General features: G+C 63.4%; 37 protein-coding genes, 1 other RNA gene and 1 pseudogene. 16 read left to right on the top strand and 23 right to left on the bottom strand.

Annotated features, from left to right (window positions below; all coding sequences use genetic code 11):
• The first annotated feature begins 259 nt into the window (after positions 1-259).
• Both aroQ and BLR94_RS26130 read left to right on the top strand, forming a co-directional pair.
• Positions 260-700 carry a type II 3-dehydroquinate dehydratase gene (gene aroQ, locus BLR94_RS26135; protein WP_084308806.1) on the top strand — a complete coding sequence of 147 codons (441 nt, stop codon included), beginning with the start codon at positions 260-262 and terminating at the stop codon, positions 698-700.
• Positions 701-707: 7 nt separating this feature from the next.
• Positions 708-1565: a shikimate dehydrogenase gene (locus tag BLR94_RS26130; protein WP_084308807.1), complete on the top strand. Its 858-nt coding sequence runs from the start codon at positions 708-710 to the stop codon at positions 1563-1565.
• 38 nt (positions 1566-1603) lie between these two features.
• Here the strand turns inward: BLR94_RS26130 and BLR94_RS26125 are convergent, their stop codons facing one another.
• Together BLR94_RS26125 and quiC are read right to left on the bottom strand one after the other, a co-directional pair.
• The gene (locus BLR94_RS26125; protein WP_084308808.1) at positions 1604-2275 is read right to left on the bottom strand and encodes a TetR/AcrR family transcriptional regulator; all 672 of its coding nucleotides are present in this window, start codon (positions 2273-2275) and stop codon (positions 1604-1606) included.
• An 88-nt stretch (positions 2276-2363) separates the two neighbouring features.
• The gene (quiC, locus tag BLR94_RS26120) at positions 2364-4271 is read right to left on the bottom strand and encodes a 3-dehydroshikimate dehydratase QuiC (RefSeq protein WP_084308809.1); all 1908 of its coding nucleotides are present in this window, start codon (positions 4269-4271) and stop codon (positions 2364-2366) included.
• A gap of 586 nt (positions 4272-4857) precedes the next feature.
• Here quiC and BLR94_RS26115 point away from each other — a divergent pair.
• Positions 4858-6234 carry an MFS transporter gene (locus BLR94_RS26115; RefSeq protein WP_084308810.1) on the top strand — a complete coding sequence of 459 codons (1377 nt, stop codon included), beginning with the start codon at positions 4858-4860 and terminating at the stop codon, positions 6232-6234.
• A gap of 101 nt (positions 6235-6335) precedes the next feature.
• Here BLR94_RS26115 and BLR94_RS26110 read toward each other — a convergent pair whose 3' ends face one another.
• From BLR94_RS26110 to BLR94_RS26095, 4 genes are all read right to left on the bottom strand, one after another.
• Positions 6336-7217, bottom strand: a complete 882-nt coding sequence (locus tag BLR94_RS26110) for a DMT family transporter (protein WP_084308811.1) — start codon at positions 7215-7217, stop codon at positions 6336-6338.
• 294 nt (positions 7218-7511) lie between these two features.
• Positions 7512-8345 carry a sugar phosphate isomerase/epimerase family protein gene (locus BLR94_RS26105; RefSeq protein WP_084308812.1) on the bottom strand — a complete coding sequence of 278 codons (834 nt, stop codon included), beginning with the start codon at positions 8343-8345 and terminating at the stop codon, positions 7512-7514.
• Positions 8346-8390: 45 nt separating this feature from the next.
• Complete coding sequence (locus BLR94_RS26100; RefSeq protein WP_084308813.1) at positions 8391-9440, bottom strand: Gfo/Idh/MocA family protein; 1050 nt, start codon at positions 9438-9440, stop codon at positions 8391-8393.
• 128 nt (positions 9441-9568) lie between these two features.
• Positions 9569-10342 (bottom strand): IclR family transcriptional regulator, encoded by a 774-nt coding sequence (locus BLR94_RS26095; RefSeq protein WP_084308814.1) that lies wholly within the window; start codon positions 10340-10342, stop codon positions 9569-9571.
• Between the two features lie 320 nt (positions 10343-10662).
• Here BLR94_RS26095 and BLR94_RS27390 point away from each other — a divergent pair, with 320 nt between their 5' ends.
• Complete coding sequence (locus BLR94_RS27390) at positions 10663-10848, top strand: hypothetical protein (RefSeq protein WP_139207515.1); 186 nt, start codon at positions 10663-10665, stop codon at positions 10846-10848.
• A gap of 389 nt (positions 10849-11237) precedes the next feature.
• The gene (locus tag BLR94_RS26090) at positions 11238-12428 is read left to right on the top strand and encodes an OprD family porin (protein WP_244158268.1); all 1191 of its coding nucleotides are present in this window, start codon (positions 11238-11240) and stop codon (positions 12426-12428) included.
• 207 nt (positions 12429-12635) lie between these two features.
• Here the strand turns inward: BLR94_RS26090 and ffs are convergent.
• Both ffs and BLR94_RS28105 read right to left on the bottom strand, forming a co-directional pair.
• Positions 12636-12732: signal recognition particle sRNA small type (ffs, locus tag BLR94_RS26085), an RNA gene on the bottom strand.
• Positions 12733-12833: 101 nt separating this feature from the next.
• A pseudogene (locus BLR94_RS28105) lies at positions 12834-13111 on the bottom strand (methyl-accepting chemotaxis protein); the annotation flags it as partial.
• Between the two features lie 175 nt (positions 13112-13286).
• On the opposite strand from BLR94_RS28105, the gene BLR94_RS26075 reads away from it, so the two are divergent.
• From BLR94_RS26075 to BLR94_RS26065, 3 genes are all read left to right on the top strand, one after another.
• Positions 13287-13565: an HU family DNA-binding protein gene (locus BLR94_RS26075; protein ID WP_013791713.1), complete on the top strand. Its 279-nt coding sequence runs from the start codon at positions 13287-13289 to the stop codon at positions 13563-13565.
• 366 nt (positions 13566-13931) lie between these two features.
• The gene (locus BLR94_RS26070; protein WP_084308816.1) at positions 13932-14477 is read left to right on the top strand and encodes a hypothetical protein; all 546 of its coding nucleotides are present in this window, start codon (positions 13932-13934) and stop codon (positions 14475-14477) included.
• Positions 14478-14686: 209 nt separating this feature from the next.
• On the top strand, positions 14687-16396 hold the full coding sequence (locus BLR94_RS26065; protein WP_084308817.1) for an OPT family oligopeptide transporter: 1710 nt from the start codon (positions 14687-14689) through the stop codon (positions 16394-16396).
• A gap of 161 nt (positions 16397-16557) precedes the next feature.
• Here the strand turns inward: BLR94_RS26065 and ligA are convergent, their stop codons facing one another.
• The 3 genes from ligA to smc all read right to left on the bottom strand — a co-directional run bounded on the left by ligA (position 16558) and on the right by smc (position 23559).
• The gene (ligA, locus tag BLR94_RS26060) at positions 16558-18924 is read right to left on the bottom strand and encodes an NAD-dependent DNA ligase LigA (RefSeq protein ID WP_084308818.1); all 2367 of its coding nucleotides are present in this window, start codon (positions 18922-18924) and stop codon (positions 16558-16560) included.
• A 99-nt stretch (positions 18925-19023) separates the two neighbouring features.
• Positions 19024-19845, bottom strand: coding sequence for a cell division protein ZipA (gene zipA / locus BLR94_RS26055; RefSeq protein WP_084308819.1), 822 nt, complete (start codon positions 19843-19845; stop codon positions 19024-19026).
• Between the two features lie 225 nt (positions 19846-20070).
• Positions 20071-23559 (bottom strand): chromosome segregation protein SMC, encoded by a 3489-nt coding sequence (gene smc, locus BLR94_RS26050; RefSeq protein ID WP_084308820.1) that lies wholly within the window; start codon positions 23557-23559, stop codon positions 20071-20073.
• 279 nt (positions 23560-23838) lie between these two features.
• Between smc and BLR94_RS26045 the strand changes: the two genes are divergently transcribed.
• Both BLR94_RS26045 and guaD read left to right on the top strand, forming a co-directional pair.
• Complete coding sequence (locus tag BLR94_RS26045; protein ID WP_084308821.1) at positions 23839-25068, top strand: MFS transporter; 1230 nt, start codon at positions 23839-23841, stop codon at positions 25066-25068.
• 160 nt (positions 25069-25228) lie between these two features.
• Positions 25229-26542, top strand: coding sequence for a guanine deaminase (guaD, locus tag BLR94_RS26040; RefSeq protein WP_084308822.1), 1314 nt, complete (start codon positions 25229-25231; stop codon positions 26540-26542).
• A gap of 149 nt (positions 26543-26691) precedes the next feature.
• Here guaD and BLR94_RS26035 read toward each other — a convergent pair whose 3' ends face one another.
• From BLR94_RS26035 to BLR94_RS26025, 3 genes are read right to left on the bottom strand one after another with little or no spacing between them, the layout of a single operon-like run.
• Positions 26692-27474 (bottom strand): ABC transporter ATP-binding protein, encoded by a 783-nt coding sequence (locus BLR94_RS26035; protein WP_084308823.1) that lies wholly within the window; start codon positions 27472-27474, stop codon positions 26692-26694.
• The gene (locus BLR94_RS26030) at positions 27471-28553 is read right to left on the bottom strand and encodes a FecCD family ABC transporter permease (protein WP_208601374.1); all 1083 of its coding nucleotides are present in this window, start codon (positions 28551-28553) and stop codon (positions 27471-27473) included. The genes BLR94_RS26035 and BLR94_RS26030 overlap by 4 nt, the downstream gene beginning before the upstream one ends.
• The gene (locus BLR94_RS26025) at positions 28546-29691 is read right to left on the bottom strand and encodes an ABC transporter substrate-binding protein (protein WP_084308825.1); all 1146 of its coding nucleotides are present in this window, start codon (positions 29689-29691) and stop codon (positions 28546-28548) included. The genes BLR94_RS26030 and BLR94_RS26025 overlap by 8 nt, the downstream gene beginning before the upstream one ends.
• Before the next feature lie 227 nt (positions 29692-29918).
• Between BLR94_RS26025 and BLR94_RS26020 the strand changes: the two genes are divergently transcribed.
• Complete coding sequence (locus tag BLR94_RS26020; protein ID WP_084308826.1) at positions 29919-30545, top strand: LysE family translocator; 627 nt, start codon at positions 29919-29921, stop codon at positions 30543-30545.
• Between the two features lie 83 nt (positions 30546-30628).
• On the opposite strand, the gene BLR94_RS26015 is transcribed toward BLR94_RS26020, so the two are convergent.
• From BLR94_RS26015 to acs, 8 genes are all read right to left on the bottom strand, one after another.
• Complete coding sequence (locus BLR94_RS26015) at positions 30629-31078, bottom strand: PA2169 family four-helix-bundle protein (protein ID WP_084308827.1); 450 nt, start codon at positions 31076-31078, stop codon at positions 30629-30631.
• Between the two features lie 181 nt (positions 31079-31259).
• Positions 31260-32255, bottom strand: coding sequence for a GTP 3',8-cyclase MoaA (gene moaA, locus BLR94_RS26010; RefSeq protein WP_084308838.1), 996 nt, complete (start codon positions 32253-32255; stop codon positions 31260-31262).
• 218 nt (positions 32256-32473) lie between these two features.
• Entirely contained in the window at positions 32474-33454 is a 981-nt protein-coding gene (gene argR / locus BLR94_RS26005; RefSeq protein ID WP_084308828.1) for a transcriptional regulator ArgR, read from the bottom strand.
• 59 nt (positions 33455-33513) lie between these two features.
• Positions 33514-34278 (bottom strand): ABC transporter ATP-binding protein, encoded by a 765-nt coding sequence (locus BLR94_RS26000; RefSeq protein WP_084308829.1) that lies wholly within the window; start codon positions 34276-34278, stop codon positions 33514-33516.
• A gap of 39 nt (positions 34279-34317) precedes the next feature.
• Positions 34318-35016, bottom strand: coding sequence for an ABC transporter permease (locus BLR94_RS25995; protein ID WP_084308830.1), 699 nt, complete (start codon positions 35014-35016; stop codon positions 34318-34320).
• Between the two features lie 10 nt (positions 35017-35026).
• The gene (locus tag BLR94_RS25990) at positions 35027-35716 is read right to left on the bottom strand and encodes an ABC transporter permease (protein ID WP_084308831.1); all 690 of its coding nucleotides are present in this window, start codon (positions 35714-35716) and stop codon (positions 35027-35029) included.
• A gap of 170 nt (positions 35717-35886) precedes the next feature.
• Positions 35887-36666, bottom strand: a complete 780-nt coding sequence (locus tag BLR94_RS25985) for an ABC transporter substrate-binding protein (protein WP_084308832.1) — start codon at positions 36664-36666, stop codon at positions 35887-35889.
• 371 nt (positions 36667-37037) lie between these two features.
• Positions 37038-38999 carry an acetate--CoA ligase gene (gene acs, locus BLR94_RS25980; RefSeq protein ID WP_084308833.1) on the bottom strand — a complete coding sequence of 654 codons (1962 nt, stop codon included), beginning with the start codon at positions 38997-38999 and terminating at the stop codon, positions 37038-37040.
• A 253-nt stretch (positions 39000-39252) separates the two neighbouring features.
• Between acs and BLR94_RS25975 the strand changes: the two genes are divergently transcribed.
• The 5 genes from BLR94_RS25975 (at position 39253) to BLR94_RS25955 (ending at position 46788) form a co-directional block, all read left to right on the top strand.
• A complete protein-coding gene (locus tag BLR94_RS25975; protein WP_084308834.1) occupies positions 39253-40800 on the top strand; it encodes an EAL domain-containing protein in 1548 nt (515 codons plus the stop codon).
• A 563-nt stretch (positions 40801-41363) separates the two neighbouring features.
• Positions 41364-42824 carry a benzaldehyde dehydrogenase gene (locus tag BLR94_RS25970; RefSeq protein ID WP_084308835.1) on the top strand — a complete coding sequence of 487 codons (1461 nt, stop codon included), beginning with the start codon at positions 41364-41366 and terminating at the stop codon, positions 42822-42824.
• Positions 42825-42842: 18 nt separating this feature from the next.
• Complete coding sequence (locus BLR94_RS25965; RefSeq protein WP_090423774.1) at positions 42843-43967, top strand: NAD(P)-dependent alcohol dehydrogenase; 1125 nt, start codon at positions 42843-42845, stop codon at positions 43965-43967.
• Between the two features lie 73 nt (positions 43968-44040).
• Positions 44041-44931: a transporter gene (locus BLR94_RS25960; RefSeq protein WP_244158267.1), complete on the top strand. Its 891-nt coding sequence runs from the start codon at positions 44041-44043 to the stop codon at positions 44929-44931.
• A 51-nt stretch (positions 44932-44982) separates the two neighbouring features.
• Positions 44983-46788, top strand: a complete 1806-nt coding sequence (locus tag BLR94_RS25955; protein WP_084308837.1) for a sigma-54-dependent Fis family transcriptional regulator — start codon at positions 44983-44985, stop codon at positions 46786-46788.
• Between the two features lie 87 nt (positions 46789-46875).
• Here BLR94_RS25955 and BLR94_RS25950 read toward each other — a convergent pair.
• Positions 46876-47527 (bottom strand): TRAP transporter large permease (locus BLR94_RS25950; RefSeq protein ID WP_139207514.1); only part of this gene is annotated, 652 nt, incomplete at its 5' end.

Below are 47527 nucleotides of genomic sequence, written 5' to 3'. Positions count from 1 at the left end.
GTCCTCGCAACCTTTATTTTCGTCTAACTCCTTGTTTAAAAAGAAGTTTTCAGATCAGGCAGCGCCGGAAGTGGTGCGCATTATAGGCCCCCTCGTTTTATGGTCAAGGGGTTATTTCAGGTTTTTCGCGCAATCGACCAAAGCCCGATAATCGAACGCTTTGCCCGGACCGTTCTCGGCAAGTGATTGACCAAATTAACCAGTTGGTACATTTTAGACTGAGCTTTATCAGCGGCCCACAATAACAACAGGAAGCAGCATGGCTCCCATCATCCTTATCCTCAATGGCCCGAATCTGAATATGCTCGGCACCCGTGAACCAGAAACCTACGGTCACGAGACCCTGGCCGACATATCCCGTCTTTGTGCCGAGACAGCCGAGGCCCTTGGCCTAGCTACCGAGTTCCGCCAGACCAACCACGAAGCCGAGCTGATCGACTGGATTCACAAGGCGCGTCGACGCTGCGCAGGCATCGTGATCAACCCGGCAGCCTGGACCCATACGTCGGTGGCCATACGCGACGCGCTGGTCGCCAGCGAGCTGCCGGTAATAGAGGTGCATCTGTCCAACATGCACAAGCGTGAAGCCTTCCGCCATCACTCCTTCGTCTCATCGATCGCGCTGGGCGTCATCTGCGGCCTGGGTAGCGGCGGCTATCGCGCAGCGTTGCAACACTTCAGCCAACTCATTAAAGGATGATGCCCCCATGACGACCCATACACCGAGCATCCTCGCCGGCCTCATCGGTGCAGGCATCCAGGCTTCCCGCACGCCGGCCATGCATGAACACGAAGGCGACGCCCAGGGCATTCGCTACTTATATAGGCTGATCGACCTGGATCAGTTGCGGCTCGACAGCAGCGCCCTCGCCGATCTGCTGAGCGCGGCCGAACGCATGAGTTTCACCGGGCTCAACATCACCTTCCCGTGCAAGCAGGCGATCATTCCCCTGCTCGACGAGCTGTCTGATGAAGCCAGAGGAATTGGCGCGGTGAATACCGTCGTCTTCAAAGACGGCAAACGGATCGGCCACAACACCGACTGCCTGGGTTTCTCGGAAGGCTTCCGTCGTGGCCTCGGTGGCGTGGAGCGCAGCCAGGTGGTACAGATGGGGGCTGGCGGTGCAGGTGCCGCAGTAGCTCACGCCTTATTGAGTGAAGGCGTTGGTCAATTGAGCATTTTCGACGTCGAGCTTGAGCGTGCTCAGGCACTGGCAACCAATCTCAACGAGCACTTCGGTTCACCACGTGCTCAGGCCGGCAGCGATCTGACCACGGCAGTGGCAAGCGCCGACGGCCTGGTCAACACCACCCCCATGGGCATGGCCAAGCTTCCGGGCATGCCGATTCCCAAGGCACTGCTGCGCCCGGCGCTGTGGGTCGCGGAGATCGTCTACTTCCCGCTGGAAACGGAGCTGCTCCGCGAAGCCAGGGCCATTGGCTGCAGAACGCTGGATGGCGGCAACATGGCGGTATTCCAAGCGGTGAAAGCATTCGAGCTGTTCAGTGGTGTCGAAGCGGACGCACAACGCATGCTCGATCATTTCCACCGCATGAACGGTTGATGGCTGCAGGCCGGTCGTCGACGATGGCCGGCCTGGGATCAGCGCGTGATGTAGCGCAACACCGCCTCGCAGATCATGTTCTTGTGACGGAGCTTGACCTGCTCGTCCGGCAGGTCGATCTGGAATATCTCGCCGAAGGTGTGCCGGTTGGATACGCGGTAGAAGCAGAAGGAGCTGATCAGCATATGCACATCCAGCGTATCCAGCCCCTCTCGAAACACGCCTTCCTTCTCGCCGCGCTTGAGGGTTTCGCCCAGCGTCAACAGCACCACATTGCTCATCCGGCGGATTTCCGGTGACTGCTTGACGTACTCGCCGTAGTGAATGTTCTCGATACTGACGATGCGCACGAAATCCGAGTTACGGTCGTGATGATCGAAGGTGAACTCGACCAGGCGGCGAATGGCATCCGGCGGTGGCAACTCGTCGAGGTGCAAACGCCGCTCGGTGCTGCGGATATCCCCGTACAGCTTGCAAAGCACCTCGACGTAAAGCTGCTCCTTGCTGCCGAAGTAGTAGTAGATCATGCGCTTGGACGTCGCCGTGCGCTCGGCGATGGCATCGACGCGCGCGCCCGACAGCCCCTGTTGGACGAACTCGGTAATGGCCGCCTGCAGGATGTTCTCCCGGGTCTTTTCCGGATTGTTCTTGCGCGGCTTGCGGGGCGCCGCAGCCAGTTCATCGGGCGCAGGCTCAAGGGAAACGGTCATGGAGGTACTCATCGTGGCCTTTCTTATTGTTGATCCTGCACGTGGACGGCGGGTAGGGGCTACAGCCGATACCCGCCTGAAGAAGCGCTCAGAGCTTCGCCGGACGTACGCTACCGCTGCGCGCTTTGGCCATCGCCGCCAGGCGGACGGCGACGTTGGCGGCACCGTAGCCGACATAGCCGTTCTTGCGCTGGATGATTTCAAAGAAGAAGCGCTCTTCGAACGCTTCGGTGTACACGTGAAACAGCTCACCGCCCTGGGCATCGCGGTCGTAGAGCACATTGTAATATGCCAGTTCGCTGAGGAACTCGTCGTCGAAATCGAAGCGTGCGGCCAGATCGTCGTAGTAGTTGAGGGGAATGTCCAGCAAAGGAACGCCCGCCTCCTTGGCCCGCGCGACTTCCTTGAAGATGTCCTCGCAGGAAAACGCGATGTGATGCACGCCTGAACCACGATAGCTGGAGAGCGCGTGGGCAATGGCGGTATTGCGGTTTTCGGAAATGTTCAGCGGCAGACGCACCGAGCTGCAGCGGCTACGCAGCGCACGGCTCTTCACCAGACCGTAGGGGTCGGGCAGGACCACTTCGTCATCGGCCTCGAAGTCCAGCAGGCTCTTGTAGAACAGCACCCAGCTATCCAGGTTGTCGGCCGGCAGGGCCAGCGCCATGTGATCGATGCGTTGCAGGCTGCCGGCTTGCACTGCGTTCGGATCGAGCTTGAAGTCGATGTCGTAAATGCTCTGCCCTGCCTCGGCCTGATCGACCAGGTAGATCAGGCTGCCATCGGGAGCACGCATCGCCGGAATTTCCCGCTCGTTCGGCCCGACCAGCCCACGATATGGGTGACCACGATAATCACGGGCGCGCTGCAGCGCCGACGCACTGTCCTTGACCTTCAACGCAGTCGCGCACAGAGACGGGCCGTGGGCCTCGAAGAATCCATGGGCGAAGGAATACGGCTCGGCATTGAGGACGATATTGATATCCCCCTGGCGCAGCAGGCTGACGTCCTTGGAGCGGTGCTGCCCGGCCCTGGCGAAGCCCAGTCGTTCGAGCCAGCCCGACAGCTTGGCGCCAGCCGCTTCATCGACCGCGAACTCCAGGAATTCGACGCCATGATAGCGACTGGCTGGCGGCGTGGAGAACAGCATGTCGAGGCTCGGCGCTTGCTCATCCGTCGCCAGCAACTGGCGGGTCTTCTCTTCGAGATAAAGCAGCGAGCGCAAGCCATCCACCGCATTGGCCCGGGGCGGAGCGGCGCGAAAGCCATCGTTGAAGACTTCCAGCGATAGCGGGCCGTCATAACCCGTGCGAATGATCGGTGCGAGAAAACCTGGCAGGTCGAACTCGCCCTGACCGGGGAAGCAGCGGAAATGGCGGCTCCACTCCAGCACGTCCATCGCCAGGACGGGGGCGTCGGCCATCTGCACGAAGAAGATCTTGTCGCCAGGGATATCGGCGATCGCCGCAGGGTCGCCTTTCAGCGACAAGGTGTGGAAACTGTCGAGAATGACGCCGACCGCAGAATGATCCGCCTGGCGCACCAGGTTCCATACCTGCTGGTAGGTGTTGACGTGGCGGCCCCAGGCCAGTGCCTCGTAGCCGATGCGCAGGCCGCGTGCACCAGCACGCTCGCCCAGCAGACGCAGATCGTCGATCAGGATGTCTTCGTCCCCGAGCGAGTCGGCCGCGACGTTGCTGCATACCAGCACCAGGTCGGTGCCGAGCTCCTGCATCAGATCGAACTTGCGCTCGGCGCGGTCGAGGTTGCGCTGCAGGCGGTCACGGCGACAGCCTTCGAAATCGCGAAATGGCTGGAACAGCGTGATGGCGATGCCCAGGTCCGCGCACATCTTGCGAATGTCTCGCGGGCTGCCCGCGTAGTACAGCAGGTCGTTCTCGAATATCTCCACACCGTCGAAGCCCGCAGCCGCGACGGCTTCGAGTTTTTCCGGCAGGGTTCCGCTCAAAGAAACGGTGGCGATCGAGCGATGCATACTTCAGCTCCTTGTGGATAGCGACCTCTGCGGATCGCGTGGTGACCTCGGCCAAACTCCAGCAAGCGTAGCCGACAGGGTGCTCGCCACTCGGCGAGAGTGGCCACTCGATCTGCCGGCAGTTCGGTTTACCGGGGCTGCGGCGATTATTCGCGCGCACATGAGAGGCAGCAATTCAAAGTGTACGAACCAGTTAGTATTCCGTGCGTTTATCGAACATAAGGCCGTTTATCGAATTGACCAGGTTCGCATTTCTCCCTGACCATGGTTGCCACTGCGGACACCTGATGCCTCGAAGGTCAGACCCACAGACGGCCTTGCACGGTCCATAACAATTTCAAGAAAACGAGTACATCGCATGCTCACTTCCCAGTGCCCTAATACACGCATACCATTCGCACGCTTTCTGACCCTCACCCGGTCGGTTGCGACTCCGCGCGCCCTACCCTGACTCGCGAAGCTCCGCTCGATCAAACCCGACAGCGACCGACCTGCTGCCCCACAAGGGACGGTTCGCGCATGCCGGCGCTCGACTCGAACACTTGCTGCTGACTCGTTCAGGGCTCTAAAAATAACGGAGACAAAGATGGCTAACCCCTCACGTTCACAAGCCAAGAAAGCTACTGCCAGCGGCTGGGTCGGCTCCGCGCTGGAGTATTACGACTTCTTCATCTACGCCCAGGCGGCGGCGCTGATTTTCCCGCAGATCTTCTTTCCCAATACCGACCCCAAGATGGCCATCGTGGCCTCGCTGGCCACCTACGGCGTAGGTTACCTGGCACGCCCGGTCGGTGCCTTCGTTCTCGGCCACTGGGGTGACACCCGCGGTCGCAAGAACGTGCTGCTGCTGTGCATGTTCCTGATGGGCATTTCGACCATGGCCGTGGGCCTGTTGCCGACCTACCACGACATCGGCTTCCTGGCCCCGGCCCTGCTGGTGGTGTTGCGCCTGATTCAGGGTTTTGCCGTGGCGGGTGAAATCTCGGGGGCCAGCTCGATGATCCTCGAGCATGCGCCATTCGGACGACGCGGGTTCTACGCCAGCTTCACCCTGCAGGGCGTGCAGGCTGGCCAGGTACTCGCCGCTGCGGTATTCCTGCCACTGGCCTACTTCATGCCGACCGAGGCGTTCAACGACTGGGGCTGGCGTATCCCGTTCCTGCTCAGCGCCTTTGTGCTACTGGCAGGCTTCATCATCCGCCGCGAAGTTCATGAGACCCCCGCCTTCGTCAACGAGGAGAGCAAGCAGAAGATCGCCAAGTCGCCGATCTCCGAAGCGTTCAGCACCAGTTGGAGAACCATGTTTCTGGTCATGGTCATGGCGCTGATGAACGTCATCCCCGTAGTGGCCACCATCTTCGGTGCGGCTTACGCAGTGCAACCAGCGTATGGCATCGGCTTCGACAAGAGCGTGTATCTGTGGATTCCGGTGGTGGGCAATATCGTCGCGGTATTGGTGATCCCCTTCGTCGGCAACCTCTCCGACAAGATCGGCCGCCGTCCGACCATGATCACCGGTGCGCTGGGCTCGGGCCTGCTGGCCTTCGGTTACCTGTACGCCATCAGCATCGGCAACGTGCCATTGGCATTCATCATGTCGCTGCTGATGTGGGGCGTGGTGTACCAGGGCTACAACGCGGTGTTCCCAAGCTTCTATCCGGAGTTGTTCCAGACCCGCTACCGCGTCTCGGCCATGGCCATCGCCCAGAACATCGGCACCATGCTGACGGCCATGCTGCCAGCGGCATTCGCCATGCTGGCACCGCCCGGCTCGGACAACATTCCGCTGTTGATCGGCGGGCTGGCCTTCGGCATCACCTGCCTCTGCGCGATCGCAGCCTTCATCGCCCCGGAAACCTACCGGATACCGATGGCCGACCTGGGCAAGCCGGGCGCCAGGCCGATGGACAAGGCCGAGTATGAAGCCGCGCGCAAGAACAGCCTGGACAGCAACAGCCACTGACGGGCTGGCACGAACGTCACGTACAAAACAGCCAGGGATGGCGAGCCCGCAAAAAGAAGGCCCTTCAGGGGCCTTTTTTCATGGCCGCGTCCAGGCGTGGCTCAACGCTTTCTGCGTTGCTGATAGGCAGCGGCCAGGCCACTCAGACAAATGATGGCGATACCGACCTTGGCACTGTTTTGGGGGTCATGACCGAAAATAACCAGGCCCAGCAAGCCGGCGAAGACGATCTGGCAGTAGCCGAACGGTGCCAACAGCGCTGGAGCCGCGTGACGAAAAGCCTTGGTCAGCATCAGGTGAGCGAACATGCCACAGCCACCCAACGCCAGCATCAGCGGCAAATGTCGCCACTCCGGCAATTGCCAGAAGAACGGCACCAGGCAGCTCATCACCAGGGTGTTGAGCAGGCCGGTAAAGAAGTTGCTGGTGGTCGGCGTGTCGTACTGGCTGAGCATGCGCGTCAGCAGTTGATAGGCGGCGAAGCAGGTCGCCGAACAGAGCGGCAGCAGGATCGCTGGCGTGAACAGTTCACCGCCGGGGTGGACGATGATCAGCACCCCACAGAAACCGACCAGTACCGCAGCCCATTGGCCACGGCTGACATGCTCGTTGAGCAGCGGCACCGAGAGTGCGGTGACCATCAGCGGAGCGAGGAAGTTGACCGCCGTCGCTTCCGCCAGCGGGATGTACAGCAATCCCGTGGTGAAGAACAGGCTGCAGCCCAGCAGACAGATCGCCCGCAGCGCCTGCAGGCCGGGGCGCTTGCTACGCAGCACGCGCAGGCCGGATTGCGGCAGGAAGATGCCGGCCATCAGCAGCGTGTGCACGACATAACGTGCCCATACCACCATGATCACCGGATACAGGCTGGACAGGTACTTCGACAACGCGTCATGGCTGGCGAACAGGAAGGTCGCCAGCACCACCAGGCCGATGCCCTTGAGGGGATGGTTGACACCTGACAGCGAACTCGGGGTACTCATGGGAACTCTCGTGATTCAGACATGATTCCGGTAGCAGGCTAACTATATAGCCCGTCCAACCCTGCTCAACAGCCAGCAGGGTACCTCTAAAAACTCGACCAGACCGATGACAGCCCCACGAAAACAGGCAGCGCGGGTTAAAAGCCGCGCCGCTGGGCGAACGCAGAGAATCGACAGCACAGCTTGCGAGCAGCCAATGAGCATGTGGCTGGGCGGGCGATCCAGCCTGTTTCAACGCTGCGATGCCTCTACAGAAGGCGCCCCGCAGCCGAGGCGTTCGGCTGCACTGAGCAGCTACCGGTGGCCGTGCACCTTTGCCAGCAACACCCGCGCCTTGTCGAGGGCCGCCCTCGCCCGTTGCTCGGCGCTGACGCCCCGTTCCAGCAAATGCCGGGTGGGAATTTCCAGGCTCAAGGGAACACTGGCCGGTAGACAACGCAACAGCCCTGCCAGGTCACAATCGCCTTCACCCGGAAAGCGCCGCTCATGGCGTGCCTGACGCAGAATTTCCGCCATGTCGTCGGGTCGCGGCCCCGCTACGTCGCACAATTGGGCATAGCGCAAGCGCGAAGGTTCCACCTCCTGCAGATCCTCCAGGCGTGAAGACGAACGGTCGAAATGAAAGGCGTCGACCAGCACGCAGCCGTTGTCGCGCGCAGCACGGCGCACGATGCGCACCGCCTGTTGCAGATTGGCCACATCCGTCCAGGGCATGAACTCCAGATGAGGATGCAGGCCATAGACGGCTGCCCGGTCACATAATTCGGCGAAGTTATCGGTCAGGCGTGCCTCGTCAGGGTCATTGCCGGCCACCAGCACTTCACTGGCGCCGAATTCGCCACCCGCTTCGAGCACCGCCTCGAAGTCACTGCAACGGGTTTGCGGCTTAAGGCGCAGAATCTCGATATCCAGCACACCAACACCGGTATCACGCAGGCGCCTGGTTGTCCGCTTGCGCAGCTCAAGGTCGGCGATCAGGGGGAAGTGCTGTTCCTCTTCCGTCGCCGGGATCAACCGCAGGCCGACATGGCTGTACCCGGTGCGGGCGGCCACTTCGACCATCTCGGGTGGCGACAACTCCAGGACGGTCAGGCTGGCCAGGGAAAAAATGCGTTCGTTACTGTTCATGGACGCTCTCTCGGCGGTGACGAACCGCAATGATCTGCAACGCGCTCAGAAGCGCTCGGGAACACAAGCACTGGCATCGCGAGCCGCCCGACAGATCGCCTCGTAAAGCGCCAGGGTGTGGCCGGCATCGGCAGCACTCACCAGGGGTCGTTGTTCGCGGCGGGCAACGGCGATGAAGTGCACCAGTTGTCGATGCAGTGCCTCGTCGACCTCGAAAGGTTGGTCTTGTACCTGCAGCGGTTCGTGCCAACCGGCGCCCGGTGTGGCGTACGACCAGTACCTGAGCTGCGGAATGCTCAAGGCACCTTCGGTGCCTGCCAGCAGGTAGCATGGCTGGTCGGGTTGTCGTGGGTACACGGGGTTTTCGCCCGCGCTGAGCTCCCAGCTCCATGGCGCAGCCACCGCATCCGAGGCGGTCAGGCTGCCGAGAGCGCCATTGGCGAAACGCAGGATCACCGCCGCACTGTCTTCATTGGCGAAACCGCGAACGCTACTGCTGGTGATGGCCTGCACCTGCGCCACCTCACCACAGAGGTAACGCAGCAGATCGAGGTCATGAATCAGGTTGGTCAACAGCATTCCCGCACCGGGCTCACGACGCCAGGCAACCTCGTAGTAACTGTCCGGTTTCTGCAGTTGCCACAGTGCGGTGACCGTGGTCAGACGCCCCAGAACACCGCTCTGCAACAACTCACGGGCTTTGCCGATCAGCGGATTGTGGCGGCGATGATGACCGACCAGAACCGGTACGCCACTGCGCTCGACGGCCGTCACCAGTTCACGCACTTCATTCAGATTGACGCCGACCGGTTTCTCCAGCAATACCGGCAGGCCGGCTTCGACGCAGCGCAAGGCGGTCGTGACATGGGCCGCGTTGGGATTGGCGACGATTACCGCCTCCGCCAGGCGGCATTCGAGCAGGCTTTGCAGATCGCTGAAACAGGGCACATTGTCCGCCTGCGCCAGCTGTTTCGCCTGGGGCCCCGGGTCAACGATGGCACAGAGGGTTGCATCAGGCAGCTGACGCAGGTGCTGAAGATGTTGCCGGCCCATGATTCCGGCGCCGATCAGGGCGATGCGCAGTGGCGGTTTCAAGACGCGGATCCTTTTCTGATTATTTTCGGTAAGCCTAATGCTGACCGAAATAATTTAGAACCTGGTTCCACAATTAATCAATGCTCGCATCAGCCACCGGGCGTTAATCGAACGCTATCACCGAGCCCTCAAACGAACAGGCCTGACGCCTGGCTGGCAGCGGAAAGCTCCGCGGCAGACTCGATCAGGCACGGAACCAGTTCCTCCATGCGCTCGACCGGCATGCGTACGCTCGGCCCGGCGATACTCAGTACACCGATCACACTACCCTGCCGAGGATGAGTGATCACGGCGGCCAGCGCGCTGGTACCGACCGATGACGTCTCCACGACGGCGGCATAGCCGCGGGTCCGGGCCTGATGGAGATAACCGAGCAACTGGTCATTATCGTGGGGCGCGTTGGGGCCGAACTCATCGCTGTCGGCGATCGGCTGGCTCGCCACCAGGGCCAGCGCTTCTTCGTTGCTCAGGCTGGCCAGCCAGGCGTGACCCGAGGCGGTATAGCGCAGCGGCGCGTCTCGTCCCATATCCGGGTCGTAACGCAGGCCGGAGCGAGCCCCCTGGGATTTGGCGATCCAGGTCTGTCGCTCGCCCTCGATCACGCCGAGGCGTACCAGTTCGCCGCTTTGCCGCGCCAGGCGATCGAGAATCGGCTGCACGATGTCCGCGCCGCTGCTGGCCAGGTAGCGGAAGCCCAGGGCAACCAGTTTGGTCGACAGCCGATAATGGCTGCCCTGGGTCTCCTGCCGCACGTACCCCAGGCGAACCAGCTCGGCAAGCATACGGTGGGTAGCGCTCTTGGGAATCTGCAACTGCTCGGCCAATGCCTGCATCGGCACGTCGCCAGCGCCCGCCAGACATTCCAGCAGGTTCAATGCCCTTTCTATCTGGCTACCGGCCATGGTGTTGCCCTCGATGATTTTGCGAGATTCTAAAAGACATCGTCGTGCAGGCGGAACCACAGCATTTGCGGATACTGGTGATCGACGCCATTACCCAGCGTCTGGCTTGGCCACATGCTGCCGCCCAAGCCATAATCGAACGCCACGGTTGTACTAACCGGTTCGTTCTTGTTCGGTTACCGAACGAGAACACAGTTGGTGAATTGAATTACGAGAAATCACCGCACAGTATGCAATCCACGCGTGTCGAGTTCTTCGCCCAAGCGGCAATCCTCGGACAAGCACACGCTGAACCTATAAATATAAAAAGGTCACCCTCCATGCCGCAGCTCGACACTCCGTTCGCCCGTGGTAAACAGATGGTCCTCCGGGTCATCCGCTCCCTCGCTGACTCGCCCGGCGAAGACTGGTCATCGCTCTCTCCCGCCGCTATCTGCCTGCTCACACCTGCCACGCCGTCGCGGCTCGACACCGTGCGGCCACGGCATGCCCGGCAACGCGACTGAAGGAGAAGGCTGGATGACGGCGGGCATTGCCCCGCTGCACCGACGTGCCAGCGGGTGAATGCATTCGTCAGCGCCTTCAGGTTCCTGGCCGCTGCTCATGGGTTGGCCCGTGGACCAGTGCAGGCAAACCTCACCGGATGCCCGCGACGCCGCCCCCACCAGCACAGATAGCCCAGGCCGGGCGAACTCCGCCCAGCCTTCGTTCAACCGGGAAGCCCCGACGGGCGACCTCCGACCAATCGATGACAGATAAAACGATTCCGCACGCGCGGCAGGCACCCGTGTCCTGACATGAAGGAAAAACACTCATGAACCTGATCGATACTGCAGTTGGCAATCGCTTGCTGGCCCCATCACTGCTGGCGCTCTCGGTTGCCTGTGCGCTGCCGATGAGCGCCCGGGCCGAAGGCTTCGCCGACGATGCCAAGGTTTCCCTGAACCTGCGCAACTTCTACATCAACCGTAACTTCACCAACCCGGCCAATGCCCAGAGCAAGGCAGAAGAGTGGACGCAGAGCTTCATCCTCGACGCACGGTCCGGCTACACCCCGGGCGTGGTCGGCTTCGGTGTCGACGCCCTGGGCATGCTTTCGGTCAAGCTGGACGGCGGTGGCGGCACCTACGGCACCGGCCTGTTGCCGCGCCATGACGATGGCCGCCCGGCGGATGACTACGGTCGCCTGGCCCTGGCTGCCAAAGCCAGGATATCCAAGACCGAGCTGAAGGTCGGCGAATGGATGCCGGTGCTGCCGATCCTGCGCGCCGACGACGGTCGTTCCCTGCCGCAGACCTTCGAAGGCGCCCAGCTCACTTCCAACGAAATCGCCGGGCTGACCCTGTACGGTGGTCAGTTCCGCCAGAACAGCGAACGCAACAACGCCAGCATGGAGAACATGTTCCTCACCGGCAACAGCGCCACCAACGACTCCAACCGCTTCAACTTCATCGGCGGCGAATACACCTTCAACGACAAGCGCACGCTGATCGGCCTGTGGGGTGCCGAGCTCAAGGACGTCTACGAGCAACAGTACCTGCAGTTGACCCACAGCCAGCCAATCGGCGACTGGACCCTGGGCGCCAATCTCGGCTACTTCCAGGGCGAAGACGATGGCGCGGCTCGCGCCGGCAAACTGGACAACAAGACCTATTCCGGCCTGTTCTCCGCCAAATACGCCAGCAACACCTTCTATGTCGGCATGCAGAAAGTCAGCGGCGATACCGGTTGGATGCGCGTCAACGGCACCAGCGGCGGCACCCTGGCCAACGACAGCTACAACTCCAGCTACGACAACGCCAAGGAGAAATCCTGGCAGCTGCGTCATGACTTCAACTTCGCCGGTGTCGGCATTCCCGGCCTGACCCTGATGAACCGCTACATCAGCGGTAGCAACGTGCAGGTCGGCGCCATCGACGACGGCAAGGAATGGGGCCGTGAAACCGAGCTGGCCTACGTGGTCCAGAACGGCACCTTCAAGAACCTCAGCCTGCGCTGGCGCAACTCCAGCATCCGTCGCGACTACAGCAGCAACGAGTTCGACGAGAACCGCCTGATCTTCAACTATCCGCTATCGATCCTGTAACGCCTGAACCGCTGATCCAGTGTCACCCTTCGCCCGTCCTCGTGACGGGCTTTTTCATCGGGCGGCACGGGTAATCACGGGCATGCCTGCCTGCGGCTTGGCATGAAAGACGACGGGCACGCGAAAACGCCACTCTGGCAGGTAGCCAGGCGTCGAAGAGAATATTCGCAAGAGACACGACCCGAGCGGGTCTTGAAATGGAGGCGACCCTACCAGCCACACCCCGGCACACAATGTTCCCGCTGTGGCTGCTTCCTTCCGGATCTGACCAGGTTCACGGGTAATCGTTGCGAGGGGACCGGCAGGGCCACCATAACGCCGCTCGCCTTGCAGCGAGCCGGCGCCATTGTACCGGCTTGCGGCGAACTTACAACTGCTTCAAGCACTTAGCGTTCACTTGAGAGGCTATACCCGGAAACGCCCCAGCAACCGGGCCAGCTCACCGGACACCTCGGACAGCCGCTGGCTGGCTGCAGTGCTCTGTTGCGAGGTATCCGCTGCCTCGTCGGATAGCCGCGAACATCGCGGATATTGCAGCCGACTTCCTCGGTGACGCTGCTCTGTTGCTCGCAGGTCGTGGCGATCTGCGCTGCCATGTCATTGATGCGCTGCAGCGAATCGCCGGTATCGCTCGACGTGTGGTCGACACCGGCGGCCATTGTCCGCCTTGCACGGAAAGGACCGGTCAAAGCGAAAAACCGCGGGGCAGACACCCAATCGCGCAATACCGCGGGAATTTACCGTGAGCAGGTGGGTCACAATGAGGCCTGATCGGCTGAGCCCTGCGGCCTGGCCAATCGCTGATGATGCACGGGCATCAATCGATACCACACCCTTTCCATCCCAAGGAGCAACCCCATGGCCATTACCAAAGACCAATTGATCGGTGACATCGCAGAAGCCATCGACACGCCGAAGACCACCGTCCGCGCGGCACTCGATCAACTCAGCGAGATCGTCAGCGATGCCTTGGAAAATGGTGGTGAAATCACCCTGCCAGGTATCGGCAAACTGAAGGTCAGCGAGCGTCCGGCCCGCACCGGCCGTAACCCGCAGACTGGCAAGGCGATCGAAATCGCGGCCAAGAAAGTGGTGAAATTCGTACCGGCCAAGGCCCTGACCGACGCGGTCAACTGATCGATCGGCGGGGCGTCGTCAAGCGCCCCGCTACCTCCACGCAACGCCCCTCCCTCACACCGTCCCTGCGCCGATCCCCTCGGGCCGCGGCTGTCCCAAAGCCGGAGCCAAGGGCCACGTCGCCGATCTCATCGGCCGATTCTGACTGCGCGCGACCGGACGGACGCCACCAATGGGGACGAAAGGCCATGATGTAGTTCATCGCTGAAGGCATGAGGAGGACGCTGCTCGAAGCCGCAACGGGCGCTACTGATACCCACGCGCCGAGAAGAGCTTGCCTCGACGGCAACGGCCGATGGGAACGCACACTGCCAATGCACAGGCTTGCATGACGGATGAAAACCCATAACGCCAGGGAGACGTGCCATGCACTGGGGCCTGATATTTGAACGCCAGGACATTCATTCACGCTTTCAACAACTCCGCCACCCGCAAAAGACAGTTCTGGTGGCTGCCTATCTGTACAGGCAACTTCGGCTGATAGAAGACTTCGACCATGTTTATTCCGAACGCCTGTCAGCGCTTTTCTCAAGCGCCTTGAGCCTGATTGCCTCGGAGGAAAAGGAGGCACTGAAGGACATGGCCGATGCTATCGAAGCACAGATACCCGACACTGAAGAGTTCTCCGAGCAACAAGGCAGCCATGCACAAAATCTGATGATCGCCTTGCATTACCTGATCGCCTACAGCTTGAACGCCAGGGAGCCGGATCTCCGGCAATGCGTGAACATGTCTCTGCAAAACATAGACCTCCTCAACCACGAGAAGGACGAAAACTATGACCAGGCAGCGGTTATAGGCGCAGAAGCGGACGTCATGTCCACGCTCATCGGGCGGATGGTGCAGTGTTCACCAGGGAAACAGGTCGGTATCGATCGCCTTGGCGATATCGTCAAGGGCCATTGGATTTGAAAGATGGGCGCTCCAGAATCGTCGCGTTTTGTGCATTCAGTGATTTCGTCGAGCGTTAACACTCCGGCAGTGATAGCTGAGGCCATCTAGTCGAGAACTGCCAGGCTCTGGGGCAGCGCCCCGCTGCCTCCCCTGCCTGCACTCGACAACACTGAACCGACACCGACCTGGCGCCTCAAACGACGACACCCGTCAGAGGCAGGTTCGTCATGCCCGCAGAACGCGAACTCACCTTCCGCGCCCTGTTTTCAGGCGTACTGCTTGGCGCCCTGCTGACGCCTTCGAATATCTATTCCGGCTTGAAGATCGGCTGGTCGTTCAACATGTCGATCATCGCCCTGCTGGTCAGTTACGGGATCTGGCAGAGTCTGGTGCGTTGGCGCCTGGGCACCGCCTGGAGCCTGCGCGAAAGCAACATCAACCAGACCACCGCCTCGGCCGCCGCCTCGATCATCTCCGGCGGCCTGGTCGCGCCGATACCCGCCTACACCCTGTTGACCGGCCAGCAACTGCCCACCCTGCCGCTGATGGCCTGGGTATTCTCGGTGAGTTTTCTGGGTATCTGGGTAGCCTGGTACCTGCGCCGCAGCATGGTCGAGGACACGCGGCTGCGCTTTCCCGAAGCGGTCGCCACCCTGGAAACCATGCAACAGGTCTACAACCACGGCCGCGACGCCCTGCTGCGCCTCTATGTACTGGGCGCCGCCGCCATGCTCGGTGGCGTCATAAAGTGGGCCGATACGCTAGTGGCACTGCCACGCTGGTCGCCCTCGACGAGCCTCGAGCGACTTACCTTCAACTTCGACCCTTCCCCCCTGCTGATCGGATTTGGCGGCATCATCGGCATTCGCGTCGGTCTTTCCCTGCTGCTCGGTGCACTGATCGCCTGGGGTGGCGTGGCGCCCTGGCTACTCGGCAGTGGCCTGGTTGCCGTCGACGAAAACGTCAGCGGCCCACAGTTCGCCACGCTCGTGGAGTGGTTGCTGTGGCCAGGCGTGACCCTGCTGGTGTGCGCCACGCTCACCTCCCTGGCGCTGCGCTATCTCGGCAGCCGACGCCTGGCCAGGGCAACAGCCGAGCGCGCGAGGCAGGCTCCGGCAAGGCTGCCACTGGCCATGCTCGCCCTGGCTTCGCTGCTGGTGGTCATCCTGCAGGTCGTGCTGTTCGACATCGATCCGCTGATGGCCCTGCTCAGCATACCGCTGGCGGTCGTGCTCGCCTGCATGGCGGCCCGGGTGGTCGGCGCCACCGGCATTCCACCGATTGGCGCCACGGGCCAGTTGTCGCAGTTGACCTTCGGCCTGATCGCCCCCGGGCAGATGAGCGTCAACCTGATGGCCGCCAATACCGCCGGCGGCGCAGCCGGGCAATGCACCGATCTGCTCAACGACTTCCGGGTCGGCCATGCCATCGGTGCCAGGCCCCATAACCAGCTGATCGCTCAGTGCCTGGGCATCATCGTCGGCAGCATCGTCGGCGTGCTGGTCTACCAGATCCTGATTCCCGACCCGCAGGCCATGCTGATCACCGAGCAATGGCCCGCTCCGGCCGTGGCCACCTGGAAAGCGGTGGCCGAAGTGCTGGGCTACGGCCTGGCTTCGATCGACAGCAGCATCCGCTGGGCCATGCTGGTCGGCGCACTCTGCGGCGTGCTGTTCGGCACATTGGAAGCCGGCCTGCCCGTACAATCGGTTCTCGCCCGGCTGCTGCCGAGCTCGGCGGCTTTCGGCCTGGCTTTCATCATCCCCGCCTCCATCTCGCTGATGATGGCGCTGGGCGCCCTGCTCGCCTGGGTGATTCAGTCACGCTGGAGGAGCCTGGGCGAGCGCTTCACCATTGCCGCCGCGGCAGGCCTGGTGGCCGGGGAAAGCATCGTCGGGGTCGGCACCTCGTTCTGGATGATGTTCGTGGGCGGCTGAATGGTCAGGGCGGCGCTCCATCGCCATACGGCGATGGGTTGCACCCATGCCACGAGCATGCCTTGTGGGAGCGGGCCATGCCCGCGAAAGAATCGCGCGCATGGCGCGCTCCCACAGATATTAGCCTCGACCGACCGTTTATCCTGACGCCAGGCTAAGCACTACTCGACAGCAATACCGTAATCCGCCAGCCTGGCGACAAAGGCCTGCTCATCGAGTACGGCAACGTTCAACTCGTTGGCCTTGGCCAGCTTCGAGCCGGCACCGGGGCCGGCGACCACGCAGGTGGTCTTCGCCGAGACCGAGCCGGCGACCTTGGCGCCCAGGGCTTCGAGCTTGTCCTTGGCGATATCGCGGCTCATCACTTCCAGGCTGCCGGTGAGTACCCAGGTCTGACCGGCCAGGGGCAGGCCTTCGACCACCTTTTTCTCGCATTCCCAGTGCATGCCGAAATCACGCAGTTGCGCTTCGATGGCCCGTGCCCGCTCGGCATTTTCCGCCTTGGCGAAGAACTCCCGCACCGATTGCTTGGCCTTTTCGTTTAGCCCTTTCATGGCACTCAGGTCGAGCCAGTCGGCAGCGATCACACCGTCGAGGCTCTTGAAGCGCTCGGCCAGGTTCTTCGCACCGGTCGCCGCCACGAAGGGGATGTTCAGCTTGTCCAGCAGCCCGCCCAATGTCGTGCTGGCCGCGAACTCGGCGGACAGCCCACCCTGATCCTGCAGCTCCAGGCCACGCTCGAGAAGGTGCCTGATGACGGTTTGGTTGTGCTCGTCCTCGAAGAAACTGTGGATCTCGTGGGCGACCTCCAGGCCGACATCCGGCAGGTAGGTCAACACCTCGGGCAGCGCCTGGGTGACCCGTTCCAGAGAGCCAAGAGAACGGGCCAGCACCTTGGCCGTTTCCTCGCCGACATCGGGAATACCCAGCGCATAGATGAAGCGCGCCAGGCTCGGCCGCTTGCTGTCGGCGATGGCCTCGAGCAGCTTGCGGCTGGACACCTCGGCGAAGCCTTCGAGGCCGACGACCTGCTCGAACTGCAAGGTGTAAAGATCGGCGGGCGAGCCCACCAGGCCTTCGTCTACCAGTTGCTCGACACTTTTCTCGCCCAGGCCTTCGATGTCCATGGCGCGACGCGAGACGAAATGGATGATCGCCTGCTTGAGCTGGGCTGCGCAGGCCAGGCGCCCGACGCAACGATACACGGCCCCCTCGCTGACCGTTTCGCGGCCCTTGCTGCGCTTGATCAACTGGGTGCGCTCCACCGCAGAGCCGCACACCGGGCATTGCTCCGGCACGGCGATCGGGCTGGCACCCTCGGGACGGCGTTCGCTGACCACCTGCATCACCTGCGGGATCACGTCCCCCGCGCGGCGAATGATCACCGTGTCGCCGATCATCACGCCGAGGCGCGCGACCTCATCCATGTTGTGCAGCGTTGCGTTGGAAACCGTCACCCCCGCCACCTTGACCGGCTTGAGGCGCGCCACCGGCGTGACGGCACCGGTACGGCCGACCTGGAACTCCACGTCGAGCAGCTCGGTCAGCTCTTCCATGGCGGGAAACTTGTGGGCGATGGCCCAATGCGGGGTGCGTGAGCGGAAGCCCAGTTGCTGCTGGTCCTCGATGTTGTTGACCTTGAACACCACGCCGTCGATGTCGTAGGCCAGGCCCATGCGCCGCTCACCGATATCGCGGTAGTAGGCCAGACAATCTTCGACGCCTTTGGCCAGTTTCAACTCGGGGCTGATGGGAATACCCCAAGTCTTCAGGCGCTGCAGCATGCCGACCTGAGTGGTGGCCGGTTCGGCGCTGTGCTGGCCGAGGCCATAACAGCAGAACTCCAGCGGGCGACTGGCGGTGATCTTCGAGTCCAACTGGCGCAGGCTGCCGGCCGCAGCGTTACGCGGATTGGCGAAGGTCTTGCCGCCGTTCTCGGCCTGGCTGGCATTGAGCCGCTCGAAGCCGACGCGAGACATGAACACTTCCCCGCGCACCTCCAGTACATCGGGCCAACCGCTGCCCTGCAACTTGAGCGGCACGTTGCGGATGGTGCGCACGTTGACGCTGATGTCCTCACCGGTGCTGCCGTCCCCACGGGTGGCACCACGCACCAGCTTGCCATCGCGATACAGCAGGCTCACCGCCAGGCCGTCGAGCTTGGGCTCGCAGCTGTATTCGACGTCAACGCCACCACCGAACAGATCACCGCCCTGCAAACCGAGACCGCTCTGCACGCTGCGATCGAAAGCGCGCAGGTCATCTTCCTCGAAAGCGTTGCCAAGGCTGAGCATCGGCACTTCATGACGCACCTCACCGAAGGCACTGAGCGCTTCGCCACCCACGCGCTGGGTCGGCGAGTCCGGCGTCACCAGCTCCGGGTGTTCAGTTTCGAGCGCTTGCAGCTCACGGAACAGACGGTCGTACTCGGCATCCGGAACGCTCGGCTCGTCGAGCACGTAATAGCGGTAGTTGTGCACATCCAGTTCGGTGCGCAGTTCGAGGATGCGTTGGGCAGAGTCTTTCATGGGGGAATTCTCGACAAGGTACGGCGGCAGCGCAGAAATGAAAAACCCCAAGCCAAGCGCGTGGCTTGTAGCTTGGGGCTCGCAGCTAGCAGCTGCCGTTTAGCGTTTTTGTGTCAGCAGTCGGCGCTCGTATTCGACGATGCGCTGACGGTAGTGTTCGATGGTTTGTGCAGTGAGCACGCTGCGCTGGTCGTCTTTCAGCTCACCGTTGAGCTCGTGAGCCAGCTTGCGCGCCGCAGCGACCATCACGTCGAAGGCCTGCTTGGGATGGCGCGGGCCTGGCAGGCCAAGGAAGAAGCTCACCGCACGGGTACTGAAACCTTCGATGTCGTCCAGATCGAACGTGCCCGGCTTGAGCGCGTTGGCCATGGAAAACAGCACTTCGCCGTTGCCAGCCATGCTTTCGTGACGGTGGAAGATATCCATCTCGCCGAAACGCAGGCCGCTTTCCAGGATGTTCTGCAGCAGTGCCGGGCCCTTGAAGCCCTGCTCGTCGCGAGCGATGACGTTGATCACCAGCACTTCGTCGACCGGTGCCTGGTCCTTGCTCGGGGCTTTCCCGGACAGGCCGTCGCGGCCACTTTCTTCGACCGGCGTCAGCAACATCGGCACTGGCTCGTCGGCGACCAGATCCAGGTCACCCTGGCGCGGCTCGCCGCGACGACGGCTGCCGCCATCCCGTGCGCTCAACGATGGCAGGTCGTCCTCGTCCAGCGAGGGTTCATGGTCACGCTCGATCACCCGTGGCGGGCTGAGCACGTCGGGATCCCCTTCGTCATCCGGCAGGTTCGACACGCTGCGATCCAGCCGGAACTTGAGCTTGCCCTTGCCGCCGCGCATCCGCCGCCACCCGTCGAAGAGGATGCCGGCGATGACGATGATGCCGATGATGATCAGCCACTCGCGTAGACCGAATTCCATGAAATGTCCTGACCCCTAAAACGAAAATTGATTTAAAAAAGGCGTCCTGGCCCATACGATGACCTTGAAACGTGGCGCCAACTCCATGTTCTGAATGGCGTTTTCCCACGTGCAACAAAAGTGGGCGTTAAGCTAGCACGACGAAAGGCAACTTTACACCGGCAAAACACTGTAAAACCGCCACTTCGGGGAGTTTTTACGCAACAGGATCTGTGTAACCGCGCATCAGCTGTCCACCATCGCCAATGCCTGCTCGACATCCACGGCCACCAACCGCGAACAACCGGGCTCGTGCATGGTCACGCCCATCAGTTGATCGGCCATTTCCATGGCGATCTTGTTGTGGGTGATGTAGATGAACTGCACGCTCGCCGACATCTCCTTGACCAGCCGCGCATAGCGCCCGACGTTGGCATCGTCCAGCGGCGCGTCCACCTCGTCGAGCATGCAGAACGGGGCCGGATTGAGCTGAAAGATCGAAAATACCAGCGCCAGCGCCGTCAATGCCTTCTCGCCGCCGGACAGCAAATGGATGGTGCTGTTCTTCTTGCCCGGTGGACGCGCCATGATGGTCACCCCGGTATCGAGTAGATCTTCGCCGGTGAGTTCCAAATATGCGCTGCCGCCGCCGAAAACTTTCGGGAACAGCGCCTGCAGCCCGGCGTTGATCTGGTCGAAGGTTTCCTTGAAACGGTTGCGGGTTTCCCGGTCGATCTTGCGGATGACGTTTTCCAGGGTGTCCAGCGCTTCGACCAGGTCGGCGTCCTGGGCATCCAGGTAACGCTTGCGCTCGGATTGCTGCTGGTACTCCTCGATGGCCGCCAGGTTGATCGCGCCGAGGCGCTGGATGCGTGCCGCCATCTGCTCCAGGGTCTGCTCCCAGGCGCTTTCGCTGGCCCCTTCGGGCAGGGTGGCGAGCACACCGTGCAGGTCGTAGCTGTCCTCCAGCAACTGATCCTGCAGGGCCTTGCGGCGCACGTTCAGCGACTGCCACTCCAGGCGCTGCTGCTCCAGTTGGCCACGCAGCAGTTGCGATTGCTGCTCGGCCTGGGTACGACGCTTCTCGGCATCGCGCAACTCACGGTCGGCATCCTCCAGCGCCAGGCGCGCCAGGCGCAGTTCTTCTTCGACCCCCATGCGCCGCTCGAGCAGTTCCTCGAGTTTCAGGCGCAACTCTTCCAGCGGCGCGGCACCCTCTTCCAGGTTCAGGTCGAGCTGCTCGCGTTTTTCATGCAGGCGCTCGGACTGCAACTCGAGACGCTCCAGCGCCTGGCGCGTGGAACCATGCTGGGCGCGCAGCGAACCCAGGCGTACCGCCAACTGGTGGGCATGATCCTTGTGCTGGCGGGCATCCTGACGCACCCGGTCGAGGCGTTCGCGCAAGGCGTCGCGGCTGGCCAGCAGGCTTTCACGCTGCTCGTTGTCGAGGGCCATGCTGTCCAGGGCGTCCTGCAGGTGCAGCCGCGATTCACCAAGCTGCTCATGCTCCAGAGCACGCTGCTCGGCGAGTTCCTGCTGCTCGGCCTCGATACGCTGACGGCGCAGCAGCAACTGTTCGGCCTTGGCCTGGCCGGCGGACAGACGCGCCTTCAGCTCGCCAAGGCGGCGCGCCTGATCCTGCAACTGACGACGCTGCTGCTCGCGTAATTCTTCTGCATGACGCTGACGCTCACGCAAGCCCTGCAGGCGCTCGTCGAGCAGCGCCAATGCGGCTTCGCGTTCTTCGCGCTCCAGGCCCAGGCTTTCCAGCTCCTGACCACGGGCGAGCACGCCGCTCTGTGCCTCGCTGGCACGGCGTACGCGCAGAAAATGCCGACCCACCCAGTAACCGTCGCGGCTGACCAGGCTTTCGTCAGAGGCCAGCATGGCGCGCTCGGCCAAGGCCTGCTCGAGACTCTCCACCGGGCGGACACGCCCCAGCCAGGGAGTCAGGTCGAGCGGTGATTCGATCTTGTCCAGCAGGCTGCCGGCAATGCGCTGGCCATCGCTGCCGGTCGATACCAGGCGCAGCTCGCCCTGCTCCAGGGAGGAAAAATCCAGGCCGCTGAAATCATCCTGCAGCACAGCCTGCAGGTCGGCGCCCAGTACGGTTTCCACCGCCAGCTCCCAGCCTGCTTCCACACGCAGGCCTTCGGCCAGACGCGGGCGCTCGTCCAGGCCATGTTCGCGCAACCACTGCGCAGCGCCGGTGCCGGGATCCAGCGCAGCCTGTTGCAGGGCTTCCAGAGAAGCCAGACGGCCACTCAGGCGCTGCAGTTCACCCTGAGCCTGCTGCTGAGCCTGGCCGGCCTGCTGAAGGTCCTCGCGCAGCTGCTGCAGCCGCTCGGCCTGCTCGGCTTCCTGCTCCTGCAACTGCTGCAGATCCAGCTCAGCGACGGCGATCTGCTCGCCCAGCTCGATGATCGCAGCGTCCTCGGGATCGGCGGCCAACTGCTGCAGTTCGTCGACCAGGCGGCGCTGGCGCTCGGCGAGGCGTTCCAGGCTGTGTTCCAGTTGCTGAATGCGCGACTGCTGCACTTCCGCCTGGCGGCGCGGCTCGGCGCTGCGCTGGTTGAAGCCGTCCCACTGCTCCTGCCAGCCGTGCATGCCGGTTTCGGCCTCCTCCAGCGCCGCAGCGGACTCTTCGGCGGTGGCAGCGGTGAGCTCCTGCTCCGGCTCGAGCATCGCCAGCTCCTCGCCCAGGGTCGCCAGCAAGGTGCGGTCATGGCCCAGGTGCGATTCGGTTTCCAGGCGCGCCCGCTCGGCCTCGCGCAGATCGTCCTGCAACTGACGCAGGCGCTGCTGACCGTGCTGGATGCTCTGCTCGACCCGGGCAATGTCGCCACCCACCGAGTAGAAGCGCCCCTGCACCAGATTGAAACGCTCTGACAACTCGTGGTGACCGTCGCGCAGGCGCTCGATACTGGCATCGGCGTTGCGCTGTTCGGCAACCAGCGCCTCGAAACCGATTTCCTGGTTGCCGATCACCGCTTCGCGCTGGCCGACCTGCTCGTTCAGTGCCTGCCAGCGCAATGCGGTCAGTTGCGCCTTGAGCTGGCGCTCCTCAGCCTTGTACTCCTGATACTTCTCGGCGGCCTGGGCCTGGCGGTGCAGGCGTTCGAGTTGCCGCTCCAGTTCCTCGCGCAGGTCAGCGAGGCGCGCGAGGTTTTCCTGGGTGCGGCGGATGCGGCTTTCGGTTTCCCGCCGGCGCTCCTTGTACTTGGAGATACCTGCGGCTTCCTCGATGAAATTGCGCAGCTCCTCCGGCTTGGCCTCGATCAGCTTGCTGATCATGCCCTGCTCGATGATCGAATAGCTGCGCGGCCCCAGGCCGGTGCCGAGGAAAATGTCGGTGATGTCGCGGCGACGGCATTTCACGCCGTTGAGAAAATAGGTGTTCTGGCTGTCGCGGGTGACCCGGCGGCGGATGGAGATTTCCGCGAAGGCCGCGTACTCGCCGGTCAGGGTGTTGTCGGAATTGTCGAAGATCAGCTCGATGCTGGCCTGGGTCACCGGCTTGCGGGTGTTGGAGCCGTTGAAGATGACGTCGGTCATCGACTCGCCGCGCAGGTTCTTCGCCGAGCTTTCGCCCATCACCCAGCGCACCGCATCGATGATGTTGGATTTGCCGCAGCCGTTGGGGCCAACCACCGCCGCCATGTTGCTCGGGAAATTCACCGTGGTGGGGTCGACGAAGGACTTGAAGCCCGCCAGCTTGATGGACTTCAGGCGCATGCTGGCACGTCCGCCGCCACGGCAACCAAGTGAAGGAATGAGTCAGCGGCGCACAGCGTCATGTAAGTCCTTGAGGCGCAATGCTTTAGAGTGCGTAAACCGGCCAATCGCCAGACGGGCCGGGGAGTTTAGCACAGCAGCGTGTTTTCACTGTGCCTCGATCTGAAGATCGAGGGAACGCCGTTCGATCGACCGCATCAAAACGCCAGGCCAGCGAATCCGCCCCGCCACCGCCGATCCCTGATCAGCGCCCCTGATATCCGTTCGAGGTTCATCGACATGCCGACACTCGCATGGGCAGCCCATCTGGATCGCCTGAATTTTTTCCTGGCCGATGTCCGCGATGGCCTGGGACCTTACCTGGCGATCTATCTGCTGTCGGTGCATCAGTGGCAGGCAGGCGATATCGGTCTGGTCATGGCGCTCGGCGGGCTCGCCGGCCTGCTCTCCCAGGTACCGGCTGGCGCCCTGGTCGACCGGGTGGGCGACAAACGCCTGCTGATCGTCGTCGCTGCTGGGCTGGTCACGGTGGCCTGCCTGGCCATGCTCTGGCGTAGCGGATTCGTCTGGGTAACGATCAGCCAGGTGGCGGCTGGCATGGCGTCCTCGGTATTCGCTCCCGCGCTGGCCGGTATCACCCTGGGCCTCGTCGGGCCCAAGGCTTTCACCCGACGGATCGCCCGCAACGAATCCTTCAATCACGCGGGCAATGCAACGGCAGCGCTGCTGGCCGGTATCTGCGCCTACCTGTGGGGCCCGGTGGCGGTGTTCTACCTGATGACCGGCATGGCCGTGCTGAGCATGATCTCGGCCCTCGGCATCCCCGCGCGGGCCATTGACGCCGATCAGGCCCGCGGACGGGAAACCGGTGGAGCGCTGACCCCGTTGCGCCACCTGCTGACCCAGCCACCGCTGGTTCTGCTGGCGCTGTGCTGCGCCCTGTTCCATCTGGCGAATGCCGCCATGCTGCCGCTGGTCGGTCAGAAGCTGGCGCTGGCCAATCCCGAACTGGCGACCACGCTGATCTCGGCCTGTATCGTCGCGGCCCAATTGGTGATGATCCCCGCGGCCATGCTGGTCGGGGCCCGCGCCGACAGCTGGGGGCGCAAGCCGCTGCTGATGGCCGGCTTTCTCATCCTGCCGATACGCGGCGTGCTGTACACGCTTAGCGATGACCCGGTCTGGCTGGTCTCGGTACAACTGCTCGATGGCATCGGTGCAGGGCTGTTCGGTGCGCTGATCCCGCTGATGGTGCGCGATCTGACCCAGGGCAGCGGTCACTTCAACATCAGCCTGTCTGCAGTAACACTGGTGTTCGGCATCGGTGCGGCGCTGAGCAATGGCCTGGCTGGCTACGTGGCCGAAGCCGGCGGCTACGACAGCGCGTTTCTGGTGCTCTCGGCGGTCGCCGGTTGTGCGGCTCTGCTGCTGATGTTCCTGGCGGAAACACTGGGCACCGCCAAGCGGGTGTCACAACCGATCGATCTGCCCGCGCGCACGGCGTCCTGATCCGAACGGCCCTTGGGGCGACTTTCTTGTCGGCAGGGGCGTTGTCCCGCAAAATCCCTTCTCCACCTCGGCGAACGCCTGCGCTCGACGCGCTCGCCCCCTGCTGGCTTCTCCCTGCGCGGAGCCAAGCCCTGTTCCACCGGATTGCAATCGAGGCCCCATGTCCAACGTCATCCACGCCTACCGCGGCGCCATTCTGCACAGCCTGGCCGATCCGGCCGAAGTCGGTATCGAAGCGTCCTACGCCTATTTCGAGGACGGCATTCTGCTGGTGGAGGATGGCAAGATCCGCGAGGTTGGCCACGCGGCCGATCTGTTGCCGCGCCTGCCGGGCATCGCGCTGACCCATTATGAAAACGCGCTGATCACCCCCGGCTTTATCGATACCCATATCCACTACCCGCAAACCGGCATGATCGGCGCCTACGGCGAGCAGTTGCTGGACTGGCTGAACACCTACACCTTTCCCACGGAAATGCGCTTCGCCGACAAGGCCCATGCCAGTGAAGTGGCGGATGTGTTCCTCAAGGAACTGCTGCGCAACGGCACTACCACGGCGCTGGTGTTCGGCAGCGTGCACAAGCAATCGGTGGATGCCCTCTTCGAAGCGGCACAGGCGCTGAACCTGCGCATGATCGCCGGCAAGGTGCTGATGGACCGTAACGCCCCCGAAGCGCTGACCGATACAGTCGAATCCGGCTATGCCGACAGCTGCGAACTGATCGAGCGCTGGCACGGCAAGGGTCGCCTGCACTATGCGGTGACGCCACGCTTCGCGCCGACCAGCACGCCGGAACAACTGGCCATGGCCGGGCGCCTGCTGCAGGAGTACCCGGATCTGTACCTGCACACCCACCTCTCGGAGAATCGTCAGGAGATCGAGTGGGTCAAGGAGCTGTTTGCGCAAAGCAGCAACTACCTGGACGTCTACGACCAGCACCAGTTGGCAGGCCCGCGCTCGGTGTTCGCCCACGCGGTGCATCTCTGCGATGCGCAATGCCAGCGCCTGGCGGAAACCGGCTCGGCGGTCGCCTTTTGCCCGACCTCCAACCTGTTTCTCGGCAGCGGCCTGTTCGACCTGCAGCGCATGGAACGGCACAAGGTACGGGTCGGCCTGGGCACCGACATCGGCGCCGGCACCAGCTTCTCGCAGCTGCGCTCGCTCAGCGAGGCGTACAAGATCATGCAGTTGCAGGGGCAGAAACTGGATCCGTTCAAGTCGCTGTACCTGGCGACACTGGGCAGCGCGAAGGCGTTGTATCTGGATGAGCGCATCGGCAACTTCGCCGCCGGCAAGGAGGCGGATTTCGTGGTGTTCGATTACCAGGCCACGCCGCTGATCGATTACCGCCTGCGGCAGAGCAACGACCTGGCCGATCGACTGTTCGCTCTGATCACCCTGGGTGACGACCGGGTGATCAGGGAAACCTTCGCCGCCGGACAGAGCGTGCACCGTCGCGATGGCCGATCGTAGCCTGGGGCACTCGCTACCGAGCCTGCGATTCGACGACCCATTGTGGAGCGGGCCATGCCCGCGATTTCGCGGGCATGGCCCGCTCCCACAACGCTAAGCGCCGTTCCAGCCATTCGAATCGCATCCCGGGTATCGCTGCGCGTCCCGGGCTAGGCGCCGATCACCGAGACCGGGTAGATGGCGGTGAAGGCGCCGTCGTCCACGCTCAGGGTTCGGCAATCGACGCCATACACCGCCGCCAGATGCGCCGGGATGAGCATCGCTTCGGTGGTGCCGCAGCCGTGCACCTGGCCGTCGCGGATCATCAGCGCGTCGTCGGCGTAGCGGCTGGCCAGGTTCATGTCGTGGAAGATCGCCAGGGTGACGATGCCTTCGCGGCGGGTGTAGGCGCTCACCGCCTCGAGCATGTGCAACTGGTTGGCCAGGTCCAGCGCCGAGGTGGGTTCGTCGAGCAGCAGCAGGCGCGGGCTACGCACCAGTGCCAGGGCCAGCGAGATCATCTGCCGCTCGCCACCGGACAACTGCCCCGGCTGCTGTTCGGCGAAACGCTGCAGGCCCAGCAGTTCGAGTACTTCACTGGCCCGTCGCTGGCTGTCCCGCTGGGTGGCCCAACCGCGCGCGCCGCCGTGTTGAGCCAGGAGCAGCAGCTCGTAGGTCGACAGGCGTACATCGAGGTGGGTCAGGTCCTGGGCCACGTAACCGATCAGCCGCGCCCGCAATGCCGGCTCCAGGCCGATCAGTTGCGTGCCGTCGATGGTCGCCGAGCCCTCGGCACGCAGTAGCCCGCACAGGCCTTTCATGAACGTCGACTTGCCCGCACCGTTGGCGCCGAGCAGGGCCAGGGTACGGCCCGCTTCGGCACGTACCGCGAAGTCGCGGATGATCGGCCGACCGCCAAGGGAAACACGGTAATCCTGACTGACAAAACTCATCGGGACGTCAGCCTCCGGTCACGCAGGATCAGGATGATGAAAAACGGCAGGCCGATCAGCGAGGTGACCATACCGATGGGCAGCACGGCACCTGGCACGATCAGCTTGCTCGCCAGGGACGCCAGGGTGACGAAGATGATGCCGCAGGCAAGCGTCACGCCAATGGTGAAGCGCTGATCCTCGCCAACCAGCAGGCGCGCTACATGGGGCGCGACCAGGCCGACGAAACCGATGATGCCGACCACCGAGGTCACCGCACCGGCCAGCAGTGCCGCCAGCACCAGCATCAGGGTGCGCACGCGCTTGACGCGAATCCCGAACACCACCGCCTGCTCGCCGAAGCTGCGCAAGGCGGTCAGTGCCCAGGCTTGCATCAGCACCAGCGGCACGGCCACCAGCGCGATGGCGGCACACAGCGCGACCTTGCTCCAGGTCACGTGCAGCAAGGAGCCCATCAGCCAGAACACGATGCTCTGCAACTGATCGACGCTGGAAACGTACTGCACCAGGCCGAGCAGCGAGCTGAACACGAAATGCACCGCGATCCCCAGCAGGGTGATGGCCTGCAGGCCGATCTGCCCGCGGGTCAGCAGCAGGATCACGCCAACGGTGAGCAACGAGAACAGAAAGGCGTTGGCCGTCACCACCATCTCGGCACCAAAGCCTGGCAGCCACTGCGCCAGGGACAGGTTGAAGGTCAGCGCCAGCGCTGCACCGAATCCGGCTGCCGAAGAAATGCCCAGGGTGAAGGGTTCGGCCAGCGGGTTGTCGAGCACCGTCTGCATGATCAGCCCGGCCAGCGCCAGGCAGGTACCGGCCAGCACCGCCATCAGCGTCATCGGCATGCGCAGTTCCCAGAGAATCACCCGCGTGGAGGCATCCACTCGATCCGGGGTGAACAGGCCTTGCACCGCATCGGCGAAACTCAGCGTGCCCGAGCCCACCACCAGATCGGCGATGAAGGCAATCAGCGCCACCAGCAGCAGGCCAACGAGCAGCAGGCTGCGTTGCCAGACTGCCTTGGCATAACGCTGCTGGTAACCGTCAGCGGGCAGCGCGCCCAAGGTAGAATCACTCACTGGCAGGCGCCTGACCGAAGAGGATCGCCGGTACCTCGCCAAGGCCGGTCATGCCCAGCAACGTGCGGGTGCTCGCCGCCGGGTCGAGGCGTTCGGCAGCCTGCGGATAGAAGGCCTGGGCCAGGTACTCCACGGACAGGATGTTCCAGCTGCTGGCGTAGAACTGGTGATAAACGCCATACACGCGGTTTTGCTGGGTGGCCTGCAGCTGCGCCATGCCAGGGCGTTTGAGCAACTGAGCCATGGATTTGTCGATAGCTGCCTGCGACACCGTCGGACCGAAGCCGAACGGTGGCGAAATCGAGGTGTTGCCCGGGAACTGAGTGCCGCTCATCACGTAGACCTCGGGCTTCTTGCTGATCACCGTTTCCAGGGTCACGTCACCGGTGGCGCCCGGCAGCAAACGGCTACCCAGGTTGTCGCCACCAGCGGCCTGCACCAGCTTGCCCCAGTACACGTCGCCATGGGTGAAGCAGCAACTGGTGGCGCCGCCCTGCCCGGCCTTGGCTTCGACGAATACCAGCGGCCGTTTGCCCTGCTCGGTGACCAGGCGGTCGACGAGCGCCAGCCGTGCCTTGTAGAAATCCAGGTACTCGGTAGCGCGGGCTTCTCGGTCGAGCACCTTGCCGAGCAGGGCTACGCTCTTCTGGCTGTTGGTGACCGGATCCAGGTCGCTGTCGATGTAGATCACCGGAATCTTCAACGCAGAGAGCTTGCGTTCGACGCCTGCGCCCTCCAGGGATTTGCGTGCGCGCAGCTGGAACACCAGCAGGTCAGGCTTGCCGGCGACAACGGCCTCCAGGTTCATGTCGCCGTCGTCACCGAACTGCATGTCGAGGGCCTGCCCGGAACTCTTCGGCCACTGCTTCTGGAACACCTGCCAGGTGTTTGGATCGGAACGCTTGATGATGTTGTTCCACACCGCGATGCGCTCGAAGGGGTCTTCACGGTCGAGCAACGCCAGGCTGAACAGGTCACGGCCGTCCTGCAGGACGATGCGCCGGGGCTCGTGTTCGATGGTCACCTGGCGGCCAGCCAGGTCGGTCACGCTGAGCGGATAGTCGGTGGCATGCGCGGCAGCGCTGAGCAACAGGCAGAGGGCAGCCGTGAGGCGGACGAGAGGCGCGGAGACATTCATGGAGGGAGAAACCTTTTTACTGCGCGATGGAGCAGGCGGCGAACGCCAGCAGCGGGAAAAACGGGAAAATAGCGTAACAAAGGCTCGCGCCAGCGTCATTAGGAACTATTCTCGATGAACACATTGGCCCTCATTGTGCGGCCAGCTGTACCTGTCGAACGTCCCCTGGCTGAGGTACCGTTTCATGCACCTGCCGCACTACCCGGCCTGACTCGCCGAGACCGAAAATGCCGTTGCAAACCTGGCTGCTGTTCAGCGGCGCCGCCCTGCTGGTGATCATCATTCCCGGCCCACTGTCACTGTTGATGGTCAGCAACAGCCTCAATCACGGCCTGCGTCGTTCGCTGCCGTCGATCATCGGCGGCTTGCTGGCGTCCATCTGCCTGCTGAGTGCCTCGGCGCTCGGGCTGGGCGCCCTGCTGCTGGCATCGGAGCAGCTATTCAGCCTGCTGAAAGTCCTTGGCGCGCTGTATCTTTTCTACCTCGCCTGGCACAGCTGGCGGGCCTCCCGCGAGGCGACGCAGCCGCCAAGCGATGACCGCGTGAGCACAGCGCCTTACGCCGGCGGGATGTTCTGGAAGGCCTTTGGCCTGGGCGCCAGCAACCCGAAGGACATCCTGTTCTTCGCCGCCTTTCTGCCACAGTTCATCAGCGCATCGCAGCCGTTCTTCGATCAGTTGCTGGTGTTGATCATCACCTGGGCGACCCTCGACCTGGCCTGCAAACTGTTTTACGCCCTGAGTGCGCGGGGAGCGGCACGCTACCTGCGCAGCGCCCAGGGTCAGGTGTGGTTCAACCGGGTCAGTGCCGGCTTGTTCGGCGCAGCAGGAGGCGCGGCGCTGCTGAGTCGCTGAACACTCTCCATCACCCCAGCCGGAAAGAAATTGCAGGCACAAAAAAAGGATGCCCTGGGGCATCCTCTTTCAACGGATCGAGATCAGTTGGCGCGTGCGGTATCGCGCAGCGACTTGACCTGATCATGGTTGCGCTGCACACCTTGCAGTTGCTTTTCCAGAACGCTACGCACGTTGGCCGGCAGGTCTTTCTGCAGCGCTTCGCGATAATTCTTCAGCGCCACGTCTTCGCCACGCTCGCACTCGTTGAGAATGGCCTCTTCACTCTTGCCGGTGAGCAGCGCCTTCAGGTCGACCCAGCCACGGTGCAGGGCACCGGCCACGCTCGAACTGGTTTCCGGATCACCGCCCAGGCCACGCACCAGTTGCTGCAGTTCGGCAGCAGCGCCTGCGCAATCTTGCGCACGCTGGGTGAAGAAGCTCTTGAGACGCGGCTCTTTCACGTCCTCGGCACACTCGCTGAAGCCCTTCTCGCCATCTTTGCTGGTTTCGATCAGGTCGTTGAGTACCGAAATAACGTCTTTGTTATCCACTTTGAATCTCCTCGTCGCTTCAGAAAATGGCCCTGCATGGGCCTCTCCCTTAAGTGGAGTGAGCGCTCGTCGAGGAGGTTCAGGGCAATTTTTGGCGGGCTCGAACCACAGTGGCCAGGTGGCCGTTGGCAAAGCCCCATGGCGCCTGGGCGCAAACCACTCGTCTGGACAGGTTGTCGCCTCAGCCGCCGGTCATGCTCATGAAGCGAATGACCTGCACCTGCTCGTCGGCCTCGAAATAATGACGCTCGGGCTTGAGCTGCAAGGCGCCGAGCAGCGCGTCGCGCAGCCGCTCGTCGTTACCCGGATGGGCGCGCATCAGGCTGCGCAGGTCAAGGGCGTTGTCGTGCCCGAGGCAGAGCACCAGCTTGCCCTCGGCCGTGACCCGCACGCGGTTGCAGTCGCCGCAGAAATTGTTGCTGTGCGGGGAAATGAAACCGATACGGGTGTCGCTGCCGCCGACCTGCCAGTAGCGCGAAGGGCCGCCGGTGACATGGCTGCTGCGCACCAGCGCGTGGCGCGCCTCGATACGTTCGCGCACCACGTCGCTGGAACAGAAGGTCTGCTCACGCTGATGACTGACCACACTGCCCAACGGCATCTCTTCGATGAAGCTGATGTCCAGACCGCGGGCCATGGCGTACTCGACAAGGTCGAGCACTTCGTCGTCGTTGCGCCCGGTCTGCACCACGCTGTTCAGTTTGATGCGCTTGAAACCCGCTGCCAGCGCGGCGTCGATCCCGGCCAGCACCTGATCGAGCATATCGCGGCGGGTGAAGCCGGCGAAGCGCTCGCGCTGCAGGGAATCGAGGCTGACGTTCAGGCGGTCGACGCCAGCGGCACGCAAGTCCTTGGCCATGTGCGAAAGCTGCGAGCCGTTGGTGGTGATCGACAGATCGTCGAGTTCCGCGCGCTCGCCAAGGCGGCGCAGCAGGCTCAGCAAATTCTTGCGGACCAGCGGCTCGCCACCAGTGATACGGATGCGTTTGACCCCCAGGCCGATGAATGCATCGGCTACGTTGTACAGCTCTTCCAGGGTGAGTATCTGCGCACGTGGCGCGAAGACCATGTCTTCGCTCATGCAGTAGGTGCAGCGGAAGTCGCAGCGGTCGGTCACCGACAGTCGCAGGTAGGTAATGCGCCGGCCGAAGGGATCGACCAACTGCGTGGTGTTCATGGAGCCCATCTCCCGGCCTTCGAGCCAGTTGTTCATGGCTGCCACGCAAGCGGCAGTGCGCAGCCGTCCGCGGGCTGCGGCGTACCACGGAGTCTACCATGCCTGGCCTGCTGCCGTGGCCACCCGCTGCGCCAGCAGATACGCGGCATGCCACCTGCCATCATCGACGTCCTGACGAACGGCCGGGCGGAGCGGAGAACCTCTCCATACGGGCTTATTCAGCCGCGCTCGACGGGGGCCGAGGTCAGCTCGAAGGGGTTGTTGCTGCGCCGTTGGTTGCGATCCTCCCGCGGCGTGGCACCGAAGAAGTTGCGATAGGCGCTGGAGAAATGCGGCCCCGAAGAAAAGCCGCAGGACAGGCCGATCTGGATGATCGACTTGCTGGTCTGCATCAGCAGCTGCCGCGCCTTGTTCAGGCGCAGCTCCAGGTAATACTGGCTGGGCACACGATTGAGGTACTGCTTGAAGATGCGTTCCAGCTGCCGCCGCGACACGCAGACGTGCTGGGCAATCTCGTCGGTGGTCAGCGGCTCCTCGATATTGGCCTCCATCAGCAGCACGGCCTGGGTGAGCTTGGGGTGACTGGAGCCGAGGCGGTTCTGCAACGGGATACGCTGACGCTCGCCTCCCTCGCGGATACGTTCGACCACCAGTTCCTCGGAGACTGCGCCGGCCAGCTCGGCGCCGTGGTCACGGGCCAGCAGGGCCAGCAGCATGTCCATCACCGCCATGCCACCGCAGGCGGTGAGGCGATCACGATCCCAGTCGAACAGGTGGCTGGTGGCGATCACCTTGGGAAAGCGTTCGGCGAAGTCGTCCTGCCAGCGCCAGTGCACGGCCGCCCGATAGCCATCCAGCAGGCCAAGCTGGGCCAGTGGATAGACCCCCGCGGCGACCGCGCCGATGCAACAGCCGCTGCGCGCCACCTGCTTGAGTGCGGTGGCCAGCGCCGGGGCGACACTCGCCGGCGGCTCATCGGCGAGCAGAAACAGCTTGCGGTAGCCCTCCAGCCCGGATCCCCAGGGGCTGCCAGGCAAGCGCCAGGCGCCCTCGGCGGGCTCCTCGGCCTGCAAGAACGACACCTCGTACACCACTTCCGGATGGACGCGCTGAGCGACGCTCAGGGCCTCCTCCGCCAGCGCCAGGGTCAGGGGCCTGGTGGAGGGCCAAAGCAGGAAGCCGATTCGGTGAGCAGTCATGATGGGCGGGTCGGGCTCTGGGGACAATGGAAGGGAACGAGCAGGGATGATAGCGCCAACTACTTGAGACTACCGCTGAGGAACTGTTGCAGACGTTGAGAACGCGGGTTGGCCAGCACCTCACGCGGGTCGCCCTGCTCTTCCACCTGGCCCTGATGCAGGAACAGCAACTGGTTGGAGACTTCGCGGGCGAAGCCCATCTCATGGGTGACCACCACCATGGTACGCCCCTCGCCGGCCAGATCGCGCATCACCCTCAGGACATCGCCGACCAGTTCCGGGTCCAGCGCCGAGGTGGGCTCGTCGAACAGCATCACTTCCGGCTCCATCGCCAGCGCCCGGGCAATCGCCACGCGCTGCTGTTCGCCACCGGACATGTGTGCCGGGTAGGCCTCCTTGCGGTGCGCCACGCCGACCTTGTGCAGGTAGTGCTCGGCCTTGTCGCGGGCCTCGGCCTTGCTCATGCCCAGCACATGCACCGGTGCCTCCATGACGTTCTCCAGCACGTTCATGTGCGCCCACAGGTTGAAATGCTGGAACACCATGGCCAGGCGCGAGCGCAAGCGTTGCAATTGCCTGTCGTCGGCGGCACGCAGGGCGCCATCCTTGCCGGGCACCAGTTTGAGGGCCTCGCCGTTGAGCAGGATCTGCCCGCCGTGGGGCTGTTCGAGCAGGTTGATGCAACGCAGGAAGGTGCTCTTGCCGGAGCCACTGGAGCCAATGATGCTGATCACGTCGCCTGCCCTGGCAGCCAGCGACACGCCCTTGAGCACTTCATGGCTGCCGTAGCGCTTGTGAAGATCCTTCACCTCGAGCTTGTACATGCTTTCCACTCTCTTGAATCCGATGTCATGCCGCGCGGCTCAGTTGCGCCGCGGTGCCAGGTAAGCCAGCCAGCGGCGCTCGGCCAGCTTGAACAGGCGCACCAGGATGAAGGTCAGGCACAGGTAGAACAGGCCAGCGGTGATGAAGGCCTCGAACGGCAGGTAATACTGCGCATTGACCGTACGCGCCGCGCCGGTGATGTCGATCAGGGTGACGATGGACGCCAGGCTGGTGGTGTGCAGCATCATGATCACTTCGTTGCTGTACTGCGGCAGCGCGCGGCGCAGCGCCGAGGGCAAAAGGATGCGACGGTACAGCTTGACCCGCGACATGCCCATCGCCCTGGCCGCCTCGATCTCGCCGTGGGGCGTGGCCTTGAGGCTGCCGGCGAGGATCTCGGCGCTGTAGGCACTGGTGTTGATGGCAAACGCCAGGCAGGCACAGAAAGTGGCATTGGACAGGTACGGCCAGAGCACGCTGTCGCGCACCGCCTCGAACTGGGCCAGACCGTAGTAGACCAGAAACAGCTGCACCAGCATCGGCGTACCACGGACCACGTAGGTGTACAGCCAGGCCGGGCCATTGACCAGCGGCGAACGCGAGGTGCGCATCAGCGCCAGGGGCACGGCGACCAGCAGGCCGAAGAACAGCGCGATGGCCAGCAGCTTGAGGGTCACCAGCACGCCGCCGAGATACAGCGGCAGGCTGTCCCAGATGACGGTGTAATCGAAGATCATCCTGCGCTCCTCACAGCTCGGCAGCCTTGATGCCGACCGAGTAGCGCTTTTCCAGATAACGCAGGGCCAGCAGGGAGACACTGGTGATCAGCAGGTACAGGCCGGCCACCGCCAGGTAGAAGGTGAAGGGCTCGCGGGTGGCATCGGCGGCGCTCTTGGCCTTGAACATCATGTCCTGCAGGCCGACCACCGAGATCAGCGCGGTGGCCTTGGTGAGCACCAGCCAGTTGTTGGTGAAGCCGGGAATCGCGAAACGGATCATCTGCGGCACCAGAATGCGCAGGAACACCTGCAGGCCGCTCATGCCATAGGCAGCGCCCGCCTCCGCCTGCCCCCGGGGAATGGCCATGAACGCGCCACGAAAGGTCTCCGACAGGTAGGCCCCGAAGATGAAACCCATGGTGAACACACCGGCGACGAAGGGGTTGATATCGATGTACTGGTCATAGCCGAGCATCGGCATCACGCGGTTCACCAGGTCCTGGCCGCCATAGAAGATCAGCAGGATCAGCACCAGATCGGGAATCCCGCGGATCACCGTCGAGTAGGTCTCACCGAGCACCGCCAGCCAGCGCAACGGCGACAGCCGACACGCGGCACCGATCAGGCCGAGCACGATGGCCACCGCCATCGAGGTCAGGGCCAGAATCAGGGTGAGCCAGGCGCCCTCGAGAATGGACGAGCCGTAGCCGTTGAGCATCCGCTTACCTCATGGGTGCGCCATCGGGCGCCGGAAATGCAACGCAAAAGGGGCACACGCCAAGAACAGTCGGCGTGTGCCACCCTTCGACAAGAAGCCACGATCTTGCGAACTACGACCGTGCGAGCGTGTTTCAACGCCGCATGGCCGACGCGCAGCAGATCGAGGTCTTACTTGCCGTAGACGTCGAAACTGAAGTACTTGTCCTGAACGGCCTTGTACGTGCCATTGGCACGGATCGCCAGGATCGCGGCGCTGATCTTCTCGGCCAGCGCCTTGTCACCCTTGCGTACGGCGATGCCCTGGCCTTCGCCGAAGTATTTCTGCTCGGTGAAGTCCGGGCCGACGAAGGCGAAGCCCTTGCCGGCATCGGTCTTGAGGAAGCCGTCTTCGATGTTCACCGAGTCGGCGATGGTGCCATCCAGGCGACCGGCGCTGAGGTCGAGGAACACTTCGTTCTGCGAACTGTAGCGCACGATCTCGGCACCGGCAGGCGCGAAGACGTCGGTGGCGTAGCGGTCGTACACGGACGAGCGCTGCACGCCGATCTTCTTGCCCTTGAGGTCGCTGGCCACGTCGTTCATCACCGCGCCGCTCTTCATCGCCAGCTTGGCGGGCGTGGCGTAGTACTTGCCGGTGAAGGCCACGGCGCGCTTGCGCTCTTCGGTGATCGACATCGACGACAGCACGGCGTCGAACTTGCGGACCTTGAGGGCCGGGATCAGGCCATCGAACTCCTGCTCGATCCACTTGCACTCGACCTGCATTTCTTTACACAAGGCGACACCGATGTCGTAGTCGAAGCCGGTGATATTGCCGTCGGGAGTCTTGTAGGCGAACGGCGGGTAAGCCGCTTCGATACCGATGCGCAGCGCCTTGGCCTCCTGGGCCATGGTCAGCGGCGAGAGCAGGGATAGTGCCAACGCGCCGAGCAGTGCGATCTTTTTCATGAGGAAAAACTCCTGACATGCATGGGATTTCGCTGGCGCGGGGCGGGTTGCCCGAGCCATGCAGAGGGGGACGTGGCCAGCGTAGCGCAGGGCTGCGGCGGGCGCACGGAAGTGCGGCATTCTAGCGATAGCGCGGCAGCCGATATTTCCCGGATGCGACAACTAATTACAGATCGAAGAGGCAGCCGACACGGGCATCTTGACAGATGCGAAATAGACACGATGGGATTTCCCGCTGACCACCTTGCGGGCATGCCTGGCGTTACATGGGTAGCGCCCATGGCACTGCGCCGGATGGCAATCCACGACGCCATGCGAACGCCCCACGCGGCAGTGCCGGCGTGGGGCGTTGCTGGTCAGCCAGGGGCGGATCAGGCGCAGGCGGCCTGCATCGACTTGTGGGTGTCGATCAGGTGCTGCACCACGCCCGGATCGGCCAGGGTGGAGATATCGCCAAGGGAATCGTATTCGGCCGTGGCGATCTTGCGCAGGATGCGGCGCATGATCTTGCCCGAACGGGTCTTCGGCAGCCCCGGCGCCCACTGGATCACGTCCGGCGTGGCAATCGGGCCAATCTCCTTGCGTACCCAGGCCTTGAGTTCCTGGCGCAGTTGCTCGGACGGCTCCAGCCCCTGGTTCAGGGTCACGTAAACGTAGATCCCCTGCCCCTTGATGTCGTGCGGCACACCGACCACCGCGGCCTCGGCGACTTTCGGGTGGGCGACCATGGCGCTTTCCACCTCGGCAGTGCCCATGCGGTGACCGGACACGTTGAGTACGTCGTCCACCCGCCCGGTGATCCACCAGTAGCCGTCTTCGTCGCGGCGCGCGCCGTCGCCGGTGAAGTACATGCCCTTGAACGTCTTGAAGTAGGTGTCGACGAAACGATCATGGTCGCCGTACAGGCTGCGTGACTGGCCTGGCCAGGAATCGAGAATCACCAGGTTGCCTTCGGCGGCGCCCTCGATCAGGTTGCCCAGGTTGTCCACCAGCGCCGGCACCACGCCGAAGAACGGGCGGGTCGCCGACCCCGGTTTGAGTGCCGTGGCGCCCGGCAGCGGGGTGATCATGAAACCACCGGTCTCGGTCTGCCACCAGGTGTCGACGATCGGGCAGCGCGACTGGCCAACGTTCTCGTAGTACCAGTTCCAGGCCTCGGGGTTGATCGGTTCGCCCACCGAGCCGAGCAGACGCAGGCTGGAGCCGTCGGCACCCTCCACCGCGGCCTTGCCCTGGGCCATCATGGCGCGGATCGCGGTGGGCGCGGTGTAGAGGATATTGACCTTGTGCTTGTCGATGATCTTGGCCACCCGGGTGACGTCCGGGTAGTTGGGGATGCCCTCGAACAGCAGGGTGGTGGCGCCGTTGGCCAGTGGGCCATAGACGATGTAGCTGTGGCCGGTGACCCAGCCGACGTCGGCGGTGCACCAGTAGATTTCGCCCGGCTTGTAGTCGAACACCCGCTCATGGGTCAGCGCGGCGTACAGCAGGTAACCGCCGGTGGTGTGCAGCACGCCCTTGGGTTTGCCGGTGGAGCCGGAGGTGTAGAGGATGAACAGCGCTTCCTCGGCGCCCATTTCCTTCGGTGCGCAGACGCTGCCGGCGACCCTCATCAGGTCCTCGAACCAGATATCACGGTGCTGGTTCCACTTGATCTCGGATCCCGTGCGCTTGACCACGATGACCTTCTGGATGCTGCGTGTCTCGGGGTTGGTCAGGGCATCGTCGACGTTGGCTTTGAGCGGAACCTTCTTGCCGCCGCGCAGGCCTTCGTCAGCGGTGATCACCACCTTGGAGGCGCAGTCGATGATGCGTCCGGCCAGGGCTTCCGGCGAGAAGCCGCCGAACACCACGGAGTGGATCGCGCCGATCCGGGCGCAGGCCAGCATGGCCACCACGGCCTCCGGGATCATCGGCATATAGATGGTGACCACGTCGCCGCGGTGCACGTCCTGGCCACGCAGGGCGTTGGCGAACTTGCAGACCTGCTCGTGCAGTTGCCGGTAGGTGATTTCCTTGTGCTCGGACGGGTCATCACCTTCCCAGATGATCGCGATCTGGTCGCCGCGCTCCGCCAGGTGGCGATCCAGGCAGTTGTAGGACACGTTGAGGGTGCCATCGGCGAACCACTTGATATCGACGTGGTGGTCGTCGAAGGAGGTCTGCTTGACCTTGGTGAAAGGCTTGATCCAGTCGAGGCGCTGGGCCTGTTCGCGCCAGAAACCGTCCGGGTTGATCACCGACTGCTGGTACATGGCTTTGTAGGTGGCTTCATCGGTCAGCGTATTGGCCGCCACCTCGGGGCTCACGGGATACAGGGACGCAGCACTCATTGAATCACCTCGGTTATTGATGTTGTTCTTCTAGATGTTGTTCTTCTATGAGTACATTTGTAACCATCCCCCCTGCCTACAACCATTCGACCATGGTCTTACCGTTCCCAGGCCCTGGTCGCGCAACCCCGCCAGGCGGATGACCGAGCGCATGCGTGGCTGACGCCCCCTGCGAATGACTCGAGATGCAGCGAACACGCCCGCGGTGCCAGGTTCGCTAAGCTCGTTAAAGCTACCCGGAGCAAGGATCGACATGCCCTTTTCCACCCTCCGCTCGCGCGGACGCGCGCGGCGCCTGAGCTGCTCACTGGGGGTGGCGATGCTGCCGCTGCTGCTCGGTATCCCGCTGATGTACTGGCAGTCGGCGACGCTGCTGACGACGCGTGCCGAAAAGGGCATGCTCGATGCCCAGGGGCAGCTGGAGTTCATGCTCGACAGCGCCGCGCAGACCGCCGACGCGGTGATCGGGCTGTCGGGCCGCCCCTGCACGGAAGTGGAGCCGCAGCTGCGCCACCAGGTCATGGTCAGCCCTTTCGCCCGCTCGCTCAATCTGGTGCATGACGGCATCATCTATTGCACCTCGCTGATGGGCGCGTACGACAGCGCCGAACAACCGGCCACCTACAGCGACGGCCGGCTGCGGCTGATGGCCGGCAACCCGGTCACGCCTGAACGTGCCTTGCTGGTCTACCGGCAGAGCACTGCCAACGATGGCGTGCTGATCGGCATCGATGGCCAGCACCTGAGCAGCCTCTTGCAGGTCTACGGCCAGGATGTGCCTCTGCAACTGGCGGTAGGCAGCAACTGGATGACGGCCGATGGCGTCGTCAGCAAGTCTGCACTGGCGCACTACACCGACTACCCCTCCAGCGCACCGTCGCCACGCTATCCCTTCACGATACTGGCCAGCTACCCGAGCGGCGCGGCGCTGCAGTACATGCGCACGCACTATCTGCCTCAGTTCTTGCTGTTCCTGGTGCTAGGCGCGCTGGCCGGCGCCGCCACCTACCGTTTCAGCCTGCGCTCGGCCTCGCCCAGCAGCGAGCTGCAGCGTGCACTGGCGGCCAGGGAATTCATTCCCTACTACCAGCCGCTGGTGAATGCCGACAGCGGTTGCTGGGAGGGCGTCGAGGTGCTGATGCGCTGGCAGCACCCCAGCGAAGGGCTGGTGCCTCCAGGCCAGTTCGTGCCCCTGGCCGAACGGCTGGGGCTGATCGTGCCCATGACCCGTGCGTTGATGAACCAGGTTCGCGAGGACTTCGCGAGCCGGGCGCAGGAACTGCCGGCAGGCTTTCATATCGGCATCAATATCACCGCCGCGCACTGCCAGAACCTGCAACTGCTGCAGGAATGCCGCGACTTCCTGGCCGCGTTCCCCGCCGGGGCCATCAACCTGGTACTGGAGCTCACCGAGCGCCAGATGATCACCTCCACGGCGGTGACCGAACGGCTGTTCGCCGAGCTGCGTGAACTGAGCGTGCGCATCGCCATCGACGATTTCGGCACCGGTCATTCCAGCCTGGCCTACTTGCGCGAGTTTCGCGTCGACTGCCTGAAGATCGACCGCGGTTTCGTCTCGATGATCGGCTCCGACGCGCTGTCACGGCACATTCTCGACAACATCCTTGATCTGGCCGTGCGCCTGCAACTCGATCTGGTCGCCGAGGGCGTCGAAACGGCCGAGCAGAGCGATTACCTGATCCAGCGCGGCATACAGGTCCTGCAGGGTTACCTGTACGCCAGGCCGATGCCGGCCGAGGCCCTGTTCAAGACCCTGGAAAGCCCTCCGCCGCATAGCTGAAGGCGTGAAAAAACCGGCACGGGGCCGCAAAGCCCGGCGCCACCGCTCTTGCGCAGGAGGCGCATGAGCGACGATCGGCAGCTAGGATGGTTCGGGCCGCGCAGGCGCACCCCATCGATTGCCGATGGGTCGGCACTACGGATAAACGATCGTTTCTCAAGCCATGCTCGGCCAGTTGGGCAGCACCAGCGATTGCCAGCTGCACGGGCGGGTTTGCCCCACCCTGTTCAATTCGCTGAGAAGCGAACCAGGTAGTTCGATTGCTCGGCGCTCGGCCCAACTTACTGGCAAAACCCGCGCAGCACGGCTTCGACCGGCGCTGCCCGACCTTGCCGAGCATAGGCCACCGTTACGCCACCGCGCTCCCCTCTCCGTTCAGGTTCTGGACGCTGGCAATGGGCGAGCGTCCAGAAACTGAACAGCCTGATCTTTGCCCAGTATGCGTCAAGCCCCCTGGCTCGCGGCCTTGCGCGATTGCGACGGGCTGGCACGGCGGATGCAACGGTGATTTCAATCGCCAGGGCGCACGACGGGCGCCCACACACCAAGAAAAGGACGACCCAATGAGTGACGCTTTGCTACCTGCCTCGCTGTGGAACCAATCTTTCTTTACCGGCCATTGGCAGAAAGCCGACCAGGCCAGCCCTGTGCTGGAGCCGGCGACCGGTGAATCCCTGGGCAATGTCGGCAATATCGGCGCCGAGCAGGTTGCTCGTTCCGCTGCACAAGCCAAGGCTGCGCAAAGCGCCTGGTTCGCCTTGCCCTACGACACGCGCGCCGACGTGTTCCGGCGCGCGGCGAGTCTGGGCCAGGCTCATTTCGATGAGATCGTGAGGTGGATCGTGCGTGAAAGCGGCTCGACCCAGGCCAAAGCGGCCTTCGAAACCTCCATCACCCTCAAGGCGTTGCATGAAAGCGCAGGCCTACCATCGCGCAGCCATGGCGAAGTACTGCCCTCCATACCCGGGCGCCTGAGCCTGGCGCGGCGCCGCCCGCTGGGCGTGATCGGGGTGATTTCTCCCTTCAACTTCCCGCTGTACCTAGCCATGCGCGCCGTAGCCCCGGCCCTGGCTGTGGGCAATGCCGTGGTGCTCAAGCCTGACCCACGTACCGCGGTGTGCGGCGGTTTCGTCATCGCCCGCCTGCTGGAACTGGCCGGTTTGCCAGAGGGTCTGCTGCACGTGTTGCCGGGCGGCGCCGATGCCGGCGCGGCCCTGACCAGCGACGCCAACATCGCCATGATCCAGTTCACCGGCTCCACCGGGGCAGGTCGCAAGGTGGGCGAGGCAGCGGGCCGCCACTTGAAGAAAGTGTCCCTGGAACTGGGTGGCAAGAACTCCCTGATCGTACTGGACGATGCCGACCTGGACCTGGCCCTGGCCAACGCCACCTGGGGCGTGTATCTGCACCAGGGACAAATCTGCATGTCCACTGGACGCCTGCTGGTACAGCGGGGCATTTATGAGCGCTTCCTCGAGCGCCTGGTGGCCAAGGCCAGGAGCCTAACCGTGGGCGACCCGGCGCAAGGCGAAGTGCACCTGGGGCCATTGATCAACGCCCAGCAGCGCGATCATGCCTATCGCGTGGTTCAGGCCGCGCAGCAGGCCGGAGCCAGGGTGGAAACGGGCGGCAGCTATGAAGGGCTGTTCTTCCAGGCCACCGTGTTGAGCGGAGTGACGCCGCAGAACCCTGCGTTCAACGAAGAGATCTTCGGCCCCGTCGCCGTGGTGGTGCCGTTCGACACCGACGAACAAGCCGTGGCCCTGGCCAACGACACCGAGTATGGCCTGTCCGCCGCAGTGCTGTCGCAGAACGTCGGGCGTGCGCTCAAGCTTGGCGAACAACTGCGCGTGGGCCTGCTGCACATCAACGACCAGACAGTGAACGATGAGGTGATCAACCCGTTCGGCGGCGTGGGCGCTTCCGGTAACGGCACCAGCATCGGTGGCGCGGCCAACCACGAAGAATTCACCCAATGGCAGTGGCTCACCGTCAAAGGCGATGCCCCAGCCTATCCCCTGTAAATGCCGGAGATAACAATAATGGCTGAACACCCATTCGTAGACATCACTGCCGCCGTCACCCGCAGCAAGGGCGCGCCTTTCGTGCTGGAGCCCGCGCGCATTCGCCACCCCCAGGGCGATGAAGTGTTGGTGCGCATCGTGGCCACCGGCATGTGCCACACCGATATGATCGTGCGCGATCAGTATTACCCCGTGCCGCTGCCGGCAGTGCTCGGCCACGAGGGCTCGGGTGTGGTGGAAGCCGTCGGCCCTCTGGTGCAGAACCTCGCCAAAGGCGACCATGTGGTACTGACTTACGGTTACTGCGGGCACTGCCTGCCGTGCGGCAGCGGCCAGGCCGCTTATTGCCAGGAGTTTTTCGGGCGTAACTTCGGCGGCGCCGATCCCCATGGCAATTGCGCGATCGAAGACCATCGGGGCGAACCACTGCACGACCATTTCTTCGCCCAATCGTCCTTCGCCACCTACGCCCTGAGCCGCGAGAACAACACGGTGAAGGTGTCCACCCAGGCCCCGCTGGAGCTGCTGGGCCCCTTGGGCTGCGGTATCCAGACCGGCGCCGGGGCGGTGATCAACTCCCTGAAGGTCACTCCGGGCAGCAGCTTTGCATCCTTTGGCGCAGGGGCCGTGGGCTTGAGCGCGGTGCTCGCGGCCCAGGTGGTCGGCGCCACCACCATCATCGCGGTGGACGTGGTGCCGTCGCGCCTGGAGCTGGCGAAATCCCTGGGCGCCACCCATGCGGTCAACAGCAAGGACAGCGACCCGGTGGCGGCTATCCGCGAGATCACCGGCGGCGGAGTGAAATTCGCCCTGGAGTCCACCGGTCATCCGGCTGTGCTGCGCCAAGCGGTAGACGCCCTGGGCGGCCGAGGTAGTCTAGGCGTGGTGGGCGCGCCGGCGTTGGGCGCCACGGCGGAGTTCGACGTGAACGACTTGCTGCTCGGCGGCAAGACTATCCGCGGCATCGTGGAGGGCGACAGCGTGCCGCAGAAGTTCATTCCGGAACTGGTGGAGCTGTATCTGCAAGGGCGATTCGCCTTCGACAGGCTGGTGAAGTTCTACGACTTCGAGCAGATCAACCGGGCGGCCGAAGACAGTGAAAAGGGCATCACCCTGAAACCGATCATCCGCATCGCTCGTTGATTCACCGGTTGTGCGTTCGGGCGGAACAGGCAAGCTGCTCCGCCACCCCATAACAAGAACAGGAAACAACCCAGTGAGCCTCTCTACCCGCTACCTCCCAAGGCTGCTGGCCTGTGCCCTGCTGCCCGGCACCGCCTCGGCCGTCGACGTCAATGTGGGCGACTACACGGCGCTGCCGGCCGGCACCACCATCGCCGCCTGGTATCAACAATACAGCCGGGCCGACCGCTTCAATGCCGAGGGCGGCCCCGACAGCCGCCGAGACACCAGCCTCAGATCCAATATCAGCATCGTGCGCCTGATCCACTTCATGGATGTGGGCGGCATGACCATCGACCCGCAGATCCTCCTGCCGTTCGGGCATGTCTACAACGCCAGGGTGGCGGGTAATTCCCTGGGCAGCGCCAGCGGTATGGGCGATCCGATCCTCGGCGCTACGTTGTGGCTGGTCAACCAGCCGCAGGCCGGCGCCAGCGGGCGGTACTTCGGCATTACACCCTTGCTGACCGTGCCCTGGGGGCATTACGACGAACACGACAGCCTGAACATCGGCGAAAACCGCTACAAGGGCGACCTGCAACTGGGCTGGGTCGAACCCCTGGCCGGGCGCTTCGCCATGGAGTGGTACGCCGACGCCGTGGTGTACGGCGACAACGACGATGCCGGCAATGGCTCCCAGACCCTCAAGCAAGACCCGACCTACCAGTTGCAGGCCAACCTGCGCCATGACTTCAACCCTTCGCAACGTGTGGCCCTGGGTTACAGCGCCAGTGTCGGCGGCAAGCAATACCTGGATGGCGGCTACCTGGGGCAGAAGACCGAGGTGCAGCAAGTCCGGCTGGAAGCCCAGCAGATGCTGGGGCGTACCCTGCAACTGAGCGCCCAGCTGACCCGCGATGTGAAGGTGGAAGGGGGCTTCCAGGAGGCGCTCGGGGTCAACCTGCGTGCCTTGTTGCTGTTTTGATGGCGGAGTAACCTTGCGGTCGACCTCGAATAACAAAAAGAGGCTGTATCCATGGATGCCACTGCTTTGCGCCACCATCAACAGCGGGTGCTCGCCCGTCAGCGCTTCATCGAAGGTGAGCCCTTGCCCGAAGGGTTGCTGCCGGATCCGGTGAGTCGATCCTGGCAACGCGCGCGCGCGGCGGGGCTGATGCCGGGGCAGCCCTGCCTGGCGCAGCTGGAGCCGGAGTTGGCGCGGCTGGACGCCAGCGACGAATGGCTGGTGGCCTGCATCGCCCCGGAGATCGACCGGCTATGGCAACACCTGGGCGGGCACACCTGGACACTGTATTGCACCAACACCAAAGGCATCATCGTATACAGCCGCCAGGAACGGGACAGCCCGCTGCGCCAGCTCCGGGCGGGCCGCCATGTGCACGAGGCACGCTTCGGCACCATCGCCCCGCTGTGCGTGCTGGCCGAGGACACGCCTATCGTACTGGTGGGTAGCCAGCACTACCTGTGCGAGTTCGAGCGGTTCTTCTGTGTCAGCGTGCCGTTGCATCGACCCGACGGCACATTGATCGGTGCACTGGATTTCACCGGCATCGGTGAGCGCCATGCGCCCCAGGTGCTCGAACAGCTCACCTATGCCGCGATGGCTGCGGAAAATAGCCTGTATCGTGACCTGGACGATTGCCATGTGGTATGCCTGCAGCATGACCTGCGGTTACTCGACACACCGTTGCAAGGCTTGCTGGCCGTGGACGCCCAGGGGCGCATCCGGGCCGCGAATCGCACCGCGCAGAATCTTCTTGGCTTGCAAGGCAATGCCCCAAGCCGTTTCGACAGCCTGTTCGACAACCGCGACGCACCGTTCAGCCATCGCTCGCCCCATTTGCTGACCCTCAACGATGGCTCGCGGCTGTACGTGCAATTGCTCGAAGCAGCCACCACGCAGGCCCCCGCGGCACTGCCGGCCGGCGCTACCGAACTGGGCGGCGATGCCACGCTGAACAAGCGCTTCGCGGCAGCCTGCAAGGCCTTTGTCGCAGGCGTACCGGTTCTGCTTCAGGGCGACACAGGCACCGGCAAGGAAGTCTTCGCCCGCGCCCTGCACAAACATTGGGACGAGCAGGCGCCGTTCATTGCTATCAACTGCTCGGCCATACCGGAAAGCCTGATCGAAGCGGAGCTGTTCGGTTACGTGGAGGGTACGTTCACCGGCGCGCGCAAAGGTGGGGCACCGGGGTTGCTCGAAGCGGCGAACGGCGGAACCGTGTTGCTCGACGAGATCGGCGACATGCCGCTGCCTTTGCAGACCCGTCTGCTCAGAGTGCTTCAGGAGCGCCAACTGACCCGACTCGGCGCGGTCACGCCCATGCCGCTGGACATTCGGGTCATCAGCGCAACCCACTGCGACCTGCGCCAATCCATCGCGGCCAAGGCCTTTCGTGAAGACCTGTATTACCGCCTGAGTGGCCTGCAAGTATGCCTGCCCACGCTGCGCGAACGCAGCGACCGGCGCCTGCTCATCGAGCGCCTGGCCCAACGCTATGGCTGCCCCCCGCTGCACGGGGACACCTTGAGTGTTTTGCTGGAACGGGACTGGCCGGGCAATGTCCGCGAACTGGAGCAGGTGCTGCGCCTGGCGGCCGCCTGGGCGACGGGGGAGGCCTGGGTGATGCCGGAGCACCTGGGCATCGACGCGTCGAACGCGCCACAGCGCCCGGCGAACACCTTGCAACACACCGTGTTGAGTATCGTGGAGCAGGCCTTGCAGGACAACGCCGGTAACCTGTCAGCGACGGCCCAGAAATTGGGCATTTCCCGCACCACGCTGTACAAGAAATTGAACAGTCGGGGCAAGCGCTGGTAGAGCCGTGGCCCGGGCTCAAGGCCCGGGCGCGGCACGTATCGGGTAAGCCAACATCTACCGTCATCGCCGCTGTCGAAGCGCGAGGCACTACGACATGCCCAGCCAGTTCGGCAGCGCCAGCGACACGAACGGCACATAGGTCACCAGGATCAGGAACGCCAGCATCACCAGCAGCCACGGCGAGACCGCGCGCACCACGCGGGTCAGCGGCATGCCGGTGACCGCCGAGGTGACGAACAGGTTCAGGCCCGTGGGCGGGGTGATCAGGCCGATCTCCATGTTCACCACCATGATGATGCCCAGGTGGATCGGGTCGATGCCCAGTTGCATGGCGATCGGGAAGAGGATCGGCGCCAGGATCAGGATGATCGCCGACGGCTCCATGAAGGTTCCGGCGATCAGCAGCACGATGTTCACCACCAGCAGGAACTCGATGGGCGAAAAGCCCTGCTCCACCACCCAGGCGGTGATCGACTGGGGGATCTGCTCGGTGGTCAGCACGTGGGCGAAGAGCATGGCGTTGGCGATGATGAACATCAGCACCACGCTCAGCTTGCCGGCCTCGACGAACACCTTCGGGCATTCGCGCAGGGTCATGTCCTTGTAGATGAAGATCGCCACGAAGGCCGCGTACACCGCCGCCACCGCAGCGGCCTCGGTCGGCGTGAACATGCCCGAGTAGATGCCGCCGAGGATGATCACGATCAGCAGCAGGCCCCAGCCGGCCTTGCGCCCGGCG

Source organism: Phytopseudomonas flavescens (genome assembly GCF_900100535.1).
In the GTDB taxonomy this organism is placed as follows: domain Bacteria; phylum Pseudomonadota; class Gammaproteobacteria; order Pseudomonadales; family Pseudomonadaceae; genus Aquipseudomonas; species Aquipseudomonas flavescens.
The sequence above is the reverse complement of the archived record's forward strand: the minus strand, read 5'-3'. Positions and strand labels throughout refer to the sequence as shown.

Excerpts from the sequence above, each read along its gene's own strand:
- guaD (WP_084308822.1), top strand. The coding sequence starts at position 25,229 with ATGTCCAACGTCATCCACGCCTACCGCGGCGCCATTCTGCACAGCCTG.
- BLR94_RS26115 (WP_084308810.1), top strand. The coding sequence starts at position 4,858 with ATGGCTAACCCCTCACGTTCACAAGCCAAGAAAGCTACTGCCAGCGGC.
- BLR94_RS26110 (WP_084308811.1), bottom strand. The coding sequence starts at position 7,217 with ATGAGTACCCCGAGTTCGCTGTCAGGTGTCAACCATCCCCTCAAGGGC.
- BLR94_RS26025 (WP_084308825.1), bottom strand. The coding sequence starts at position 29,691 with ATGAATGTCTCCGCGCCTCTCGTCCGCCTCACGGCTGCCCTCTGCCTG.
- BLR94_RS26020 (WP_084308826.1), top strand. The coding sequence starts at position 29,919 with ATGCCGTTGCAAACCTGGCTGCTGTTCAGCGGCGCCGCCCTGCTGGTG.
- BLR94_RS26130 (WP_084308807.1), top strand. The coding sequence starts at position 708 with ATGACGACCCATACACCGAGCATCCTCGCCGGCCTCATCGGTGCAGGC.
- BLR94_RS25965 (WP_090423774.1), top strand. The coding sequence starts at position 42,843 with ATGGCTGAACACCCATTCGTAGACATCACTGCCGCCGTCACCCGCAGC.
- BLR94_RS26000 (WP_084308829.1), bottom strand. The coding sequence starts at position 34,278 with ATGTACAAGCTCGAGGTGAAGGATCTTCACAAGCGCTACGGCAGCCAT.
- BLR94_RS25975 (WP_084308834.1), top strand. The coding sequence starts at position 39,253 with ATGCCCTTTTCCACCCTCCGCTCGCGCGGACGCGCGCGGCGCCTGAGC.
- BLR94_RS26035 (WP_084308823.1), bottom strand. The coding sequence starts at position 27,474 with ATGAGTTTTGTCAGTCAGGATTACCGTGTTTCCCTTGGCGGTCGGCCG.
- BLR94_RS26125 (WP_084308808.1), bottom strand. The coding sequence starts at position 2,275 with ATGACCGTTTCCCTTGAGCCTGCGCCCGATGAACTGGCTGCGGCGCCC.
- BLR94_RS25990 (WP_084308831.1), bottom strand. The coding sequence starts at position 35,716 with ATGCTCAACGGCTACGGCTCGTCCATTCTCGAGGGCGCCTGGCTCACC.
- BLR94_RS26070 (WP_084308816.1), top strand. The coding sequence starts at position 13,932 with ATGCACTGGGGCCTGATATTTGAACGCCAGGACATTCATTCACGCTTT.
- BLR94_RS26045 (WP_084308821.1), top strand. The coding sequence starts at position 23,839 with ATGCCGACACTCGCATGGGCAGCCCATCTGGATCGCCTGAATTTTTTC.
- zipA (WP_084308819.1), bottom strand. The coding sequence starts at position 19,845 with ATGGAATTCGGTCTACGCGAGTGGCTGATCATCATCGGCATCATCGTC.
- BLR94_RS25970 (WP_084308835.1), top strand. The coding sequence starts at position 41,364 with ATGAGTGACGCTTTGCTACCTGCCTCGCTGTGGAACCAATCTTTCTTT.
- quiC (WP_084308809.1), bottom strand. The coding sequence starts at position 4,271 with ATGCATCGCTCGATCGCCACCGTTTCTTTGAGCGGAACCCTGCCGGAA.
- ligA (WP_084308818.1), bottom strand. The coding sequence starts at position 18,924 with ATGAAAGACTCTGCCCAACGCATCCTCGAACTGCGCACCGAACTGGAT.
- BLR94_RS25985 (WP_084308832.1), bottom strand. The coding sequence starts at position 36,666 with ATGAAAAAGATCGCACTGCTCGGCGCGTTGGCACTATCCCTGCTCTCG.
- BLR94_RS26095 (WP_084308814.1), bottom strand. The coding sequence starts at position 10,342 with ATGGCCGGTAGCCAGATAGAAAGGGCATTGAACCTGCTGGAATGTCTG.
- BLR94_RS26075 (WP_013791713.1), top strand. The coding sequence starts at position 13,287 with ATGGCCATTACCAAAGACCAATTGATCGGTGACATCGCAGAAGCCATC.
- acs (WP_084308833.1), bottom strand. The coding sequence starts at position 38,999 with ATGAGTGCTGCGTCCCTGTATCCCGTGAGCCCCGAGGTGGCGGCCAAT.
- argR (WP_084308828.1), bottom strand. The coding sequence starts at position 33,454 with ATGACTGCTCACCGAATCGGCTTCCTGCTTTGGCCCTCCACCAGGCCC.
- aroQ (WP_084308806.1), top strand. The coding sequence starts at position 260 with ATGGCTCCCATCATCCTTATCCTCAATGGCCCGAATCTGAATATGCTC.
- smc (WP_084308820.1), bottom strand. The coding sequence starts at position 23,559 with ATGCGCCTGAAGTCCATCAAGCTGGCGGGCTTCAAGTCCTTCGTCGAC.
- BLR94_RS25955 (WP_084308837.1), top strand. The coding sequence starts at position 44,983 with ATGGATGCCACTGCTTTGCGCCACCATCAACAGCGGGTGCTCGCCCGT.
- BLR94_RS26090 (WP_244158268.1), top strand. The coding sequence starts at position 11,238 with ATGAGCGCCCGGGCCGAAGGCTTCGCCGACGATGCCAAGGTTTCCCTG.
- BLR94_RS26065 (WP_084308817.1), top strand. The coding sequence starts at position 14,687 with ATGCCCGCAGAACGCGAACTCACCTTCCGCGCCCTGTTTTCAGGCGTA.
- BLR94_RS26105 (WP_084308812.1), bottom strand. The coding sequence starts at position 8,345 with ATGAACAGTAACGAACGCATTTTTTCCCTGGCCAGCCTGACCGTCCTG.
- BLR94_RS27390 (WP_139207515.1), top strand. The coding sequence starts at position 10,663 with ATGCCGCAGCTCGACACTCCGTTCGCCCGTGGTAAACAGATGGTCCTC.
- moaA (WP_084308838.1), bottom strand. The coding sequence starts at position 32,255 with ATGAACACCACGCAGTTGGTCGATCCCTTCGGCCGGCGCATTACCTAC.
- BLR94_RS25995 (WP_084308830.1), bottom strand. The coding sequence starts at position 35,016 with ATGATCTTCGATTACACCGTCATCTGGGACAGCCTGCCGCTGTATCTC.